The organism is Agromyces indicus, assembly GCF_031432295.1.
Taxonomy (GTDB): domain Bacteria; phylum Actinomycetota; class Actinomycetes; order Actinomycetales; family Microbacteriaceae; genus Agromyces; species Agromyces indicus.
In genome coordinates, this window is record NZ_JAVKGS010000003.1 from 493,751 (window position 1) to 549,713 (window position 55,963).

At 73.4% G+C, this 55,963-nt stretch carries 52 protein-coding genes (1 of these 52 only partly in view); 26 read left to right on the forward strand and 26 right to left on the reverse strand.

All coding sequences use genetic code 11. The annotated features are described in order from the left end of the window. Nucleotides 1-119 precede the first annotated feature (119 nt). Nucleotides 120-1,121: an LLM class F420-dependent oxidoreductase gene (locus RH861_RS12215; protein ID WP_310521199.1), complete on the reverse strand. Its 1,002-nt coding sequence runs from the start codon at nucleotides 1,119-1,121 to the stop codon at nucleotides 120-122. Nucleotides 1,122-1,236: 115 nt separating this feature from the next. Here RH861_RS12215 and RH861_RS12220 point away from each other — a divergent pair, with 115 nt between their 5' ends. Beyond that, nucleotides 1,237-1,734, forward strand: coding sequence for a hypothetical protein (locus tag RH861_RS12220; RefSeq protein WP_310521200.1), 498 nt, complete (start codon nucleotides 1,237-1,239; stop codon nucleotides 1,732-1,734). A gap of 58 nt (nucleotides 1,735-1,792) precedes the next feature. On the opposite strand, the gene RH861_RS12225 is transcribed toward RH861_RS12220, so the two are convergent. After that, entirely contained in the window at nucleotides 1,793-2,977 is a 1,185-nt protein-coding gene (locus tag RH861_RS12225) for a baeRF3 domain-containing protein (RefSeq protein ID WP_310521201.1), read from the reverse strand. A 141-nt stretch (nucleotides 2,978-3,118) separates the two neighbouring features. Next, nucleotides 3,119-4,555, reverse strand: coding sequence for an FAD-binding oxidoreductase (locus RH861_RS12230; protein ID WP_310521202.1), 1,437 nt, complete (start codon nucleotides 4,553-4,555; stop codon nucleotides 3,119-3,121). A gap of 225 nt (nucleotides 4,556-4,780) precedes the next feature. Between RH861_RS12230 and RH861_RS12235 the strand changes: the two genes are divergently transcribed. Continuing rightward, nucleotides 4,781-5,827, forward strand: a complete 1,047-nt coding sequence (locus tag RH861_RS12235) for an LLM class flavin-dependent oxidoreductase (protein ID WP_310521203.1) — start codon at nucleotides 4,781-4,783, stop codon at nucleotides 5,825-5,827. Between the two features lie 126 nt (nucleotides 5,828-5,953). On the opposite strand, the gene RH861_RS12240 is transcribed toward RH861_RS12235, so the two are convergent. From RH861_RS12240 to RH861_RS12250, 3 genes are all read right to left on the reverse strand, one after another. Beyond that, a complete protein-coding gene (locus RH861_RS12240) occupies nucleotides 5,954-7,690 on the reverse strand; it encodes an alpha-glucosidase (RefSeq protein ID WP_310521204.1) in 1,737 nt (578 codons plus the stop codon). 212 nt (nucleotides 7,691-7,902) lie between these two features. Then, a complete protein-coding gene (locus tag RH861_RS12245) occupies nucleotides 7,903-8,319 on the reverse strand; it encodes a hypothetical protein (RefSeq protein ID WP_067948075.1) in 417 nt (138 codons plus the stop codon). Between the two features lie 217 nt (nucleotides 8,320-8,536). After that, nucleotides 8,537-9,502: an FKBP-type peptidyl-prolyl cis-trans isomerase gene (locus tag RH861_RS12250; RefSeq protein ID WP_310521205.1), complete on the reverse strand. Its 966-nt coding sequence runs from the start codon at nucleotides 9,500-9,502 to the stop codon at nucleotides 8,537-8,539. Between the two features lie 110 nt (nucleotides 9,503-9,612). Here RH861_RS12250 and RH861_RS12255 point away from each other — a divergent pair, with 110 nt between their 5' ends. Continuing rightward, nucleotides 9,613-10,431 carry a class I SAM-dependent methyltransferase gene (locus tag RH861_RS12255; protein WP_310521206.1) on the forward strand — a complete coding sequence of 273 codons (819 nt, stop codon included), beginning with the start codon at nucleotides 9,613-9,615 and terminating at the stop codon, nucleotides 10,429-10,431. A gap of 6 nt (nucleotides 10,432-10,437) precedes the next feature. Here RH861_RS12255 and RH861_RS12260 read toward each other — a convergent pair whose 3' ends face one another. Beyond that, on the reverse strand, nucleotides 10,438-11,286 hold the full coding sequence (locus RH861_RS12260) for a sulfurtransferase (RefSeq protein ID WP_310521207.1): 849 nt from the start codon (nucleotides 11,284-11,286) through the stop codon (nucleotides 10,438-10,440). Nucleotides 11,287-11,383: 97 nt separating this feature from the next. On the opposite strand from RH861_RS12260, the gene RH861_RS12265 reads away from it, so the two are divergent. From RH861_RS12265 to mnhG, 6 genes are read left to right on the forward strand one after another with little or no spacing between them, the layout of a single operon-like run. Then, on the forward strand, nucleotides 11,384-14,404 hold the full coding sequence (locus RH861_RS12265; protein ID WP_310521208.1) for a Na+/H+ antiporter subunit A: 3,021 nt from the start codon (nucleotides 11,384-11,386) through the stop codon (nucleotides 14,402-14,404). Further along, a complete protein-coding gene (locus RH861_RS12270) occupies nucleotides 14,401-14,853 on the forward strand; it encodes a sodium:proton antiporter (protein ID WP_310521209.1) in 453 nt (150 codons plus the stop codon). The genes RH861_RS12265 and RH861_RS12270 overlap by 4 nt, the downstream gene beginning before the upstream one ends. Then, on the forward strand, nucleotides 14,850-16,463 hold the full coding sequence (locus RH861_RS12275; RefSeq protein ID WP_310521210.1) for a Na+/H+ antiporter subunit D: 1,614 nt from the start codon (nucleotides 14,850-14,852) through the stop codon (nucleotides 16,461-16,463). Before RH861_RS12270 ends, RH861_RS12275 begins: the two co-directional genes overlap by 4 nt. Beyond that, nucleotides 16,460-17,215, forward strand: a complete 756-nt coding sequence (locus RH861_RS12280; RefSeq protein WP_310521211.1) for a Na+/H+ antiporter subunit E — start codon at nucleotides 16,460-16,462, stop codon at nucleotides 17,213-17,215. Before RH861_RS12275 ends, RH861_RS12280 begins: the two co-directional genes overlap by 4 nt. Further along, the gene (locus RH861_RS12285; RefSeq protein WP_067948089.1) at nucleotides 17,212-17,484 is read left to right on the forward strand and encodes an MrpF/PhaF family protein; all 273 of its coding nucleotides are present in this window, start codon (nucleotides 17,212-17,214) and stop codon (nucleotides 17,482-17,484) included. Before RH861_RS12280 ends, RH861_RS12285 begins: the two co-directional genes overlap by 4 nt. Next, complete coding sequence (gene mnhG / locus RH861_RS12290; RefSeq protein WP_067948090.1) at nucleotides 17,481-17,879, forward strand: monovalent cation/H(+) antiporter subunit G; 399 nt, start codon at nucleotides 17,481-17,483, stop codon at nucleotides 17,877-17,879. Before RH861_RS12285 ends, mnhG begins: the two co-directional genes overlap by 4 nt. A 54-nt stretch (nucleotides 17,880-17,933) precedes the next feature. Here the strand turns inward: mnhG and RH861_RS12295 are convergent, their stop codons facing one another. From RH861_RS12295 to paaA, 7 genes are all read right to left on the reverse strand, one after another. Next, on the reverse strand, nucleotides 17,934-20,552 hold the full coding sequence (locus RH861_RS12295; protein WP_310521212.1) for a N,N-dimethylformamidase beta subunit family domain-containing protein: 2,619 nt from the start codon (nucleotides 20,550-20,552) through the stop codon (nucleotides 17,934-17,936). A gap of 106 nt (nucleotides 20,553-20,658) precedes the next feature. Beyond that, the gene (locus RH861_RS12300) at nucleotides 20,659-21,432 is read right to left on the reverse strand and encodes an enoyl-CoA hydratase/isomerase family protein (protein WP_310521213.1); all 774 of its coding nucleotides are present in this window, start codon (nucleotides 21,430-21,432) and stop codon (nucleotides 20,659-20,661) included. Nucleotides 21,433-21,577: 145 nt separating this feature from the next. Continuing rightward, nucleotides 21,578-22,801, reverse strand: coding sequence for a 1,2-phenylacetyl-CoA epoxidase subunit PaaE (gene paaE / locus RH861_RS12305; protein ID WP_310521214.1), 1,224 nt, complete (start codon nucleotides 22,799-22,801; stop codon nucleotides 21,578-21,580). Then, entirely contained in the window at nucleotides 22,801-23,337 is a 537-nt protein-coding gene (gene paaD / locus RH861_RS12310) for a 1,2-phenylacetyl-CoA epoxidase subunit PaaD (protein ID WP_374760978.1), read from the reverse strand. The genes paaE and paaD overlap by 1 nt, the downstream gene beginning before the upstream one ends. Continuing rightward, nucleotides 23,331-24,221, reverse strand: a complete 891-nt coding sequence (paaC, locus tag RH861_RS12315) for a 1,2-phenylacetyl-CoA epoxidase subunit PaaC (protein WP_310521215.1) — start codon at nucleotides 24,219-24,221, stop codon at nucleotides 23,331-23,333. Before paaC ends, paaD begins: the two co-directional genes overlap by 7 nt. After that, entirely contained in the window at nucleotides 24,218-24,523 is a 306-nt protein-coding gene (gene paaB, locus RH861_RS12320; protein ID WP_067948099.1) for a 1,2-phenylacetyl-CoA epoxidase subunit PaaB, read from the reverse strand. The genes paaC and paaB overlap by 4 nt, the downstream gene beginning before the upstream one ends. After that, nucleotides 24,523-25,494, reverse strand: a complete 972-nt coding sequence (gene paaA / locus RH861_RS12325; RefSeq protein ID WP_310521216.1) for a 1,2-phenylacetyl-CoA epoxidase subunit PaaA — start codon at nucleotides 25,492-25,494, stop codon at nucleotides 24,523-24,525. Before paaA ends, paaB begins: the two co-directional genes overlap by 1 nt. 106 nt (nucleotides 25,495-25,600) lie before the next feature. Between paaA and paaI the strand changes: the two genes are divergently transcribed. The 4 genes from paaI (at nucleotide 25,601) to RH861_RS12345 (ending at nucleotide 28,929) form a co-directional block, all read left to right on the forward strand. Beyond that, nucleotides 25,601-26,110 (forward strand): hydroxyphenylacetyl-CoA thioesterase PaaI, encoded by a 510-nt coding sequence (gene paaI / locus RH861_RS12330; protein WP_310521217.1) that lies wholly within the window; start codon nucleotides 25,601-25,603, stop codon nucleotides 26,108-26,110. Between the two features lie 116 nt (nucleotides 26,111-26,226). Then, nucleotides 26,227-27,489, forward strand: a complete 1,263-nt coding sequence (paaK, locus tag RH861_RS12335; protein WP_310521385.1) for a phenylacetate--CoA ligase PaaK — start codon at nucleotides 26,227-26,229, stop codon at nucleotides 27,487-27,489. A gap of 16 nt (nucleotides 27,490-27,505) precedes the next feature. Beyond that, complete coding sequence (locus tag RH861_RS12340) at nucleotides 27,506-28,132, forward strand: TetR/AcrR family transcriptional regulator (protein WP_310521218.1); 627 nt, start codon at nucleotides 27,506-27,508, stop codon at nucleotides 28,130-28,132. Nucleotides 28,133-28,161: 29 nt separating this feature from the next. Further along, nucleotides 28,162-28,929, forward strand: a complete 768-nt coding sequence (locus RH861_RS12345; protein WP_310521219.1) for an SGNH/GDSL hydrolase family protein — start codon at nucleotides 28,162-28,164, stop codon at nucleotides 28,927-28,929. Nucleotides 28,930-28,935: 6 nt separating this feature from the next. Here the strand turns inward: RH861_RS12345 and RH861_RS12350 are convergent, their stop codons facing one another. From RH861_RS12350 to RH861_RS12360, 3 genes are read right to left on the reverse strand one after another with little or no spacing between them, the layout of a single operon-like run. Then, a complete protein-coding gene (locus RH861_RS12350) occupies nucleotides 28,936-29,709 on the reverse strand; it encodes an ABC transporter permease (RefSeq protein ID WP_310521220.1) in 774 nt (257 codons plus the stop codon). Continuing rightward, nucleotides 29,706-30,449: an ABC transporter ATP-binding protein gene (locus RH861_RS12355; protein WP_310521221.1), complete on the reverse strand. Its 744-nt coding sequence runs from the start codon at nucleotides 30,447-30,449 to the stop codon at nucleotides 29,706-29,708. The genes RH861_RS12350 and RH861_RS12355 overlap by 4 nt, the downstream gene beginning before the upstream one ends. Continuing rightward, a complete protein-coding gene (locus RH861_RS12360) occupies nucleotides 30,442-31,017 on the reverse strand; it encodes a TetR/AcrR family transcriptional regulator (protein WP_310521222.1) in 576 nt (191 codons plus the stop codon). Before RH861_RS12360 ends, RH861_RS12355 begins: the two co-directional genes overlap by 8 nt. 126 nt (nucleotides 31,018-31,143) lie before the next feature. Here RH861_RS12360 and RH861_RS12365 point away from each other — a divergent pair, with 126 nt between their 5' ends. Then, entirely contained in the window at nucleotides 31,144-31,848 is a 705-nt protein-coding gene (locus tag RH861_RS12365; protein ID WP_310521223.1) for a GAF and ANTAR domain-containing protein, read from the forward strand. After that, on the forward strand, nucleotides 31,845-32,558 hold the full coding sequence (locus RH861_RS12370) for a GAF and ANTAR domain-containing protein (RefSeq protein ID WP_248599782.1): 714 nt from the start codon (nucleotides 31,845-31,847) through the stop codon (nucleotides 32,556-32,558). Before RH861_RS12365 ends, RH861_RS12370 begins: the two co-directional genes overlap by 4 nt. Nucleotides 32,559-32,579: 21 nt before the next feature. On the opposite strand, the gene RH861_RS12375 is transcribed toward RH861_RS12370, so the two are convergent. After that, complete coding sequence (locus RH861_RS12375; RefSeq protein ID WP_248599783.1) at nucleotides 32,580-32,939, reverse strand: hypothetical protein; 360 nt, start codon at nucleotides 32,937-32,939, stop codon at nucleotides 32,580-32,582. Nucleotides 32,940-33,115: 176 nt separating this feature from the next. Between RH861_RS12375 and RH861_RS12380 the strand changes: the two genes are divergently transcribed. Then, a complete protein-coding gene (locus RH861_RS12380; RefSeq protein WP_310521224.1) occupies nucleotides 33,116-35,218 on the forward strand; it encodes a RecQ family ATP-dependent DNA helicase in 2,103 nt (700 codons plus the stop codon). Between the two features lie 10 nt (nucleotides 35,219-35,228). On the opposite strand, the gene paaZ is transcribed toward RH861_RS12380, so the two are convergent. From paaZ to RH861_RS12405, 5 genes are all read right to left on the reverse strand, one after another. Continuing rightward, a complete protein-coding gene (gene paaZ / locus RH861_RS12385) occupies nucleotides 35,229-37,304 on the reverse strand; it encodes a phenylacetic acid degradation bifunctional protein PaaZ (RefSeq protein WP_310521225.1) in 2,076 nt (691 codons plus the stop codon). A gap of 61 nt (nucleotides 37,305-37,365) precedes the next feature. After that, nucleotides 37,366-38,265 (reverse strand): 3-hydroxyacyl-CoA dehydrogenase family protein, encoded by a 900-nt coding sequence (locus RH861_RS12390; protein WP_310521226.1) that lies wholly within the window; start codon nucleotides 38,263-38,265, stop codon nucleotides 37,366-37,368. Beyond that, on the reverse strand, nucleotides 38,262-39,032 hold the full coding sequence (locus tag RH861_RS12395) for an enoyl-CoA hydratase/isomerase family protein (protein ID WP_310521227.1): 771 nt from the start codon (nucleotides 39,030-39,032) through the stop codon (nucleotides 38,262-38,264). Before RH861_RS12395 ends, RH861_RS12390 begins: the two co-directional genes overlap by 4 nt. Beyond that, a complete protein-coding gene (locus tag RH861_RS12400; protein ID WP_310521228.1) occupies nucleotides 39,029-40,231 on the reverse strand; it encodes a thiolase family protein in 1,203 nt (400 codons plus the stop codon). Before RH861_RS12400 ends, RH861_RS12395 begins: the two co-directional genes overlap by 4 nt. A gap of 265 nt (nucleotides 40,232-40,496) precedes the next feature. After that, the gene (locus RH861_RS12405; protein ID WP_310521229.1) at nucleotides 40,497-42,323 is read right to left on the reverse strand and encodes a DEAD/DEAH box helicase; all 1,827 of its coding nucleotides are present in this window, start codon (nucleotides 42,321-42,323) and stop codon (nucleotides 40,497-40,499) included. Between the two features lie 286 nt (nucleotides 42,324-42,609). Between RH861_RS12405 and RH861_RS12410 the strand changes: the two genes are divergently transcribed. The 6 genes from RH861_RS12410 to RH861_RS12435 all read left to right on the forward strand — a co-directional run bounded on the left by RH861_RS12410 (nucleotide 42,610) and on the right by RH861_RS12435 (nucleotide 48,811). Next, nucleotides 42,610-43,137, forward strand: coding sequence for a GNAT family N-acetyltransferase (locus tag RH861_RS12410; RefSeq protein ID WP_310521230.1), 528 nt, complete (start codon nucleotides 42,610-42,612; stop codon nucleotides 43,135-43,137). A 10-nt stretch (nucleotides 43,138-43,147) separates the two neighbouring features. Further along, a complete protein-coding gene (locus tag RH861_RS12415) occupies nucleotides 43,148-44,305 on the forward strand; it encodes a hypothetical protein (protein WP_310521231.1) in 1,158 nt (385 codons plus the stop codon). Nucleotides 44,306-44,384: 79 nt separating this feature from the next. Further along, a complete protein-coding gene (locus tag RH861_RS12420; RefSeq protein WP_310521232.1) occupies nucleotides 44,385-45,398 on the forward strand; it encodes an alpha/beta hydrolase fold domain-containing protein in 1,014 nt (337 codons plus the stop codon). A 43-nt stretch (nucleotides 45,399-45,441) separates the two neighbouring features. Continuing rightward, complete coding sequence (locus tag RH861_RS12425) at nucleotides 45,442-46,437, forward strand: YihY/virulence factor BrkB family protein (protein ID WP_310521233.1); 996 nt, start codon at nucleotides 45,442-45,444, stop codon at nucleotides 46,435-46,437. Nucleotides 46,438-46,493: 56 nt separating this feature from the next. Beyond that, entirely contained in the window at nucleotides 46,494-47,081 is a 588-nt protein-coding gene (locus RH861_RS12430; protein ID WP_067948140.1) for an antibiotic biosynthesis monooxygenase, read from the forward strand. After that, complete coding sequence (locus tag RH861_RS12435) at nucleotides 47,078-48,811, forward strand: glycosyltransferase (protein ID WP_310521234.1); 1,734 nt, start codon at nucleotides 47,078-47,080, stop codon at nucleotides 48,809-48,811. The genes RH861_RS12430 and RH861_RS12435 overlap by 4 nt, the downstream gene beginning before the upstream one ends. Nucleotides 48,812-48,845: 34 nt before the next feature. On the opposite strand, the gene RH861_RS12440 is transcribed toward RH861_RS12435, so the two are convergent. Beyond that, complete coding sequence (locus RH861_RS12440; RefSeq protein WP_310521235.1) at nucleotides 48,846-49,790, reverse strand: quinone oxidoreductase family protein; 945 nt, start codon at nucleotides 49,788-49,790, stop codon at nucleotides 48,846-48,848. A 38-nt stretch (nucleotides 49,791-49,828) separates the two neighbouring features. Next, entirely contained in the window at nucleotides 49,829-50,605 is a 777-nt protein-coding gene (locus tag RH861_RS12445; RefSeq protein ID WP_248599795.1) for an IclR family transcriptional regulator, read from the reverse strand. Nucleotides 50,606-50,687: 82 nt separating this feature from the next. Here RH861_RS12445 and hutH point away from each other — a divergent pair, with 82 nt between their 5' ends. Next, nucleotides 50,688-52,298: a histidine ammonia-lyase gene (gene hutH / locus RH861_RS12450; RefSeq protein WP_310521236.1), complete on the forward strand. Its 1,611-nt coding sequence runs from the start codon at nucleotides 50,688-50,690 to the stop codon at nucleotides 52,296-52,298. 127 nt (nucleotides 52,299-52,425) lie between these two features. On the opposite strand, the gene RH861_RS12455 is transcribed toward hutH, so the two are convergent. Next, nucleotides 52,426-52,902, reverse strand: coding sequence for a hypothetical protein (locus RH861_RS12455; protein ID WP_310521237.1), 477 nt, complete (start codon nucleotides 52,900-52,902; stop codon nucleotides 52,426-52,428). Here RH861_RS12455 and RH861_RS12460 point away from each other — a divergent pair. The 3 genes from RH861_RS12460 to hutI form a co-directional block, all read left to right on the forward strand. Continuing rightward, entirely contained in the window at nucleotides 52,865-53,857 is a 993-nt protein-coding gene (locus tag RH861_RS12460; protein WP_310521238.1) for a M23 family metallopeptidase, read from the forward strand. The two genes, RH861_RS12455 and RH861_RS12460, sit on opposite strands and share 38 nt — an antisense overlap. 78 nt (nucleotides 53,858-53,935) lie before the next feature. Continuing rightward, a complete protein-coding gene (gene hutU / locus RH861_RS12465) occupies nucleotides 53,936-55,657 on the forward strand; it encodes a urocanate hydratase (RefSeq protein ID WP_310521239.1) in 1,722 nt (573 codons plus the stop codon). Nucleotides 55,658-55,660: 3 nt separating this feature from the next. Beyond that, a protein-coding gene (gene hutI / locus RH861_RS12470; protein WP_310521240.1) for an imidazolonepropionase crosses the window boundary here: on the forward strand, nucleotides 55,661-55,963 show its 5' end (the start). Its footprint extends 933 nt past the window's final position; 303 of the gene's 1,236 nt are visible here — the first part of the coding sequence; it begins with the start codon at nucleotides 55,661-55,663; the stop codon falls past the right edge of the window.

Here is a 55,963-nt window from a genome sequence, read left to right on the forward strand (position 1 = left end):
CGCCATCCGCTCGGCCTGCGCTTCTCAGGAGGTCTCGCCGATTCGGCACCGTTCTCAGGACGACACGCCGCTGACCGACACGACCCGCCGGATAACTCCTGAAAACGGCACCCGCTCAGTCAGCGCAGGGCGGGGAGCACCTCGCGCTCGTAGAGCTCGAGCCCGGTGCGGTCGAACGCGAGCTCGGGGAAGTAGTGGATCGCGTAGCCCAGGCCGCGCGCCTTCATGTCGAGGAGCCGCTCGACGACCTGCTCGGGCGTGCCCACGGCGATCGCCGACGGCCCGCGGTAGTCGTTCATGAACCGCTCGGTCACCTCAGGGCCGAGGTACGGGGCGACGCGCGACTCGATCGCCTCGAGGCGCCGCGCGACATCCGCCTCGTCCTCGCCGATGACGGTGTTGAAGTTGGCGCTGCGCACGATCGAGGCGTAGTCGCGGCCGAGCCTGTCGGTGTGCCCGCGGAGCACCTCGCTCTTGTGGCTGAACTCCTCGGGGCTGCCGAAGAAGTTCGTGTACGACGCGTACTTCGCCGCGATCTTCAGCGTCACCTTCTCACCGCCGCCGGCGACCCACATGGGGATGCCGCCGGGCTGCAGCGGCTGCGGCTGCACGATCGCGCCGTCGACCTGGTAGAACTCCCCGTCGAGGCTCGCGCGGCCGGTCGTCCACGCCTGGTGCATGATCTCGACGCCCTCGCGCAGCATCCGGAGTCGCGCGGGAGCGTCGGGGAACCCGTACCCGTACGCGCGCCACTCGTGCTCGTACCACCCGGCGCCGATGCCCATCTCGATGCGCCCGCCGGAGATGAGGTCGGCCGTCGCGGCGACCTTCGCGAGGTACGCGGGGTTGCGGTACGACATGCACGTGCACATCTGGCCGAGCCGCACGCGCGAGGTCGAGGCGGCGAACGCCGACATCAGCGACCACGCCTCGTGCGTCGCCTCGGTGTCGCTCGCGACGGGGACGGTGTGGAAGTGGTCGTAGACCCAGATCGACTCCCACGGCGAGTCCTCGCGGTCGGCGTGCGCGGCGAGGCCGTGCATCGTCGACCAGTGGTCGGCCGGCTCGATGCCGACGAGGTCGTGGCGCCATCCCTGGGGAACGAAGAATCCGAATCGCATCCCGCAAGCCTAGGTCGGCCGGCGAGGGGGTCGCAGGGGTTGCGGAAAACGGATGCCTCGATCTCAGCGTCACCCCTGATGCCGCCGCCGGGCCGCACCCGTAGCGTCTGCGAACATGTCGCACCTCACCGATCACGCGCACGTGCACCCGGACCAGCTCTCCGCTGTGGCGATCACGTCCGGCGGGGTTCGCCTGATCCACGTCGCCGGCGTCGCCGAGTGCCCGAGCGAGCTGTGGCGGGTCGAGTTCGTCCCCGCCGGGTCCGCGGGCGTCGGCACGTCGCCCGAACGGCTCCGGCTCGGCATCCGCTCGACGCCGCCACGCCGCCGCGGACGCGTCCGTCGCGCGCGCGTCGCGTTCGAGGCCATCATCGAGGATCCCCGCACGCGCGAGATCGAGGTTCACCTCGAGTGCCAGCCGGCGGTCGTCGTGCCGGTCCTCGAGGCGGTCCCCGGCTTCGGCGCCGGCGCCCGCGCCTCACGGCCCGACGCGCACCGCCGCCTCGCCCCGATCTCCACGCTCGTCCGGGCGATGGCGGATGCCGCGACCCGCACACTCCAGACCGCCCGGGCCGCCGTCGCCGGCGCCGGCCCGGTGGCCGCCACCGCCTGACGCAGACGGCGGGGCCGCCCCGTTCGGAGCGACCCCGCGGCATGACGCGGACCCCGGCCTACGTCAGGGCGAACCGCAGCTCGGCCACGGCCGGCCCCGTCCATTCGGTGTCCTGGAGGTCGTCGCCGCGGACGGTGACGACCTTGCCGCCCCGCGAGAGCACCATCATCGCCAGCTGCGGCAGGATGTCGCCCGCGCGCGTGCCATCGGCGAGGGCCGGTCCGCCGCCGTTCGAGGTGGCGAACTCGACCGCACCCGATTCGGCGTCGAGGGTGCCGTTGACCGAGGTGGTGAAGTCGAACCAGAGCGTCTCCACGCCGCCTTCGGCGGCCATCCGCCCGATCGCGGCGAGGTCGCGCTCGACGCGCCCGGCGCTGCCGTCGGCGAGGCCCTTGAGGGCCGACTTCGCCTCGTGCACGTTGAGCGACGCCAGCTGGCGGCGGAGCTCCTCGTCGATCTCGGCGGCGTTCAGGCGGTCGGCGCCGCCCGGGACGGCCACGACGCGGCGTCCGTTGTGCGCCCGCTCCATGAACGACGTGAGCAGCGGCTCGGCCGCGAACACGAACAGCGGCACGCGGCCGTCGGGGTCCTCGGCGTGCAGTGCCTGCCAGACGGCATCGGCGACCTGCTTGGCGTAGTTGTCCTGGATCTCGGGCCGGCGGTCCTGCTCGGGCGTGCCGCGGTCGCCGTGGCCGGCCCCCTTCTTGCGGATCGGCTCGCCCAGGTCGCGGTTGACGGCCTCCTCGAGGTTCTTCGGCAGGTTCGGGTCGAGCGGCATCTCCTCGGCGCGCGCAGTGGGCAGCGCGTGCCACAGCGCCCACTCGTTCGACGACAGGGTGACCGCGTAGGCCTCCTGGTCCTGGCTCGGCGCGCGCAGCAGCTGTCCGAGCGTGAAGTGCGATCCGACGTGCACGGCGTCGTCGAGCCGGTTCGGCAGCACGTACACCTCGGTGGCTCCCGGTGCCGCGAACACGGCGAGCGAGCGCGAGAGCGACCCCCACACGGTCTTGTCGGCGAGCACCCGGTCCCGTTCGACCTTGAGCGCGTCGATGGCGGCCGGTTCCTCCCCGTCGGCGCGGAGCCGGTCGAGCGCCTCGTCGAACGCGCTCTTCACCGCCGTCTCGGCGCGTTCCCGTTCGCTGACGATCGGCGCCGTCGAGGCGTAGATCGTGACCGCGGGATGGTGCTCACCGGCGAGCGTCTTGAAGTCGCTCGGGGTGGGCAGTTCGTAGTGGACCGTCATTCGTCCTCCTCCGATTCCGGCGACGACGACCTCGCCGTCGCGTGTCCCCAGCCTAGGAACCTCGGCTCCGATCCGACAGACCCAGCGGGACATGGAAAACGGACCCGGCCGTCCGGCCGGGTCCGTATCCGCGTGGTTCCGTCAGCGGCGCACGGGGTGGTTCGAGCGGATGACGCCCGTGGGGTCGATCGCCGCCTTGAGCGCCCGCAGCCGGGCGAGTCGCCCGTCGTCGCCGAAGAAGCGCTCACCGGCGGCGGGACGCTCGGTGAAGTTGAGGTACTCCTCGGCGGCACGCCACGGCTCGATGCGCGCGAGCAGGCGTCCGAGCGACGCGACGACCGCGTCGATCGTGTCGGGTGCGGCGATGCCGACGCCGAACACGAGGTAGCGCCCCTCGAACCCGGCGATCGCACCGGGGGCGGGCAGGTCCCGCTCGGCGGCGAGCTCGACGGCCGCGGAGGGGTCGAACGCTCCCCCGAGGTGGCGGATCTCGGCCGACAGCAGCGCCGTGTCCGACTCCGGTCCGACCGCGGCAATGAACGCGCGCACGGCTTCGACGGGCAGGTCCTTGAGCATCATGGCGTCGCCGTGGCCGGGGGTCGGTCCGGGCGGGTCCATGTGCAGCTGCAGCAGCTCGCCCGGGGCCTGCGGGTGGATCGTGTCGATCTCGGGCGCGAGCGCGCGCAGGGGCGCGAGCAGGCGGTCGGCGACCTCGGGCGTCTCCTGCACGACGGCTTCGATGAGCGCGAACGAGCGGCCGGAGAGGAACGGCGGCAGTTCGGGCATGATCGGGAAGCGCAGCACCCGCCCGACCGACGTGACGGTGTCGGGCACCGACGCGGTCCACTCGGCCCAGGTCTCGAGGACTTCGCCGGCGCGGTCGATCGGGAAGAACAGCGCCCCGGCGATCACCTGCTCGATCGCGAACAGGCCGAACTCGAGGGCGGTGACGACGCCGAAGTCGCCGCCGCCGCCGCGGACCGCCCAGAACAGCTCGGGCTCGTGCTCGGCGTCGACACGGCGGAACTCGCCGTCGGCGGTGACGAGCTCGACCGCGACGACGTGGTTCGCCGCGAGCCCGTGGGCGCGTCCGAGGAACGAGACACCCCCGCCCAGCGTGTACCCCACGACGCCGACGTCGTGCGACGATCCGGCGAGCGCGGTGAGTCCGTGCGGCGCGGTGGCGGCGACCACGTCGCCCCAGAGCGCGCCGGGCTCGACGCGGGCGATGCGCTGGTTGGGGCGCACCTCCACGCCGCGGAGCTCATGCGTGCGGAGCAGGATCGCGTCGGCGAGCCCGTGGCCGTCGACGAGGGGCGCGGCGTTGTGGCCGGTGGCCTGCGGGGCGACGGCGAGTCCGAGGTCCCGTGCGGCGCGCACGGTGGTGGCGATGTCGGCGACGGATGCCGCGACCACGACGGCCGCGGGCCGCTGGTCGACGGCGAGGTTCCAGGCCGCGCGGACGGCGTCCCAGTCGGCGTCGCCGGGCAGGTGGAGCCGACCGTCGAGCCGCTCGTCGAGCATGGCGAACGCCTCGCGCAGCGAGAGCGCGACGGTGTCGAAGGCAAGGGAGTTCACGGGTGGTTCCTTTCAGGTGCGTGGGTCGCGGGCCGGGCCGAGGTAGGGCGCTTGCTCCGACGGCCGCCCGGGTTGCCGGGGGCGCTCACGACGGGTTCCATCCAATGACGTGCGGGGCGGTCGGGACAGAGGGTCATCCCCCGGATCGGCTCAGGGTTATCCCGTGCTTCCGGTCGCGGTTCGCCGTCCGGAATACCCGCGCGACCGGCCCGGTTGGGGAGAGGGATGCTCACACCCCGTCTCTCAGTGCTCGACCTCGTGCCCGTGCGGAGCGGCCAGTCGTCGGGGGATGCCGTCGCGGCATCCGTCGCACTGGCTCAGGTCGCCGACCGCCTCGGCTTCACCCGCTACTGGTTCGCCGAGCACCACAACATGCCCGCGGTGGCCTCGACGACGCCGCCGGTGCTCATCGCCGCGACGGCCGCGCGCACGGAGCGGATCCGCGTGGGGTCGGGCGGCGTGATGCTGCCGAACCACGCGCCGCTCGTGGTGGCCGAGCAGTTCGCCGCGCTCGAGGCGCTCGCGCCGGAGCGCATCGACCTCGGCATCGGGCGCGCGCCCGGCAGCGACCCGGTGATCACGCAGCTGCTGCGCATCTCGGGGCCGACGGCCGACGTCGACCGCTTCCCCGACCATGTCGCCGACATCCTGAGCCTGCTCTCGCCCGACGGGGCGACGCTGCGGCTGACGAGCGGGCGCGAGTACCCGATCCAGGCCACGCCCGCGGCGACGTCGGTGCCCGAGCTGTGGCTGCTCGGCAGCTCGGACTACTCGGCGCGGCTCGCGGCCGAGCTGGGGTTGCCGTACGTGTTCGCGAACCACTTCTCGGGCGAGGGGCTCGAGCGGGCGCTCGAGCTGTATCGCTCCGAGTACCGGCCGAGCGAGCGGCATCCGACACCGCAGACGATCCTGACGCTGAACGCGGTGGTCTCCGATACCGCCGACGAGGCCGAGCAGCTCGCGCTCCCCCAGTTGCGATCGATGGCGCGGCTGCGCCTCAACCGGCCCATGCGCCCGCTCGAGACCGTCGACGAGGCGCTCGCGGCGCCGCGCGACTCGGACGCCGACGAGGTCATCGCGCGCATGCGACCCCGCTGGGTCATCGCCGACGCGGATGCCGCGGCATCCGCTGTGCGCACCCTCGCCGAACGCCACGGCGTCGACGAGGTCATGATCGCGCCCGTCGCGGGCGCACGGGCCGACGAGCCGGCGGATGCCGCATCCGGCCGCGCCCTCACCCTCGAACTGCTCGCCGCTCGCCTCGCCGCCTAGCCCCGGCGCGCTCCGGCGCTCCGCCACCGCCGATCCACCGGCGCCGGCGCACCGGAACCACCTTCCGCCCTCGGAACCACCTCACGGAGTGGTTCCGCAGCGACAAGCTGGTTCCGGCGCGACGCGTCAGGCGCCGGCGGCGTAAACGCGGGCCTCCCACGGCGCCAGCGGCGCGTCGAACGGGGCCGGCGAGTCCGGGATCGTGTTGGTCAGGATCGGCACGTCGCCCGGCTCCCCCGCGCCCGTCCCCCAGCGCGCCGCGACCTCGTCGGCGAACACGGGGTCGTGCTCGACCGACGTCAGGTTCACGACGACGAGCAGCCGTTCGGCCCCGTGCACGCGCTCGTAGGCGAGGATCGCCGGGTGCCCGGCATCCGCTCGCTCGAACGAGCCGTGGGCGACCACCGCCCGCTCGTGACGCAGGGCGATGAGCTGCCGGTAGTACTCGAACACCGAGCCCGGGTCGCCGAGCTGCACGGCGGCGTTGATGCGGTCGTGGTTGGGGTTGACGGCGAGCCACGGCGTGCCCGACGTGAAGCCCGCGTTGGTCGTCGCATCCCACTGCATGGGTGTTCGGGCGTGGTCGCGGCTCATGAGGCTGAGCCCGTACAGCGCGTCGGCGACGGCCGTGCCGCTCGCCACCTCCTCGGCGTACGCGTTCAGCGACTCGACGTCGCGGTAGTCGTCGATCACCGAGAACGGCGCGTTCGTCATGCCGAGCTCCTGGCCCTGGTAGACGTACGGCGTGCCGCGCATGAGGTGCAGCATCGTCGCGAGCGCGGTCGCCGAGGCGTACCAGTGCTCGTCGGCGTCGCCGAATCGGCTGACCGACCGTGCCTGGTCGTGGTTCTCGAGGTAGAGGCTGTTCCAGCCGACGTCGTGCAGGCCCTCCTGCCACTTGACGAGGGATGCCGCGAGCTCGCCGGGCTCGAGCGGCCGGGGCCGGAACTTGCTGATGCCGTGGTCGAGCCCGACGTGCTCGAACTGGAACACCATGTCGACCTCCCGGCGGGCCGGGTCGGTGAACAGGATCGCCTCATCGAGCGTCACCCCCGGCGTCTCGCCGACCGTGATGAGCCCGTCGCGCCCGTCGAACACCTCGCGGTGCATCTCCTGCAGGAACTCGTGCAGGCGCGGGCCGTTGGTGTACGACGCGCCGCCGTCGCCGTACCGCTTGCCGTCCCGAACGGGCCCGTCGGGCAGTGACGGATGCTTCGAGATGAGGTTGATGACGTCCATCCGGAAGCCGTCGACGCCGCGGTCGAGCCACCAGCGCATCATCTCGTAGACGGCCTCCCGGACCTCCGGGTTCTCCCAGTTCAGGTCGGGCTGCTTCACGTCGAACAGGTGCAGGTAGTACTCGCCGGTCGCCTCGTCCCACTCCCAGGTGGGACCGGAGAAGAACGACTCCCAGTTCGTCGGCTCCGCACCGGGGTCGCCGCCCTGCGTGCCCTCGCGGGGCGGGCGCCACCAGTACCAGTCGCGCTTGGGGTTCTCGCGGCTCGACCGCGACTCGACGAACCACGCGTGCTCGTCGGAGGTGTGGTTGACGACGAGGTCCATGACGAGCTTCATGCCCCGGGCGTGCATCGCCGCGAGGAGCTCGTCGAAGTCGGCGAGGGTGCCGAACGCCGGGTCGATGTCCCGGTAGTCGCTGATGTCGTACCCGTTGTCGGCGTGCGGCGATCGGTAGACGGGCGAGAGCCACACCACGTCGACGCCGAGGCGTTCGAGGTGGTCGAGCCGTTGCATGATGCCGCGGAGGTCGCCGACGCCGTCGCCGTCGGAGTCCTGGAAGCTGCGCGGGTACACCTGGTACACGACGGCCGACTTCCACCAGTCGGGTGCGATCTCGTTCCCCATGCCCCGATCCTTCCAGCCGGGCGCCCCGACGTCACCCCGCAGTGCAGGACGTTCGGCGGAATGCCGGACGCGAACGCCGGATCGCGTCCTGCAGATCGCGGAACGTCCTCCGAAGCACCGCGCGGACATGACGATGCCCCGAGCGCGGGGCCCGGGGCATCGGGTGGGTCGGGGGGCGGCGGTGCGGCGGTGGCGCGCCGCGCCGCGGCGGGTCAGGCCGCGAGGCCGAGCCGGCGCAGGTCGTCGCCCGACGCGCGGTGCTCGCCGCCTTCGGCGACGTGCGCCTCGCGCGGGACCCGCGCACCGTTCTGCACGCGCGCGTTCGCACCGACGGCCGCGTACGGCCCGACGACCGCGAAGCGTCCGACGACGGCGCCGCGTCCGACGTGCGCGTTCACGCCGATGGTCGCCTTCTCGGCGACGATCGCGTCCTGCTCGATCCAGGCGCCGTGCGAGATGACGGCTCCGCGCTGCACCTGCGCGCCCGGATCGACGTAGGCGGTCGGGTCGACGAACGCCGTCGGATCCACCTTCGCGGTCGTGGCGACGAGGCCACGACCGTTGACGTGCTTGCGGTAGCGACGCAGGATGCCGGCTTCGTCCTCGAACTCGACGTAGCTGATGCCCACGTGTCCTCCAATCGCCGGAACCGGGTCAGGTCGGGTCGGTCCCGGATACAGGTACAACATCACCCCTGACCGGGGCATTCCCAGCCTCGTGGCTGCACCTGAATACCCGCGGGGATATCGCTGTGGCGCACCTGCGAGCCGGGTCGCGAACGACGACGCCCGCGGCATCCGCTGCAGTGAACGGATGCCGCGGGCGCGGCGTCGGGGTGGCGTCAGGTCAGTTGTCGCGGACCTCGAGGATGTCGACGACGAACACGAGCGTCTGCCCGCCGAGTCCGTTCGCGGACTCCTCCTCGCCGTAGCCCAGCGCCGGCGGGATGGTGACGATGAGCTTGGTGCCGACCTTCTGGCCGACGAGCGCGCCGCCGAAGCCGGGGATCACGTCGCCCGTGCCGAAGCGCGCCGGATCGGCGTTGCCGAAGCTCTGGTCGAAGATCTCCTTCGTCGCCCAGTTGAGGCCCTGGTAGTGGAGCGAGACGACCTGGCCGGCCTCGACGGTGTCGCCGTCGCCCTCCTCGAGCACCTTGAGCTGGTAGTCGGCCGGCGGCTCGGTGTCGGGGATCGTCACGGTGGGCACGCCGTCGCCGTCGAACTCGACCTCGGGCACGTTCTCGGTCCACTCGCTCGGGGTGGGCAGGTCCTCGGCCTCGACGACGTCCTGCACGTCGGTGACGATGACGAGCGTCTCGCCGGGCTCGACGCCGATCGACTCGTTGCCCTGCTCGCCGTAGACGGATGCCGCGGGCGCGACGGTCACGACGCGGGATCCGATCGGCACGCAGTCGACGCCCGCGAGGAAGCCCTCGTAGAGCGAGCCGTCGCCGATGGTCAGCGACGTGGGCTGCGAGAAGACCTGGTCGCCGGTCGAGCCCTTGAAGGCGGTGACGACGACGGAGACCTCGTCGCCGGGGGCCGTGACGTCGCCGTCGCCCTCGATGTCGAGCGTGCGCTGGAGCTCCTCGGCCTCGAGGGGCGTCTCGAACGAGGCGGTCGCGGTGGCGCCGAACTCGCCCTCGACCTCGACGGCGTCGCTCTGCTCGCCCGCGTCGACCTCGAGGCACGCGGCGGCCTCCTCGGAGGCGGTGGGCTCGGGCTCGGCGGGGTCTCCGGCGCAACCGGCGAGGAGCAGGGCGGTCACGGAGGCCAGCGCGATGGGCGCACCTCGACGCAGGGCACGGTTCATGAGGGGTTCTCGTTTCGATCGGGGAGCGAAGTCGCCCTCCAGTCTGCACGCAATCCGCTTTCCGTTTGCTGAGTCTTCACGGATCGGCCGGTGGGCACCACAATGTGCACATGGGGGATGTCAGGGCCGAGCCCGATTTCATCACGTCGTTCCGGGGCGGATGGGAGGCGTTCGCCGAACTCGACGAGGTGATCTGGAACCCGATCTCGCGCGCGACGGTGCTCCGCTCCCAGCCCCGCTTCGACGAGCGCGTGCTCGACGCGTGCGCCGGCGACGGCGCGTCGGCCGTGCCGACGGCCGAACTCGTGGGGCCGGGCGGGGTGGTCGACGCGGTCGACCTGGCCGAGCCGCTGGTCGAGATCATGCGCGAGCGCGCGGGCGAGCGGATGCCGCAGCTGCGCCCCCAAGTGGGCGACGTCACGACGTGGCCGTACACGGGCTACGACCTCGTGCAGTGCGTGCTCGGCATCCTGTTCTTCGAGGATCCGGCGGCCGGCACGCGGCATCTCGTGGAGTGCGTGCGACCCGGCGGCCGCGCCGTGTTCACGGTGTGGGCGGCCGGCGCGATGGACCGCATCGGCGAACTCCTGGCCGAGGCGCTGCCGACCGACGACGAGCGCGTGCCGAGCTTCGACGACGCGCGCCGCGCCACGATCGTCGGCGCCGACACGGCCGGCAACTTCGCCCACTGGCTCACCGAGCGCGGCCTCGCCGACGTGCGCGCCGAGGTGGTGCCGCGCCACCTCGACCTCGATCCCGAGCTGGCCTGGCGCCTCGTGACCGGCACGGGCTTCCGGGCGTTCATCGGCGGACTCGACGACGAGACGCGCGAGGCGGTCCGCGAGCGCTACGTCGCGGGCCTGTCGCGCGGCTCCGCCACGGTGGACCTGACCACGCTCATCGCCGTCGGCCACCGACCTCCGGAGTGACCGGCCTCAGTCGCCGCCCGGCTCGGATCCGGTCGCGACCGGCCGCTCCGGCACGTTCGACCACTGGCTGAACGACCCCGGGTAGAGGGCGGCGTCGAGTCCCGCGACGGCGAGCGCGGCGACCTGGTGCGCCGCGTTCACCCCCGACCCGCAGTACACGGCGAGCGGATGCCGCCCGTCGGCGCCGAGCGCCGCGAACCGTTCCCGCAGCACCTCGGCGGGCAGGAACCGCCCGTCGGCGCCGAGGTTCCCGGTCGTCGGCGCGGACACCGCGCCGGGGATGTGCCCGGCGCGCGGGTCGATCGGCTCGACCTCGCCGCGGTACCGTTCGGCCGCGCGGGCGTCGAGCAGCACCCCGGCCTCGGCGGACGCGAGCGCGTCGGCCTCGTCGAGGTCGACGACGGGCATCCCGCCGAAGCGGGCGGTCGCGTCGCCCGGCTCCGGCACGACGTCGCCGGTCTCGAGCGGCAGGCCGGCCTCCCGCCACGCGTCGAGGCCGCCGTCGAGCAGGCGGACGTCGCGCCATCCGGCGTACCGCAGCAGCCACCAGGCCCGGGCCGCCGACATGCCGCCCGCATCGTCGACCGCCACGACGAGGTCGCCGTCGCGCAGGCCCCAGCGCCGCATGGCCGCCGTGAACGCGGCTTCGCCGGGCAGCGGATGCCGCCCCTCGCCGGTCGCCGAGTGGTCGGCGAGCTCCGTGTCCAGGTCGACGTAGACGGCACCCGGGATATGCCCCGCGCGGTACGCGTCGCGTCCGTCGGGCTCGGCGAGGGTCCATCGCACGTCGAGCACGACCGTACGGGGGTCGTCGAGCCGGGCGGCGAGTTCGGCGGCGTCGATGAGCACGTGCATGCGGCCATCCTCGCAGTCCGGAGGGCTCCCGGCATCCGTTCACGTGCCCTCGATAGGATGACCGGACTGGAACGGTCGATGCGAAGCTGGAGGGTGGATGATCCTCTCGCTCGTGCTGTTCGGGCTCGTGGCCGTCGTCACCCCGTTCGCAGCGCGGGCGCTGGGTCGCCGCATCTTCCCGGTCATCGCGCTGGTGCCCGCGGGCGTGTTCGCGTGGCTGCTCTGGCACGTGCCCACGACCGCCGAGGGCAGCGTCGTCACCGAGCGCATCCCGTGGATCCCGGCGCTCGACATCTCGCTGTCGTTCCGGCTCGACCCGCTCTCGCTGCTGCTCGCGCTGATCGTCACGGGCGTCGGCGCGCTCGTGCTGCTCTACTGCACCTGGTACTTCCGCGACGACGAGCCGAACCTCGGGCGGTTCGCGGCCCTCCTGCTCGGCTTCGCGGGGGTCATGCTCGGCCTCGTCACGGCCGACGACGTGTACGTGCTCTTCACCTTCTGGGAGTTCACGAGCGTGCTGTCGTACCTGCTCATCGGGCACGACTCCGGCAAGCGCGAGAGCCGCGGCGCCGCGCTGCAGGCCCTCACCGTCACCGTGTTCGGCGGCCTCACGATGTTCGTCGGCCTCGTGGTGCTCACCGTGGCGGGCGGCACGACGTCGCTCGCCGAGCTCATCGCGAACCCGGTCGTCGGGGTCGCCGGCGAGGTCGGCATCGCGCTGGTACTCGTCGGGGCCATCTCCAAGAGCGCGCTCGTCCCCTTCCACTTCTGGCTCCCGGCCGCGATGGCCGCCCCCACGCCCGTGTCCGCCTACCTGCACGCCGCGGCGATGGTGAAGGCGGGCGTGTACCTCGTGATGCGGCTCGCGCCGGGGTACGCGGAGCTCGCCGTGTGGCATCCGCTGCTCATCGGCCTGGGCGCGTTCACCATGCTCGTCGGCGGATGGCGCGCCCTGCGGCAGACCGACCTCAAGCTGCTGCTCGCCTACGGCACGGTGAGCCAGCTCGGCTTCCTCGTGCTCGTCGCGTCGATCGGCACCCGCGACGGGCAGCTCGCCGCCGGCGCCCTGCTGCTCGCGCACGCGCTCTTCAAGGCGGCCCTGTTCCTCACGGTCGGCATCATCGACCACGCGACCGGCACGCGCGACGTGCGCGAGCTGTCGGGCCTCGGCCGCAGCATGCCCTGGATCGCGGCGATCGCCACCGTCGCCGCGGCCTCGATGGCCGGCCTGCCGCCCGTGCTCGGGTTCGTCGCGAAGGAGACGGTGTTCCACGCGCAGCTCGAGTACGGCGCCGAGGGCGGCGCGTGGGCGTGGGTGGGGCTCGTCGCGGCGATCATCGGCTCGGTGCTCACCGTCGCGTACAGCGCGCGGTTCGTGATGGGCGCCTTCGGACGCAAGCCCGGCGTGCCCGAGCCGCCGCTGCACCGCGAGTCGCCGCTCATCGCGGTCGCGCCCGGCGTGCTCGCGGTGACCTCGCTCGCCGCCTCGATCGGCGTCGCCGCCATCGAGCCGCTCATCGCCGCGGCATCCGTCGGCCTGCCCGGCCCGACCGAGTACAAGCTGGCGCTCTGGCACGGGTTCGAGCCGGCGCTGTTCATCTCGCTCGGGGTCTACGCGCTCGGTGCGCTCATGGTGTGGCGCCGCGCCGCGGTCGCCCGCGCACAGGCGGCGCTGCCCGACACGTTCGAGGCCGGTCGCGGCTACCTGCGCATCGTGCGCGGCGTCGACCGGTTCGCCGCCTGGCTCACCACCTTCATCCAGTCCGGCGGCCTGCCCGGCTACCTCGCCGTGACGGTGAGCGTGCTCATCCTCGGCGTCGGCGGCGCGGCGCTGATGAACGACAGCTGGCCCTCCGACGTGCGCTTCGCCGACGAGCCCGCGCAGCCCGTGGTCGGGTTCGTGATCATCGTGGCCGCCCTCGCCGTGGTGGTCCTCCGCCAGCGCCTGGCGGCGGCCCTGCTCGCGGGCGTCACCGGCTTCGGGCTCGTGGTGCTGTTCGGCGTGGGCGGCGCGCCCGACCTCGCGCTCACGCAGGGCCTCGTCGAGGCGATCACGATCGTGGTGTTCGTGCTCGTGCTGCGCCGGCTGCCGCGGAACATCCAGAGCCGGAGATCGACGGTGAGCGCCCCGGTGCGCGCCGTCATCGGCACGCTCGCCGCACTCGTCATGGCCGTAGCGGGACTCGTGGCGCTGGGCGCACGGCAGGAGCCGACGATCTCCGAGGGGTACCCGCCGCTCGCGCTCGAGGCGCACGCCAAGAACATCGTGAACGGACTGCTCGTCGACATCCGCGCGTGGGACACCCTGGGCGAGGTGTCGGTGCTCGTCGCCGTCGCCACCGGCGTCGCGAGCCTCATCTTCGTCTCGGGTCGCACGGGCGGCGCCCCCCGACTCGACCTCGGCGCGCCCCGCGACCGGCTGCGCCCGCTGCCCGAGCCGGCCGACACGATGCGCTCGGCGCGGCGTCGACTCGCCGACGTCGATCACGAGACGGATGCCGCGGCCGAGGCCGCCGCGACCCGCCAGACGTGGCTCCTCGCGGGCCGCACGATCTCTCCGCGCAACCGCTCGATCCTCATCGAGGTGCTCGTGCGGCTGCTGTTCCATCCGGCCATCGTGGTGTCGGTCTACCTGCTCTTCGTCGGACACAACTCCCCCGGCGGCGGGTTCGCGGGCGGGCTCGTGGCCGGCCTCGCCCTCGTCGCGCGCTACCTCGCGGGCGGCCGTTACGAACTCGGCGAGGCGCTGCCCGTCGACGCCGGCCGCGTGCTCGGCGCCGGCCTCCTCCTCGCAGCGGGCACGGCCGCGATGCCGCTGCTGTACGGCGCGACCGTGTTCGAGTCGACGTGGTTCGAGACCGAGGTGCCCGTGCTCGGCGTGCTCTCGATCGGCACCTCGACGCTGTTCGACATCGGCGTCTACCTGATCGTCGTCGGACTCGTGCTCGACATCCTGCGCACCCTCGGCGCGGAGATCGACCGGCAGATCGACGAGGCCGGAGAGGACGCGGTCCCCGCCGACCCCGCCGAGCCGGCCGACCCCACGCGACCGGTCGGCGACCCCGACCTGCCCGCCGACCCCGCGGGCGCGACCGGACCCGGGAGGGCCGAGGCATGACCCCGACCCTGGTGCTCGTGATCGTCGCGGCGGTGCTGTTCGGCGCCGGTGTGGCGGTGATGCTCGAGCGGAGCCTGACCCGCGTGCTCATCGGCTTCCTGCTCGTGGGCAACGGCGTGAACCTGTTCATGTTCTCGATGGCCGGCGCTCCCGGCCTCGCGCCGCTGCTCGTCGACGGCGTCGACGAGGCCGCGCTGTCCGACCCGCTGCCGCAGGCGTTCGTCCTGACGGCCATCGTCATCAACCTCGGGCTCACCGCGTTCATGCTCGCGCTCGTCTACCGCACCTGGTGGCTGGCGCAGCTCGGCGCGCAGGGCGACATCATCGGCGACGAGGAGGACGCCGAGGAAGACGCCGTGGAGACCGCCGGCCTCATCCGCAGCACCGCCGAGGACGACCGTGCCGTGCAGGACGTGCTCGACGCGAGCGACGAGGAGGTGCGCCGATGACCGACGCGCTCGTGCCGCTCATGGTGCTGCTGCCGATGCTCGGCGCGGCGACCGCCCTCATACTCGGCCGGCACCTCCGCGCCCAGATGGCGGTGAGCACCGGTGTCCTCGCCGCCGTCGCGACGATCGCCGTGGTGCTGCTCGCCGAGGTCGACGCGTCCGGTTCGGGCATCGCCGTCGAGGTGGGCGCCTGGCCGGCGCCGTTCGGCATCGTGCTCGTCGTCGACCGGCTGAGCGCGATCATGATCATCATCTCGGCGATCATGCTGCTCGGCGTCCTCGTGTACGCCGTCGGGCAGGGCATCGCCGACCAGCACCGCGAAACGCCGGTGTCGATCTTCCACCCGACCTACCTGATCCTGTCGGCGGGCGTCTTCAACGCGTTCGTCGCCGGCGACCTGTTCAACCTCTACGTCGGGTTCGAGATCCTGCTCTCGGCGAGCTACGTGCTGCTCACCCTGGGCGGCACGGGTGAACGGATCCGCGCGGGCATCACCTACATCATCGTCAGCCTGATGTCGTCGCTGTTCTTCCTCAGCGCGATCGCGCTGATCTACGGCGCCACGGGCACGGCGACGATCGCCCAGCTGTCGGTGCGCATCGCCGAACTCCCCCAGGACGTGCAGCTCATGCTGCACCTGCTGCTGCTCATCGCGTTCGGCATCAAGGCCGCGGTGTTCCCGCTGTCGTTCTGGCTGCCCGACTCGTACCCCACGGCCCCCGCGCCGGTCACGGCGGTGTTCGCGGGCCTGCTCACCAAGGTCGGCGTGTACGCGATCATCCGCGCCGAGACCGTCATCTTCCCCGAGAGCGACCTGACGACGCTGTTCCTCGTGGTGGGCGGCCTCACCATGGCCGTCGGGATCCTCGGCGCGCTCACGCAGGCCGACATCAAGCGACTGCTGTCGTTCACGCTCGTGAGCCACATCGGCTACATGATCTTCGGCATCGGGCTGGCGAGCATCGCGGGGCTCGCGGCCACGATCTACTACGTCGTGCACCACATCACGGTGCAGACGACGCTGTTCCTCACGACGGGCCTCATCGAGCGGTTCGGCGGTGCGACCTCCATCACGCGCCTCGGCGGGCTCCGCAGCGCGTCACCCGTGCTCGCGGTGCTGTTCTTCGTCCCGGCGCTGAACCTCGGCGGCATCCCGCCGTTCTCCGGGTTCCTCGGCAAGGTCGGCCTGTTCGTCGCGGGCGCCGACGCCGCGAACGGCACGGCCGCCTCCGAGACCCTCGGCACCTCGTCGACGGGCCCGGCCTGGCTGATCTGGGTCGTCATCGCCGTGGGCACCGCGACCTCGCTCGTGACGCTGTACGCCCTGGCGCGGTTCTGGAACCTCGCGTTCTGGCGTCCCACCGGCGATGTCGAGGGGTACCGCTCGGCGATGATCGACTCGATGCAGGAGGCACCGGCGGGCGCCACCCTGGTCGCGACGCGCACCACCCCGCGCCTCATGGTCGCGGCCACGACGGCCCTCGTCCTGCTGACGGTCGCGCTGACGGTGTTCGCCGGTCCGCTGTACGACCTCGCCGGGCGCGCGGCCGAGAACCTCCGCGATGCGAGCGTCTACGTCTCACTGGTCTTCCCCGAGGGGGTGCGATGACGACGGATGCCGCCGGCGAGCGCCGGACCCCCGCGCCGGAGGAGTTCTCCCGGTGGGAGGCGGTCTGGCGACAGCTGCCGCTCCTGCTCGGCCTCGTCGCCCTGTGGATCTTCCTGTGGGACCACATCGACGTGCTGACGGTCACCACCGGCATCCTGCTCGCCATCGCCGTGACCCGGCTGCTCTACCTGCCGCCGGTACTGCTCAGCGGCCGCTTCAACGTGTGGCGCGCCCTCCTGCTCGGGCTCCGGATGATGTTCGACGTCGTCGTCGCCTCCATCCAGGTCGCGACGAAGGCCGTGTGGCCGACCTGGCAGCCCATGAACGCGATCATCGACGTCCAGCTCCTCACCCGTTCGGACCTCGTGACGACGCTCACCGCCGAGGCGATCTCGGTCGTCCCCGGCACCGTCGTGGTCGACATCGACCGCGAGCGCGGGCTGCTGTACTGCCACGAACTCGGTGCACGCGACCAGGCCGACATCGACCGGGCGCGCGAGCGGATCCTCCGCACCGAGGAGCGCATCGTGCTCGCCATCGGCACCCGCGCGCAGGCGCGCGCCGTGCACGAGGCGCGTCGACGTCGGCGGGCCGGCGAGACCGGGGCCATGCCCACGGTGCCGACCGGCGACGTCACGCCGTCCCAGACCGCGCCGCGGCATCCGGTCGCCGAGCACGACGCCGCGTCGGAGACCCGCGACGTCGACCGCGACCGCGGCGACGCCGCCGACCGGAACGGAGGCATGCCGTGACCCCGCTCGCCATCATCGGCCTCGCCGCCGCGACCATGTTCGGCGTGGGCGCGATCGCCGCCATCGTCCGCATCATCCGCGGCCCGTCGATCCTCGACCGCGCCCTGGCGACCGACGTGCTGCTCGCGATCGCCATGTGCGGCCTCGCCGCCGAGATGGCGATCAACCGGCACACCGACACGCTCGTGGTGCTCCTCGTGCTGGCCATGTTCGCCATCGTCGGTTCGATCGCGATCGCCCGGTTCGTCGCGAAGCAGGACGCCTCATGACCGCGTTCGAGCTGGGCGTGGGCGGGCTGATCCTGCTCAGCGCGTTCCTGTCGATGGCCGCCGGCATCGGCATCCTGCGCTTCCCCGACGTCCTCACCCGCCTGCACGCCGCCACGAAGCCGCAGGTGCTGGGCCTCGCGGTCGTACTGCTCGCGATCGTGCTGCGCGTGCCGACGTGGGGCGTCGTGTCGACGGCGGTGCTCATCATGACGTTCCAGCTGCTCACGCAGCCCATGACCGCCCACATGCTCGGACGCGCCGCCTACCGCAGCGACCACGTGCGGCGCGACCTGCTCATCGAGGACGACCTCGGTCGCGACATCGACGAGCACGAGCACGAACTCGAGCGCGCGCCCGAGTCGGACGAACTGCGCGAGGACGGCCCCGCACGCTGACGGCGCGATCCGCCGTCACTCGCGACGGCCGCGCTCGTCAGCGTCGGTTGCGGGTCAGCCGCCGCCGCCGGCCTGCTCCGGCCGATGCTCGGCGGCGGGCGTGTCGAGCCACGGCAGCTCGGGTCGCAGCTCCGGCGACACGATGGTCTCGTCCTGCGGACCGGTGTCGGGCACGCTCGGGTCGTTCGGCACCGACTTCAGGGCGACGTTCGGGCTGCTCATCGCCGGCGGTGAGAACAGGCCGGCGATGCCTGACGCGACCGACGCGGAGATGACGCCCTCGGAACCGGCGATGAGCACGACCCGCGGATCGCCACGGACGATCTCCTCGGCGACCGTCGGCGTGAGCGCCGACCCGACGAGCATGAGCACGCCGCCGTTCGCCGCGACGACCGGACCGGCAGCGAGGCCGTCCGGGAAGCTCAGGCCGGTCGCGACGCCGACCATGTTCGCCCCGCCCGCGGCCACGAGGTCACGCGCCACGGCGGCCGCGGTCTCGTAGCGGTCGGAACCGCCGAGGCGGATGACCTGGGACGCGTACGCCGTCATCGAGGTGCGCACGCTCTCGGAGACCGCACCGGTCGAGCCGACGACGACGATGCGCTGCGGGTTCAGCCGATCGAGCTCGGTCTTGGTCGCGGCGGGCAGCGACGTCGAGGCCGTGAGCAGCACCGGACCGCCCAGCTGCGCGGCAGCAGCGCCCGCGGAGAGCGCGTCGGGGAAGTCGGCGCCCGAGGCGACGTACGCCACCGGAACGCCCGGCGAGAACGCGCGCTGCGACACCTTCGCGGCCGTCGCGTAGCGGTCGGAACCCGAGTCGCGGACGGCGGTGACGCCGGCGGCCGCCGAGGCCTGCGCGACGACCGCGTCCGTCACGATCGTCGGCCCGCCGACGACCACGAGCTTCGCCGGCTTGAGTCTCGCCAGCTCGTCGAGCACGTTCTGCGGAATGCTCGTGCCGGGGACGAGCAGCACCGGGCCTTCGCCGCGCGTGGCCGCGCCGGCCGCGAGCGCGTCGGGGAACGTCGCGCCGGTGGCGAGGTAGACCACCGGGACCCCGGTGTTCGGGAAGCCGCGTTGCGCGAGGGCGACCGCGGTGGCGTACCGGTCGCTCCCGCCGGCCCGGTCGGTCGTCGCGTCGAGGGCCATGCCGCTGTAGCGGGTGAACAGGTTGGTGGTCATCGTGCGGACCGTCGGCTGGGGGCTGATGTTGCCGCCCATGAGACCGCCCGTGTAGTTCAGGGTCCCGGCCGAGAAGACGATCGCCGAGGACGGCGCCTGGTAGAGCGTCGACTCGTGGAGGCCGCGCTGGCCGTTGCGGGCGGTGAACGGCGACTGCGCGAGCACCGCCTGCGTGGTCCCGCTCTTCACGGTGGGCGCGGGGTACTGGGTGTGCCGCCGATCCGCCTCGATACCGACCATCCCGGGGATGGCGGAGCCGTTCGTGAGGCCGGTGCCGCGGTACAGCCAGTGCTCCGGGGTGCGGACGATCCACGACGCGTTGGGCCCGACGAGGCCGGTACCGTCGCCGGTCGGCCACATCTGCCCGATCACCGGCTGCTCGGGTCGGGGGATGGCTCGGAAGAGCACGGTGCTCGTGGCGCCCTTCACCGGATCGAGCGAGGCGCTCTTGTAGCAGACCACGACCCGGTCGGCCGCGCCGGAGGCCGAGGGCTCGACGCGCACCTGCCAGTACATGTTGTTGCCGCCGAGGTAGGCGAGGTCGACGCCGGCGTCCCGGGCATTCTCCGCGGCGGTGAACATCTCGCTCGTCCAGTACTCGTCGTGGCCGACGGAGACCATGCCCTGCTGCCCGTTGAGCAGGGACGGGTTGCGGTGCAGGTCGAGGTTGGTGGCATAGGTCATGTCGAAACCGCGCGACTCGGCGTAGCGGATCATCGGCGCCTCTTCGGCCATGATCAGGGAGGCGCCGGCGTTGGCGTACGGTCGGTCGAAGCTCACCTTGGCTGCCGCCGTCGACCCGGCGGCGGTCGTGGCCCCGTACGAGTTGTAGCTGTACAGGCTCTTGCCGGTGCTCCCGTTGTCGGGGAAGTTGTTGTACGCCTGGTACGTGAAGGACGGCTGGACGTGCACGAGCTTGCCGGTCGCCCCGTCGTCGCGGAGCACGAACGAGGCGTACGTCTGCTTGGTGCCGCGCGTGAACACGACGGCGTAGACGCCGCTCGTCCAGTCCTCCGTCGTCTGCAGGGTGAGCAGGGTGCGCCAGTCGCACGTGACCATGCCCACCGGCATGGCGGTCGTGCACGCCGGCTGCGAGATGCCGTTGAAGGTGCCGCCCGTGACGCGACGTCCGCCGAGGCCCTGGTACCAGCCCAGTCGGTACACGTCGTACCGCACCGACCCGGGCGACGCGACGTGCACCCGGAAGTCGACCTGTTCGCCGTTGTCGATGCTGACCTTCGTCGCGTACGCCTTCACGGCGAGGTCGCGGTCGGTGGACAGCGAATACCCCGACCACGGGATCTGCCAGGACGAGTGCCCCGCCAACCGGTTCTCGCGGACGATCCGATTCACGGGCGGCGGCCCGGCGACCGCGGCGAGCGGACCGGCCGCCTCGGCAGGACCGGCGTGCGCGGGTGCGGGGACCGGCGCGGCGCCGAGGGTGGCGGCGGTGATGATGATCGCGGCGAGCGATGCGACGAAGGACTTCATGGCGGTCGGGTCTCCGGTGTCGGCCCGACTCGGGCGGCCGTGCCGTCTTCGCGATGCTACGGAGGTTGTTTCGCCCGGTCTTCCCCCAGAACGGGGTGGGAAACGGTCAGCCGCGACCGGTGAAGTGCGGCGGTCGCTTCTCCTGGAACGCGGCGAATCCCTCGCGGTAGTCGTCGGTGTCGCAGAGCGCCGCCTGGGCGCGCTTCTCGTCCGACATCGACGACCAGAGCCCGTGCCGGTGGTCGCGCAGGTCGGCGATGAGCCGCTTCGACGCGATGAAGGCCTGCGTGGGGCCGGATGCCGCCTCGTGGGCGGCCCGGCGCGTGGCATCCGTCACCTCGTCGGCCGGGAAGACCTGCGAGAACAGGCCGGCCGCGACGGCCTCGGCGCCCGACATGAGGCGTCCGGTCACGATGAGGTCCATGGTGCGGTGCGCGCCGAGGCGCTCGTAGAACAGTGCGTGGCCCCCTGAGTCGAGCGTCGCGCCGAGGTTCTTGAACGGCGAGCCGATCTTCGCGGTGTCGGCGACGTAGACGATGTCGCTCGCGATGAGCAGCCCGAGGCCGACGCCGAGGCATGCGCCGTGGGCGACCGCGAAGGTCGGGGCGGGGAAGCGCGACATCCGCTTCAGCAGGGGTTCGACGATGCCGCCGAGGTAGCCCTGCACGTCGTCGTCGCGCGGGTCGACGCCCGCGATGTCGCGGCCGGCGCAGAACGCGCGCCCCTCGCCGCGCAGCACGAGCGCGCGGACGCCCGCGAACTCGGCCTGCTCGTACGCGTCGGAGAGGTCGCGCAGCGCCGCCTCGCCCAGCGCGTTCAGCTTCGCGGGCGCGTTCAGCACCACCTCGGCCACGCCGTCCTGGATCTCGAGCTCGATCATCGTGTCTCTCTCCTCCTCATCGAGTGCGCGGTTCCGCGACGGTGGCGCGGGTGCGGGCCTGCGCACTCGTCGCGGAATCGCGCGGTCGCGGGTGGTGCGGGTGGTGCGGGTGGTGCGGGTGGTGCGGGCAGCGGATGTCGCGGGGCTACCCGTCGTAGTCCACCACGACGCGGTCCGACGTGGGGTGCGACTGGCAGGTGAGCACGTAGCCGCGCTCGAGCTCGTCGGGCTCGAGCGCGTAGTTCTCGGTCATGTTGACGCTGCCGTCGACGACCCGCGCGCGGCACGTGCCGCACACGCCGCCCGCGCACGCGAACGGCACGTCGCCGCGCACCCGCAGCGCCGCGTTGAGGATGGACTCGTTGGCGCTCACCGGGCTCTCGACCGTGGACGACAGCCCGTCGAGCGTGAACTCGATCTCGACCGTCTTCTCGCCGCGCTCGACCACGACGGGACGGCCCTGCCGGGGCTCGGTGGCACGGTCGGCGTCGGTCGTGAACAGCTCGTAGCGCACCTGGCCGACGGGCACGCCGCGGGCCTCGAGGGTGTCGCGCGCGAGCTGCACGAGCTCGAACGGCCCGCACAGGAACCACTCGTCGACCGTCGCCGGCGGGATGAGCGCGTCGAGCATGCGCTCGAGCTTCTCCGCGTCGATGCGTCCGGACAGCAGCGGCGCGGTGCGCTGCTCGCGCGAGAGCACGTGGTGCAGCGCGAGCCGCGACGGGTAGCGGTCCTTCAGCTCGGCGAGCTCCTCGAGGAACATCACGTCGCGCGTCGATCGGTTCGTGTAGACGAGCGTGAACCGCGAGTCATCCGAGCGGGCGAGCACGGTGTGGGCGAGCGCCATGAGCGGCGTGATGCCGGAGCCCGCGGCGATGCCCACGACGTGCTTGCCGTCGAGCGACGCGAGGCCCGAGGTGAAGGTGCCCTGCGGGCTCATCACGTCGATGCGGTCCCCCGCGGCGAGCTCGGTGTTCGCCCAGGTCGAGAAGCGGCCGCCGAGGTCGCGCTTGATGGCGACCGAGACGCTGCCGCGCACCGGGGGCCGGCAGATCGAGTACGACCGGCGCAGCTCGTGCCCGTCGAACTCGCGCCGGAGCGCCACGTACTGGCCGGGCAGGTAGGTGTAGTCGTCGGCGAGCTCGTCGGGCACCGCGAAGGTCACCTCGACCGAGTCGTCCGTGAGCGGCCGCACCTCGGCGACCTCGAGCGAGTGGAACCGCGCGCGGCGCCGCTTCGGGGCGGTGTCGCCGCCGACCGCGCTCGCGAGGAACGCGTCGGCGATCGCGGCATCCGTCTCGAGGGCGCCGGCGACGCTGCCGGCAGGGCGGGTCGGGGCTCCGGTGGAGCCCAGGTTGATCGCGGCCATCAGAGCACCTTGAAGTAGTCGAAGGGCTCGAGGCAGTCGCGGCACTCGTAGAGCGCCTTGCACGACGTCGAGCCGAAGCGGGCGAGTTCGCGGGTGTTCAGGGAGTCGCAGCGCGGGCACTTGACCGCCATCTGCAGGCGGATCGGCCCGCCCTCGCGCATGGGCGCGTGTCCCGACGGCGCCTGGATGCCGTAGGTCCGGAGCTTCTCCTTGCCGGACTCGCTCATCCAGTCGGTGGTCCACGCGGGCGAGAGCACCAGCTTCACGTCGACGTGGTCGTAGCCCGCGTGCGTGAGCGCGAGCACGACGTCGTCGCGCATGGCGTCCATCGCGGGGCAGCCGCTGTAGGTGGGCGTGAGCTCGACGTGCACGCCGTCGTCGTCGACGGCGACCGAGCGGAGCACCCCGAGGTCCTCGATCGTGAGCACCGGCACCTCCGGGTCGGTCACCGTGGCGGCGACCTCCCACGCGGCGCGCGAGGCCGGGTCGCTCGGCACCGGGCGGGCGACGGATGCCTCGGGGGTCCCGGTCACCACGACGCCCCCGGGTGCGACCGGGCGAGCACCTGCATCTCGGCGAGCATCGGACCGAGGTGCTCGGTGTGCCCGCCCTGGCGGCCGCGGCCGCCGACGACGAACGCGAGCCGCCCCTCGGGGCGCGCCAGCTCGGCCTCGGCGAAGACCTGGTCGATGACGACGTCGAACGCGGGCCGCAGCGACGACGGCAGCGGCGCGACGCCCTCGGCGGCGAGGCGCTCGGCGAGTTCGTCGTCGCGGAACAGCTCGTCGACGTACGGCCAGGTCTGCTCGACGGCGCGGATCATGCGGCGGCGCGACTCGTCGGTGCCGCCGGCGAGGCGCAGGGTCCACTGCACGGCGTGGTCGCGGTGGTAGTCGACCTCCTTGGAGGCCTTGGCCGCGATCGCCGCGAGCGTGGCATCCGTCGACTGCTCGAGGTGCCGGTAGAGCTCGACGAGGTAGGTCGACGCGAACAGCTGGCGCGCGATGGTGTGCGCGAAGTCGCCGTTCGGCTGCTCGAAGAGCCACGCGTTGCGGAAGTCGGGCTCGTCGCGGAAGTACGCGAGGTCGTCCTCGCTGCGGCCGTCGTGCGTGCCGGAGTAGTGCAGCAGCGAGCGCGCGTGGCCGAGCAGGTCGAGGGCGATGTTGCCGAGGGCGACGTCCTCCTCGAGCTCGGGGGCGCGCGTGATCCAGTCGCCGAGGCGCTGGGCGAGCACGAGGGCGTCGTCGCCGTAGCGCAGGGCGACCTCGGCGACGTCGGCGGATGCCGCGTGGCCGGCGCTCGCCTCGGCGCCCGCGAGTTCCTCGACGAGCGCGACGCGGTCGACGGTGACCTCGCCGTGGGGGTCGAGGTCGGTCTCGGTACGGGGCTCCGCTCCGACTCGACCAGCGTTGCCGCTCACAGGTGCTTCACCCCTTCGGACTTCGTGTAGTACACCGCGTGCCGGTAGTTCTTGCCGGCCGGGCTCTCGAAGAACGCGCCCTTGGCGTCGGGGTCGCTGGTGGTGACCGCGTCGGCGGGCACGACCCAGATCGACACGCCCTCGTTGCGGCGGGTGTAGAGGTCGCGCGCGTTGCGGACGGCCATGTCGGCGTCGGGTGCGTGCAGCGATCCGACGTGCACGTGGCTCAGACCGCGGTTGGCGCGCACGAAGACCTCCCAGAGGGGCCAGGCCTCGGTGCCGGTCTCACCGGGGGTCGACATCACGCCACCGCCTTCTGCTTCGCGGCCTGCTTGCGGGCGTACTCGGCGGCCGCCTCGCGCACCCAGGCGCCCTCCTCGTGGGCCTCGCGCCGGCGGCGCAGCCGCTCGGCGTTGGCGGGGCCGCGGCCGGCGAGGACCTCGTGGAACTCGGTCCAGTCGATCTCGCTCATGTCGTAGCGCTGCTCCGCCTCGTTCCACTTCAGGTTCGGGTCGGGCAGGGTGACGCCGAGGACCTCGGCCTGCGGCACGAGCATGCCGACGAAGCGCTGGCGCAGCTCGTCGTTGGAGAAGCGCTTGATGTTCCAGGCCATGGACTGGGCCGAGTTCGGCGACTGGTCGTCGGGCGGGCCGAACATCATGAGGCTCGGCCAGTACCAGCGGTCGACCGCGTCCTGCGCCATCCGGCGCTGCTCGGGCGTGCCCTGCATGAGCTCGAGCAGGATCTCGAAGCCCTGCCGCTGGTGGAACGACTCCTCCTTGCAGATGCGCACCATGGCGCGGCCGTAGGGGCCGTAGGAGGCGCGGCACAGCGGCACCTGGTTGCAGATCGCGGCGCCGTCGACGAGCCACCCGATGGCACCCATGTCGGCCCACGTCGGCGTCGTGTAGTTGAAGATCGAGGAGTACTTGGCCTTGCCCTCGATGAGCTGCTGCATCATCTCCTCGCGGCCGATGCCGAGCGTCTGGGCCGCCGAGTAGAGGTAGAGCCCATGGCCCGCCTCGTCCTGCACCTTGGCCATGAGGATCGCCTTGCGCTTGAGGCTCGGCGCGCGGGAGATCCAGTTGGACTCGGGCTGCATGCCGATGATCTCGGAGTGCGCGTGCTGGCTGATCTGCCGGATCAGCGTCTTGCGGTACGCGTCGGGCATCCAGTCGCGCGGCTCGATGCGCGAGTCCTGGGCGATGAGCTCGTCGAAGCGGGCCTGCGCGGCCTCGTCCTCGACCACGCTCAGATCGGCGGGTGCGGTCATCGTCGACTCCAATGCTCTCGGGACCGGCGGCGGCGGGTGCCGTGGCGTCCGACATTACCAACCGATCGTTCAGTTAGTATAAGCTCGTGTCCAGCGCCTCGGCAACATGACCGACGGCGATCCCCACGCACTCGACGAGGAGCAGCGCATGACGGATGTCGCGACCGAACGCCACGACGCCGGCCGGCCGGCGGGCGAGCGAGCGGATGCCGCGGCATCCGCTCGCCTGAACCGCGCCATGATGCAGCGCGACCTCGCCTCGGCGTCGCTCGGCATGGTCGTCGAGCGCGACGACCCCGGCCACGCCGTGGTGTCCATGCGCGTGCGGGAGGACATGACGAACGGCTTCGCCATCACCCACGGCGGGCTCGTCTTCACGCTGGCCGACACGGCCTTCGCGATCGCCTGCAACGAGGACCACCAGGTCACGGTCGCCGCGGGCGCCGACATCACCTTCCTGAAGTCCACGGTCGCCGGGCAGACGCTCACCGCGACCGCCGTGCGCCGCGCACGCAGCGGCCGCACGGGCCTCTACGACGTGACGGTCGTCGACGAGCAGGGCGACGCCGTCGCCGAGTTCCGCGGCCGCTCCATCACCACCAACCGCACCCTCTGACCCACCCGGGAGCCACCGTGTCGACGACGACCCTTCCGCAGACCCCCGCCGAGTCCCGCCCCACCGTGTCGGGCCTCGTGCCCGCGTCGCCCGACGAGCTCGACCCCGAGGAGCGCATGTCGCGCGCCGAGATCGAGGCGCTCCAGCTCGAGCGGCTGCAGTGGACCGTGCGCCACGCGTACGACAACGTGCCGCTGTACCGCCGCAAGTTCGACGAGCACGGCGTGCACCCCGACGACATCCGAACGCTGGCGGATGTCGCGAAGCTGCCGTTCACGACCAAGGCCGACCTGCGCGAGACCTACCCGTTCGGCATGTTCGCCGTGCCGATGGACCGCGTGGCGCGCATCCACGCGTCCTCCGGCACGACCGGCCGGCCCACGGTCGTCGGCTACACGCACGCCGACCTCGACCGCTGGGCGACGCTCGTCGCCCGCTGCCTCCGCGCGAGCGGCGTGCGGCCCGGCATGAAGGTCCACAACGCCTACGGCTACGGCCTGTTCACGGGCGGCCTCGGCGCGCACGCGGGCATCGAGAAGCTCGGCGCGACCGTGATCCCGATGTCGGGCGGCCAGACGGCGCGGCAGGTGCAGCTCATCCGCGACTTCGAGCCCGACGCCATCATGTGCACGCCGAGCTACCTGCTCACCATCGCCGACGCGATGGAGGAGGCGGGCATCGACCCGCGCTCGACGACCCTGAAGACCGCGATCCTCGGCGCCGAGCCGTGGACCAACGAGATGCGCCGCCGGATCGAGGAGCGCCTCGGCATCGACGCCGTCGACATCTACGGGCTGAGCGAGGTCATGGGCCCCGGCGTCGGCAACGAGTGCGTCGAGGCGAAGGACGGACCCCACCTCTGGGAGGACCACTTCCTGCCCGAGATCATCGACGGCGACACGGGGGAACCGCTGCCCGACGGCGAGCGCGGCGAGCTCGTGTTCACGTCGCTGACCAAGGAGGCCTTCCCGGTCATCCGCTACCGCACGCGCGACCTGACCCGGCTGCTCCCCGGCACCGCCCGCCCGGGCATGCGCCGCATGGAGAAGATCACGGGCCGCAACGACGACATGATCATCCTGCGCGGCGTGAACCTGTTCCCGACGCAGATCGAGGAGCTCGTCCTCGGCATCGAGCACCTCACGCCGCACTTCATCCTCGAGCTCACCCGCACCGGCCACATGGACGACATGACGGTGCGGATCGAGCGCCACCCCGACCTGCCCGTCGAGGCGTGCCAGGCCGCCACGGTCGTGCTCGCGGGCCGCATCAAGGAGTTCGTCGGGTCGTCGGTGCGCGTCCAGCTCGAGGAGCCGGGCGCCCTCCCCCGCAGCGAGGGCAAGTACAAGCGCGTGTACGACCTGCGCGAGCCCCGGTGATGCGAGACTGAAGCGGATGACGGAGAACGGGGCGCGGCGCGGACGGCCGGGGTACGACCAGCAGGGCATCCTCGAGGTCGCGGTGGCCGCGTTCAACGAGTACGGCTACGACGCCACGTCGATGGGCGTGCTCGCCGACCGCCTCGGCCTGTCGAAGTCGGCGATCTACCACCACTTCGCCTCGAAGGACGAGATCCTCGAGCGCGCGCTCGACCAGGCCCTCGGGTCGCTCGAGGGCGTCCTCGACGAGCCCGGCGCGTCCGAGGGCAGCGCGGCCGACCGGCTCGACCACGTGCTGCGCGGCGCCGTGCATGTCCTCGTCGACCAGCTGCCGTACGTGACGCTGCTGCTGCGCGTGCGCGGCAACACCGAGATCGAGCGGACCGCCCTCGCCCGCCGGCGCGCGTTCGACCGCCGCGTGATGGCCCTCGTCGAGACGGCGCAGGCCGAGGGCACGCTCCGCACCGACATCGACGGCCGCATCGTCGAGCGCCTGCTGTTCGGCATGATCAACTCCATCGTCGAGTGGTACCGGCCCGGCGGCCGCGAGGACGCGGCCCGGCTCGCCGACGACGTGATCGCGGTCGCGCTCGACGGGCTCCGCGTCCCCGCCGCCGAGCGGGGGGCCGTGCTGGGCGGCTGACGCCCGGCCGAGTGCTCTACCATCGATCCGTGCCCGACCAGCCCCGCCCCGTACGATCGCGCGCGCTCGCGATCACCCGGATCGCGGCGACCCTGGTGATCGGGGCCATGCTCGGCGCCGGCGTGGGGGTGGCTGTGGTGGCCGACCCGCTCGCCTCGTCGGAGCTGCCGCCCGAGGAACGTGCGCCCGTCGATCCGCTCTCGACGCTGCCCGACCAGCCCGCCGCGCTGATCATCGGCGACTCGTTCTCGGAGGGCGTCGGCGCCTCCAAGCCCGACGCCGGCTGGGCGCGCACGGCCTCCGACGCGCTGTCGTGGCGCGCCACGATCGACGCGGTCGGCGGCACCGGCTTCACGAAGGGCGTCGCCTCCGACGGTCGCACCGGCCTGGCGTTCGGCGACCGGATCGAGGCGCATGCGGCGACCGGCGCGGAGTACGACGTCATCGTGCTCCAGGGCGGGCTCAACGACTTCCTCGCCCCGCACCGCGAGGAGGTCGTCGCGACGAAGCAGGCCGTCGAGGCCGCCCGCGAGCGCTGGCCGGATGCCGCGATCGTGGTGTTCGGACCGCTCGAGCCGCTCGCGCTCGGCGTGCAGCGCAGCGCGCGCCTCGCCGCGATCCGCGAGGGCGCCGACGAGGCGGGCGCGACCTTCGTCGACCCGAAGCTGCCGGACGCGTGGATCAACGAGCGCAACTCGGTCCGGTTCGACGCGGGCGACGGCCTACACCTGAACGACGCCGGGTACGCGTTCATCGCCGCGCGGTTCGCCGCGGTCATCGAGTCGTACGCCGGCTGAGCCCCGTCAGCGGTCGAGCTGCAATCGCGACCACGCCCGCGCGCACAGCCCCGCGAAGGCGAGGGCGGTGACGGGCACGAGCGCGAGGCCCCAGCCGGTCGCGGCATCCGGCTCGATCGCCCAGAGCGCGGGAGCGACGAACGGGATGGCGCCGCCGACGCCCACGACCGCGAGCACCTGGGCCACGGCGATCAGCGCGACCGTCGCGGCGATGCCGGGGAGCAGGCCCCGGCCCGCCGTCGCCGCCCACGCGGCGGGGGTCGCGATGAGCGCGGTGAGGACGGCGAGGGCCGGGATGCGCAGCAGCGACGCGGCGGCATCCGTCACGCCGTGCCCGAGCGCGAGCCCCGCGATCGCGACCGCGCCCGTCAGGAGGACCGCCACGGTCGCCGCCCACGCGAGGTAGACCACGAGCTTGGCGACGGCGATCGTCGACCGCCGGATCGGCAGGGCGAAGAGCCCGGCGACCGTGCCGTCGGCGAACTCGCGGCCGACGAGCCAGCTCAGGGCGACGCCGAAGCCGAGCAGCGCGGCCGCCGACTCGACCTGCGCGACGACCCCGACGAGACCGTTCCAGCCGCCCGCGCCCGCGAGCGGCCCGAGCTTCGCGGCGAGCCGTTCGTCGCCGGAGGCGGCGCCCGCCGCGGCTCCGACCGCGAGCACGACGATGCCGACGACGAGGAACGCCGTGATGCCCTGCAGCGCCCGCGACGCGACGGCCTTCCGTGCCTCGACGGCGATCGCGGTGCCGATCCCGTGCAGGGGTCGCGAGCCGGTCATGTCCCGCTCCGTTCGAGGTCGTCCGCGTGCACCCGCGCGAAGAACGCCCGTTCGAGGTCGGCTCCAGCGGGGTCGAGAGCGCCCACCACCCGGCCGGCGTTGACGACGGTGATGCGGTCGGCCACGCGCGCCACCTCGTCGAGGTGATGGCTCGAGACGAGCACGCCCGCGCCGTCGGCGGCGCGCGCGAGCAGCTCGGCGCGCAGCAGCAGGACGCCCGCGGGGTCGAGCGCGTTGGACGGCTCGTCGAGCACGACGAGCCGCGGCCGGTGCTGCAGCGCCGCGGCCAGCCCCAGGCGCTGGCGGTTGCCGAGCGAGAGCTCGCCGACGCGTCGACGCTCGAGGCCCTGCAGGCCGAGGGCCGCGATGCCGCGCTCGACGGCCTCGCGCACGTCGCCGCGGGGCACGCCCCGCAATCGGGCGACCGCAGCGAGGCTCGTCGCCACGTCGAGCTCGCGATAGGCGAACGGCTGCTCGACGAGGTGACCGACCGCCGACCACGCCTCGGGCGGCGCGAGCTCCAGGTCGTGGCCGAGCAGGCGCACGCGGCCCGCGTCGAGCCGGAGCATGCCGAGGAGGGACCGCAGCAGGGTCGTCTTGCCGGCGCCGTTGAGCCCGACGAGCGCGTGGATCTCGCCGGCCGCCACGTCGAGGTCGATCCCGCGGATGCCGGCATCGCCGCGGAACCGGCGGACGAGTCCCCGCGCCTCGAGTCGCACCGCGGTCGTCGCCTCAGTCACGGTCGGCTCCCACCACGGCGAGCGCGCGCTCGATCGCCGCGCCGAGGGCCTCGACCTCGCCCTCGGCCCACGCGTACAGTCCCGTCACGAGGGCGGCGAGCACCGCGGATGCCGCGACGCGGGCATCGAGCGGGTCGGCGCCGTCGTCGACGAGCTGCGCGACGATCGCCGCCTCGGTGTTGCCGGTGCTCCGCCACATCGCCCCCCGGAGTGCCGGCGTGCGCGCCGCGATGCGGACCCGTCGCCGGATCTCCGGCTGCTCGGGCTCGGGCAGCGAGCGCCAGACGGCAAGGATGCCCGCCGCGGCGCGCCGCAGCGGCGGCAGTTCGCGCGGCTGCTCGCCGATGCCGGAGGCGAGGAAGGGGTCGTACGGGTCCTCGAGGACGAGCTGCTCCTTGGTGGCGAAGTGCCGGAAGAAGGTCATCTCGGTCACGCCCGCGGCCGCGGCGATCTGCGCGGCGGTGGTCTGCTCATACCCCTGCCGCTCGATGAGGTCGAGCCCGTGATCGATGAGGCGCCGGCGCGTGCGCGCCCGGCGGTCGGTCGGGGCGGTCGAGGTCGTGGTCACGTCGCCATGTTAGTGACTAACATTTCACGCCCGCAAGAGCGGAACGGACTCCGACGCCCCCTGACGCGACCCGATCGGCGGAGTACCGTGGGACGGAGGCGCACCACGCGCCGAAGGGGTGATCGGGTGGACGACGCGTTCGACTCGGCCATGGACGGGCTCGCGGACCGCCGCGCCGCCGAGGCGGACCTGGCGTCGACGGTGCTCCGCGCGGTCCCGGTCACGGGGGCCTCCGTCTCGACGCTCGGGGGCATCCTCGAGAAGGAGACGATCTCGTCGACCGACCCCATCGCCGCGCGCGTCGACGAACTGCAGTTCGACCTCGGCGAAGGGCCGTGCTGGGATGTCGTGGCGGCGGGCCGTCCGATCTTCGAGCCCGAGATCCAGACCCGCCCCCGTCACCGGTGGCCGGCGTTCATCGAGGCGATCCAGGACGAGCCCGTGGGAGCGATCTTCGCCTTCCCGCTGTCGATCGGCACGCTGCGCATCGGCGCGCTCGACCTCTACCACGAGGGGCCGGCCGAGCTGAGCGACGAGGAAACGCGTCGCGCCGCAGCCATGGCCACGCTGATCAGCCGGTACGTGATGCGGCGGGCGCTGCGGCTGGCCGGCGAGCCCGACCCGTCGGAGCACCGCCACGCGCGCCGGGTGGTCCACCAGGCGACCGGGTTCGTGATCGCCCAGCTCGGGCTCCCGCCGGAGGACGCGTACCTGCTCATCCAGGGCCAGGCGCTCGCCCAGGGCCGCACGATGAACGAGATCGCCCACGACATCATCGATCGCCGCCTGTCGTTCACGACGGATGACGGCCGGATCGAGGAGGAATCATGACGAAGACCTCGCGCCAGGAACGACTCCTCGAGGTCTTCGCGACCCTCGCGGACACCCTCGTCGACGACTACGACACCGTCGAGCTCCTGCAGATGCTCGTCGAGAGCTGCCAGGAGCTGCTCGACGTCTCGGCCGTCGGACTGCTGCTCGCCGACGCCGACGGCAACCTCGAGGTGATGGCCTCGACCGGCGAGGACAGCGAGCTCGTCGAGACGATCCAGCTCGCCGCCGAGGACGGCCCCTGCATCGAGGCGTTCCGGACCACGTCCGTGGTGCACGTGCCCGACATCGCCTCGGCGCCGGAGCGCTGGCGCGGCTTCAAGGTGGCGGCGCTGCACAGCGGGTTCGCGTCGGCCTACGGCATCCCCATGCGGTTGCGCGAGGAGACGATCGGCTCGCTCAACCTGCTGCGCACCGAGCCGGGCGAGCTCAACCGCCTCGACCTCCGCACGGCGCAGGCGCTCGCCGACGTCGCGACCATCGGCATCCTGCACGAACGCGCGCTGCGCGCGAGCGACCTGACGCGTCGGCAGCTGCAGCTCGCCCTCAACTCGCGAGTGACCATCGAGCAGGCGAAGGGCGTGCTCGCGCACACCCACGACATCTCCCCGGAGGAGGCGTTCGGGCTCCTGCGCACCCACGCCCGGAGCCACAGCCTGCCGCTCGGCGTCGTCGCCGAGCGGGTCGTGCACCGGGAGCTCATCTTCTGAGCTGCGCGCCGGGGGCGTCGGTCAGAACTCGTCGTAGGCGCTCAGCAGGTCGGAGTGCCCGTTCCCCTCGCCGTCCAACCGGATCGTCGGGCTCCGGCCGAACGCCGCCGCCCGGTGCCGGATGAGCGCGGCGGCCGCCTCGTCGTCGGGGTGCGAGTCGATGGCCGTCGACTCCTCCCACTTCGCCTCGCTGGCCAGCGGCATCCCGTCGCCGATGAGGAGCCGCATGCGGCCGACCGAACCGTCGATGCGGCGGGTCCGCACGTGCACGACATCGACCCGCGCGCGACGCGCGAGCGTGAGGGCGTAGTCGAGGAGCGCGTCGGCGACGATGTCGGCGACGATGAACTCGCCGCCGGCGTAGGTGATCCGCTGCGCCATGTCGCGCCTCCTCGAACGTATCGTCCGTGTGCCCCAGGGTCCGGGGGGCGCATGCGGATGCATTCTACTCGCGGCTTCCGGACGCGCTCAGGGGGGTTGCGCATCGCGAAACCGGGCCGGGCTGATCCGGTCGGACCGCCCGCGCGGCTGTCGGCGGCATCCGCCAGAGTGGAGCCATGACCTCCGTCGACGCGCCCTCCGCCACCCGCGCCGAGGCGCTCGCCGCGCTTCGCGACCTCGTCGGTCGCCCCGATGCCGACTTCCACGAGGGCCAGTACGAGGCCATCGAGGCGCTCGTCGACGGGCGGCGCCGTGCGCTCGTGGTGCAGCGCACGGGCTGGGGCAAGTCGGCGGTGTACTTCGTCGCGACGCTGCTGCTGCGCCGTCGCGGCGGCGGGCCGACCGTGCTCGTCTCCCCGCTGCTCGCGCTCATGCGCGACCAGATCGCCGCGGCGGAACGCGCCGGCGTCCGCGCCGTCGCCATCAACTCGACCAACCCGCACGAGTGGGCCGACGTGCAGCAGCGGCTCGCCGATGACGCCGTCGACGTGCTCCTCGTCTCGCCCGAGCGCCTGAACAACCCGGCGTTCCGCGAGCAGCAGCTGCCGTCGCTCGTGCGGCGCATCGGCATGCTCGTGGTCGACGAGGCGCACTGCATCAGCGACTGGGGGCACGACTTCCGCCCCGACTACCGGCGGCTGCGCGACCTGATCGCCGAGATCCCGACTGGGGTTCCGGTGCTCGCGACCACCGCCACGGCGAACAGCCGGGTGGTGGCGGATGTCGCGGAGCAGCTCGGGTCGGGCGCCGACGTCCTGACCATCCGCGGCCCGCTCGCCCGCACCTCGCTCCGACTCGGGGTGCTGCGCCTGCCCGACGCGCCGACGCGGCTCGCCTGGCTGCTCAGCCACCTCGATGACCTTCCGGGCTCGGGCATCATCTACGCGCTCACGGTCTCGGCGGCGAACGACACCGCCCGGCTGCTGCGCGAGCGCGGCCACGACGTGCGCGCGTACACCGGCCAGACCGACCCGGGGGAACGCGAGGAGTCCGAGGGGCTGCTGAAGCGCAACGAGGTGAAGGCGCTCGTCGCGACGAGCGCGCTCGGCATGGGCTTCGACAAGCCCGACCTCGGGTTCGTGGTGCACCTCGGGGCGCCGTCGTCCCCCGTCGCCTACTACCAACAGGTCGGCCGCGCCGGCCGTGCGAGCGAGAATGCCGACGTGCTGCTGCTCCCCGGCCCCGAGGACCGCGCCATCTGGCACTACTTCGCCACCGCGTCGATGCCCGATGAAGACCGCGCGCGGCGCGTCATCGACGAGCTCTCCGACGTTCCGCTGTCCACGCCGGCGCTCGAGGCGCGGGTCGACATCCGGCGCACCCCGCTCGAGCTGCTGCTCAAGGTGCTCGACGTCGACGGCGCCGTCCGGCGCGTGCAGGGCGGCTGGGTCGCCACGGGCCTGCCGTGGTCGTACGACGCCGACCGCTACGCGCGCATCGCCGCCGAGCGCGAGGCCGAGCAGCAGCACATGATCGAGTACGAGACGACCGACGGATGCCGCATGGAGTTCCTGCAGCGCTCCCTCGACGACGACACCGCGAGGCCGTGCGGCCGCTGCGACAACTGCGCCGGTGCGTGGTACCCGGGCGAGCTCGACTCGGAAGCCGCCGAGGCGGCGGCCGCCGCGCTCGATCGCGTCGGCGTGCCGATCGAGCCGCGCCGGGCGTGGCCGACCGGTGCCGATCGCCTCGGCGTCCCCGTGAAGGGCCGCATCGCTGCGGGCGAGCAGGCCGCCGAGGGGCGCGCGCTCGCGCGGCTCACCGACCTCGGCTGGGGCGGCACGCTCCGTGAGCTGTTCGCGGCGGGAGCCGGCGACCGACCGGTCCCGCCGCAGGTCATGGCGGCGTGCGTACGCGTGCTCGCCGACTGGGGCTGGGCCGAGCGGCCCGTCGCCGTGGCATCCGTGCCGTCCCGCTCGCGCCCGCAGCTCGTCGACTCGCTCGCCCGCGGGCTCGCCGAGGTCGGTCGCCTGCCGTACCTCGGCGCGCTCGCCCCCGCGGACGGCGGGCCGTCCGGCGCGCCCGGCGGCAACAGCGCGTTCCGCCTCGCGGGCGTGTGGGACCGCTTCTCCGCCGACGCGCTCGAGGTGCCCGCCGGCCCGGTACTGCTCGTCGACGACCTCGCCGACAGCCGCTGGACCTTCACGGTTGCCGCGCGCGCCCTCCGGCAGGCGGGCGCGACCGGCGTCCTGCCGTTCGCGCTCGCCCTCCGCGGCTGACCGCGCTCGCCTACGCCGGCTGCGGCACGGGCGTCGGCTCCTTGGCGACGAGCGTGAGCACGTCGTAGGTCGCGACGATCTCGTCGTCCTGGTTCTTCAGCACCGCGTCCCAGCGCACCTCGCCGTACTCGTCGGTCTCGCGCGGCGAGATCTCCTTGGCGGTGAGCTCCACGCGGATCGAGTCGCCGGGCGACACGGGCGTGATGAAGCGCAGGTTCTCGAGGCCGTAGTTCGCGAGCACGGGGCCGGGCGCGGCATCCACGAACAGGCCCGCGGCCCACGACACGAGCAGGTAGCCGTGCGCGACCCGGCCGGGGAAGAACGGGTTCGCGGCCGCGGCCTCCTCGTCCATGTGCGCGTAGAACGTGTCGCCCGTGAAGTTCGCGAACGTCTCGATGTCCTCGAGGGTCACGGTGCGCGGCTCGGACGCGACCTGGTCTCCGATGCGCAGGTCGGCGAGCGACTTGCGGAAGGGGTGCGGCTGCCCCGCGGCCTGGTACGGGCGCGCCTCGGCGCCCGAATGCCAGACGCCGGTCAGCGCGGTGAGCATCGCGGGCGAACCCTGGATCGCGGTGCGCTGCATGAAGTGCTTGACGGCGCGGATGCCGCCGAGCTCCTCGGCGCCGCCCGCGCGGCCGGGTCCGCCGTGCACGAGGTGCGGCACGGGCGAGCCGTGGCCGGTCGACGAGCGCGCGTCGTCGCGATCGAGGAACAGCAGGCGGCCGTTCATGGGCGCGATGCCCGTCGCGAGGGCGACCGCGACCTCAGGGTCGTGGGTCGCCACGCTGGTCACGAGCGAGCCGCCGCCGCGCGCCACGAGGTCGACGGCCTGGTCGATCGAGTCGTAGGCGATGACGGATGCCACGGGGCCGAACGCCTCGACCTCGTGCACCGCCGGCGCCGTGGCATCCGCGAACTTCAAGAGCATCGGCTCGACGAACGCCCCCTCGGCCGCGGCGCCCGCCGGTGCCTCGGTGGAGCCGATGACGAGCTCGCCGCCGGCATCCTGCAGCTTGCGCACCTGGCGCAGCACCTCGTCGCGCTGGCCGGTCGAGGCGAGCGGACCCATGGTCGTGCCCTCCTGGCGCGGGTCGCCCACGACCACGCGCTCGGCGAGCCGCTCGCGCACCGCGTCGACGAGCGCGTCCACGGATGCCGCGGGCACGATCGCCCGGCGGATGGCGGTGCACTTCTGCCCGGCCTTCGAGGTCATCTCGGTGACGAGCTGCTTGACGTAGGCGTCGAACTCGGGCGTCTCGGGCGTGGCATCCGTGCCCAGCACCGACGCGTTGATCGAGTCGGTCTCGCTCGAGAACCGCACCCCGCCGGTCTGCACCGAGTCGTGTGCGCGCAGGCGCTCGGCGGTCGAGGCCGAGCCCGTGAACGCGACGAGGTCGCCGAGGCGGAGGTGATCGAACAGGTCGGGCACGCTGCCCGACACGAGCTGCAGCGAACCGGCGGGCAGCAGGCCCGACTCGACGAGGATGCGGACGTACGCCTCGGTCAGGTAGCCGGTGGGCGTCGCGGGCTTCACGACGGTCGGGACGCCCGCGAGGAACGCCGGGGCGAACTTCTCGAGCGAACCCCAGACGGGGAAGTTGAAGGCGTTGATCTGCACGGCGACGCCGGGCAGGCGCGTGTAGACGTGGCGGCCGATGAACGAGCCGTCCTTCGACAGCGGTTCGACCGGGCCGTCGACGAGCACCTTGCCGTTCGGCATCTCGCGGCGACCCTTCGACGAGTAGGTGAAGAGCACGCCGATGCCGCCGTCGATGTCGACCCACGAGTCGCGCTGCGTCGCGCCGGTGCGGGCCGACAGCTCGTACAGCTCGGCCTTGCGCTCGGTGAGCACGAGCGCCATCTGCTTGAGCAGCACGGCGCGCTGGTGGAAGGACAGCTCGCCGAGCGACTTCTGGCCGACCGTGCGGGCGTGCTCGAGCACCGCGGCCAGGTCGAGGCCTTCGGTCGAGACCCGGGCGACGACCTCGCCGGTCGACGCGTCGCGCACCTCGGCAGCGGATGCCGCGGCGTCGTCGCCGGGCGTCCACCATGCGTCGCGGACGTAGCTGGGCAGGATCTCGGTCATCTGGTTTCACTCCTCGGTGGTCGAGTAGCACCGCCGGAGGCGGCGCGTATCGAGACCCGCACTACTGCGCGTCCCACAGGTAGAAGCCCTCGCCGGTCTTGCGACCGAGCTTGCCCTCGGCGACCATGCGGCGCAGCAGGGCGGGCGGTTCGAATCGCTCGCCGAGCTCGCCCGCGAGGTACTCGGCGATGCCGAGCCGCACGTCGAGGCCGACGAGGTCGGTCAGCTTCAGGGGGCCGACCGGGTGCTTGTAGCCGAGCGCCATGGCGGCGTCGATGTCCTCGGCGGAGGCGACGCCCTCCTCGAGCATGCGGATCGCCTCGAGTCCCAGCGCGACGCCGAGCCGGCTGGAGGCGAAGCCGGGGGCGTCGTGCACGATGATCGGGGTCTTCCCGATCGCCTGCACCCAGCCGCGGGCCTCCTCGACGAGCGCGCCGTCGGTGCCGGTGCCGCGCACGACCTCGACGAGCGCCGACGCGGGCACCGGGTTGAAGAAGTGCATGCCGAGGAACCGCGCGGGCCGGTCGAGGCGCCCCGCGAGCTCGTCGATCGAGATGGACGACGTGTTGCTCGCGAGGGCGGCATCCGCTGCCAGCACGCCCTCGACGCGGGTGAGCGCGTCGACCTTGAGGTCGAGGTCCTCGGGGACGGCCTCGACGACGAGCCCGGCATCGGCGAACCCGTCGACCTCGGTCGCCACGGCGAGGCGCCCGCCGAGCGCTTCGGCGGTCTCGTCGGTGGTGCCGCGGGCGACGGATGCCGCGACCGAGTCGAGCACGCGCCCGCGCGCCCCCTCGGCCGCCGCGTCGTCGCGCTCGACGACGGTCACGTGGGAGCCGGCGAGCAGGAACGCGTGCGCGATGCCCGCGCCCATGCGGCCGCCGCCGAGCACGCCGACGCGTTCGGGTGCGCCGCCCGGTGGTCGAGTAGGCGCGTCAGCGCCGTATCGAGACCTGCTCACTTCTTCCGCCTCTCCAGGAACTCGGTCATGCGACGGTGCTTCTCCGGGCTCTCGAAGAGCTCGGCCTGCACCTCGAGGTCGACGCGCGGGTGATCCGCGCGGGGTGCGCGCAGGACGCGCTTGGTCGCGATGGTCGCGGCGCGGTCGTTCTTCGCGATGCGGTCGGCGAGCGCGTGCGCCTCGGCGAGCAGCTCGCCGACCGGGTGCACCCCGGTGACGAGTCCGATCGAGAGCGCCTCGGCGGCGTCGACGATGCGGCCCGTGAGCAGCAGCTCGGCCGCGCGGGCCTCGCCGACGATCTCCTTCAGGCGCCAGGTCGCCCCGGCGGCGGGGATGATGCCGAGTCCCGTCTCGGGGTTGCCGAAGCGCGCGTCCGGCGTCGCGATGCGGATGTCGGCGGCGTACGCGAGCTCGGCGCCGCCGCCGAGCGCCCAGCCGTCGACCGCCGCGACGACGGGCATCGGCAGCTCGTTGATGCGCACGAAGGCGTTCGCGTTGATGCCCGCGAGCGCGTCGGCGGCGCGTCGCTCGCGCAGCTGCGCGATGTCGGCGCCCGACGCGAAGACGCCGTCCGCACCGGTGAGGATGAGGATGCGCGGGTCGGCCTCGAGCTCCGCGCAGAGCGCGTGCAGGGCGTCGATCGTGGCCTGGTCGATCGCGTTGCGCTTGTCGGGACGGTTCAGCGTCGCCACGACGCGGTCGTCGCGACGCTCGACGAGGACCGGCTCCGGCGTCTCGGGGCCTACCGCGACATCCGGCGCGTTCATCGCATTCCCTCGACGATGAGCGCCGAACCCTGCCCGACGCCGACGCACATCGTGGCGAGCCCGTAGCGGGAGCCCTCGCGCTCCATGCGCCCGAGCAGCGTCACGACGAGCCGGGCACCGGACGAGCCGAGCGGGTGGCCCAGCGCGATCGCGCCGCCGTCGGCGTTGACGATCTCGGGGTCGAGCCCGAGCCGGCGCATGCTTGCGAGCGACTGCGTCGCGAACGCCTCGTTGAGTTCGATCGAGCCGAGGTCGCCGACGCCCAAGCCCGCGCGAGCCAGCGCCTTCTCGGTGGCCGGCACCGGTCCGAGGCCCATGATCTCGGGCGCGAGACCCGCGGAGGCGCCCACGACCACGCGGGCGCGCGGCTCGAGCCCGTACTTCTCGACGGCGGCCTCGCTCGCGACGACGATCGCGGACGCGCCGTCGTTGAGCGAGCTCGAGTTGCCGGCGGTCACGACCGAGCCGCCCCGCACGACCGGCCGCAGCCCGGCGAGCGCCTCGAGCGACGTGTCGCGGCGCGGGCCCTCGTCGACGAGCACCTCGCCGTGTCCGGTCGGCACGCCCACGATCTCGGCCTCGAAGCGGCCGCCGTCGATCGCGGCCGCCGCGCGCTGCTGGCTGCGGAGCGCGAACGCGTCGGCGTCCTCGCGCGTGATGCCGTCGACGCGGGCGACCTCCTCGGCCGTCTCGGGCATCGAGTAGGTGGCCTTGTCGCGCGCGAGCAGGGTCGGATTCGGGAAGCGCCAGCCGATCGACGTGTCGTACGCGTCGCCGGGCTTCGCCCACGGCTTCGCAGGCTTGGCCTGCACCCAGGGCGCGCGGGTCATCGACTCGACGCCGCCGGCGACGACGAGGTCGGCGTCGCCCGCGCGGATCGCCTGCGCCGCCATCGTGATCGCCGACATGCCCGACGCGCAGAGGCGATTGACGGTGATGCCCGGCACCGAGTCGGGCAGGCCCGCGAGCAGCACCGACATGCGGGCGACGTTGCGGTTGTCCTCGCCGGCCTGGTTGGCGGCGCCGAGGATGATCTCGTCGATCGCGCCCGCCTCGATGGCGGCCTGCTCGAGTCCGGCCCGCCGCACCGCCTCGCCCACGACGAGGCTCGCGAGGTCGTCGGGTCGCACGCTCGCGAGCGCACCCCCGTAGCGACCCACCGGGGTCCGCACTCCGCCGACGAGGTACGCGTCCGCCATGCCCACTCCTGACCACGTTGTCGGGGATGTCCGTCGCCGGCGCGGGGCGAGCGCGGCATCCGCTCTCGGCTGCGCTTTCACAACCGACCGTTCAGTCAGTAAGTATGCCGAACGGATGCCGCATCCGCCAGTCGGGCGCCCCCGACCCACTCCCCCGACCGGCATTCCCGTTCTCAGGAGCCGCCGCTCGGTGCACCGCGTTTCTCAGGACGACACGCGGGGGTTCGCACCGTGGTGCGGCGCGCCGTCCTGAGAAACGAACGGGTCAGAGGGCGCTGAGCACCTCGTCGCCGAGGCGCACGTCCTCGAAGTCGACCTCGATCTCGGCGCGGCCGAGCAGGTCGGCCAGGCGGCGCTGGCGGTTGCGCGGCACCAGGGTCACGACGCGACCCTCGCGACCGGCGCGACCGGTACGGCCCGAGCGGTGCAGGTACGTCTTGTACTCGTCGGGCGCGTCGGCCTGGATGACGAGGTCGATGTCGTCGACGTGGATGCCGCGGGCGGCGACATCCGTCGCGACGAGCACGTCGACCCGACCGCTCGTGAGCTGCTGCAGGTTCCGGGTGCGGCGCGACTGGTTCAGGTCGCCGTGCAGCGCCACCGCCAGGATGCCGGCGTCGGCGAGGTGATCCGTGAGGTCCTCCGCGAACGCACGCGTGCGCGAGAAGACCAGGGTCTTGCCCTCGCGGTCGGCGAGCTGGGCGACGATGTCGCGCTTGTCGCGGTTGTCGATCACGAACACGCGGTGCTCGATCGTGCCCGACGCCTGGTCTTCACCGGCGACCTCGTGCACGGCCGGGTCGACGAGGAACTCGTCGACGAGCGTCGCCACGCCCGAGTCGAGCGTCGCCGAGAACAGGAGCTTCTGGCCGTCCGGCGCGGTGCGGCGGAGGATCCGCTGCACCGGCTCGAGGAAGCCGAGGTCGCACATGTGGTCGGCCTCGTCGAGGATCGTGATCGCCACCTCGCTGAGGTCGAGACGGCCCTGCTCGATGAGGTCCTCGACACGACCGGGCGTGCCGATGACGATGTCGACGCCGCGCTGGAGTGCGCCGACCTGGCGGCCCTGGGGCACGCCGCCGTAGATCTGCGTCGTGAACAGGCCGACGCTCTGCGCGATGGGCTGCACGGTGCGGTCGATCTGCAGGGCGAGCTCGCGAGTCGGCGCGAGGATCAGCGCGCGGGGCTTGCGGCCGAACTGGCGCTTGCCGCCGGCGCGGCCGCCGTTCTCGGCCCAGAGCGTCATGAGGCGCTCCACGGTCGGCGCACCGAACGCGATGGTCTTGCCCGACCCGGTGCGGCCGCGGCCGAGCACGTCGCGACCCTCGAGCACGACGGGGATGGTGGCGGCCTGGATCGGGAACGGCGTCCCGGCGCCGAGCTCCTTCAGGGTGCGGACGATGTTGCCGCCGAGGCCGAGGTCGGCGAAGCCGATGCCGTCGACCTGCTCGGCCTGGATGGCCTCGGCCTGGAGGCGCTCGAGCACGACGTCGTCGGCCGGAGCGAAGCGCTCGGCCCGCTCGGGCGCCGGGTAGAAGGAGGAGGGCCGGCGCTCAGAGTCGCGGAAGCCGGGACGGTCGAATTCGCGGTCGCGACGGGGGGCGCGGTCGAACTCGCGGTCGCGACGGGGGGCGCGGTCGTCGCGGTCTCGATACGCGCCGCTCCGCGGAGCTACTCGACCACCGGCGGCGCGGTCGTCGCGGTCGAACCGGCGCGGGGCGCGGTCGTCGCGGTCGAACCGGCGCGGGGCACGCTCGTCGCGGTCGAACCGGCGCGGCGCGCGGTCGTCGCGGTCTCGCGACGCGCCGCCGCGCGGAGCTCCTCGACCGGCGATGGCACGGTCGTCGCGACGACGCTCGTCGCGACCGGGTCGCTCGGCGCGGTGCGGCGTGCGGCCGGACTCGACGCGCTCCTCACGGCTCCAGCGCGCCTTGCGCGGCGCCTCGGCCTCCTCGGGGCGGTAGCCGCGGTGGCCCGGGCTGCGCGAGCCGGGCTTGCGCTGCGCCGAGCCGCCCGAGCGGCCGCCCTTCGCGTACGAGGGGTCGAAGTTGCGGGCGGGGCGTCCGCCGGCGGGCTTCTTGTTCTTGGGCATGGCTGCTTCCTGGGTTGTACTCGTGTACATGGCAGCCGGGCACGCTGGCGCGACCTGACTGAGAACCCGGGCAGTCGTCGACCGGGGCCGTTCACATACATGTGACTATCCGCCGCGGAGTGCAGCGGAACCGGCCCTCAGGACTCACAAACCCATCCGCGCACGGCGCGGTGTCCAGAACCGACCTTCCAAGGGTACCGGAGGTGCTCCTGTGAATCCGCCCGGCAGCCCACCCGCGATGACGGAACGTAACGACCCGGTAACGCGGATCGCGTACGCTCTCGCCGTGACCACACCGCTGTCGATCTCCATCGAGTCGCCCCGCGAGCCGGGCATCGATCGCCTGCTCGCCGGCAGTACCGCCCACGCGCAGTCCCTGTACCCGCCGGAGTCGAACTTCCTCCTCGAGGTCGAGGAGCTCGAGGCACCGGGCACGACCGTGTACGTGGCGCGCGGCATCGACGGCGCGGCGCTCGGCATGGCCGCCCTGGTGGAGTCCGACGGACTCGGCCCGGCTCGCGGCGAGCTGAAGCGCATGTTCGTCCACGACGACGCGCGCGGCCTCGGGGTGGGCAGCGCGCTCATCGAGCGAATCGAGACGGATGCCGCGGAGCGCGGGATCCACGAGATCCTCCTGGAGACCGGCCCGCTGCACCACGCGGCGCTCGCGCTCTATGCGAAGCACGGCTACCGCCGGATCCCGCAGTTCGGGCAGTACGTCGGCGAGCGGTTCAGCGTCTGCATGTCGAAGTCGCTCGTCGGGTTCGCGAGCGGGCCGCGCACGGGCGAGGTCCCGGTGGCGGTCGGCGAGTAGCCTTCTTCGCGTGCTCGCGTTCATCTCGGCCGTCGCCTTCGGCGTGACGCTCGGGGGTGCGATCGGCGCGATCGCGACGGGCGACCCGCGCTACATCGTCGCGTGGAGCCTGGCCCTCCCGATCGCCATCGTGTCCGCCGTGTTCGCCTTCCTCCGGTCGGTCGGCGCCGTCGGGCGCGCCGCCGGCACCGGCGCTGCGCCACCGGCGGGCGAGCTCGCGCTGGCGCGCGTCGAGCGCATCGGCCGGACCGGCCTCACCGTCGGCGGGCAGCCGCAGGTCGAGCTGCTCCTCACGGTGGCTCCGCGGTTCCGTGCCGCGTACACGACGACGCACCGCGAGGTCGTCGACGTCGTGGCGATCCCTCGCGTGCAGCCGGGCGAGGTCGTGGTGGTGCGGCGGCCGGATGACGCGGCTCCCGGGGTCGTGCTCGAGCTCGATCCTCCGCCCGAGTGGGCGCGGCTGCGCGACGCCGAGCAGCTGCGGACGGGCGCCGAGCGCACGGTTCCGCTCGCGGAGCAGGCGCCGAAGTGGGAGCCCATCGAATCGGCCGCGACATCCGCAGTATCCGCCGGCCGCAGCGCGACCGCACCGCACCGGGTCGCATGGCGCGTGCTCCTCGGGGGCCTCGCGGTCGCGACCGCGGCCGTCGTGCTGATCCCGGCGTACGACGCGATCGGGCGCACGGCGCGGGCGATCGCCTCGGGCGACCCGTCGTCGGCCGGCGTGGTCCTCGGCGACCGGCATCGCGAGATCGTCGACGCGCTCGTCGCGGAGACCGGCGGCACGCGATTCGCGAGCATCGGGTTCTACGGCGAGTACGCGCTCGCCTCCGCGCCGAGCGAACCCGGCGCGCTCACCATCGACTCCTACGAGTACCGCTACGACCGCACCTCGCACGGCGGACCAGACCCGATCCAGCCGGACGATCCCGAGGCCGCGCTGTTCGACGTCGGCGACGTCGACTGGGATCGCATCCCCGCGCTCATCGACGCCGCCGAGGAGCACTCGGGCATCGCCGAGCCGACGGGCGTGATCGTGACCGTGTCGCGTTCGCCGGTGGCGGATGCCACGGGCGTGCTGCCGCTCCGGATGCTCGTGATGCTCGACTCCGCGTACGAGGACGCCGTGGTGCCGTTCGACGCGACGACGGGCGAGCTGCTCGGCTGACGGACCGGGGTCGCATCCGGAGGGCGGCATCCGTTCGAACGTGAGGTAGCATCACCTCACCCCTGAACCCGGAGCCCCCGTGACCCCCACCCGAATCTCCGGCGGTCGCGGAGGCCGGCGCCGCCGGTCCGTCCGGGTCGCCCTCGCCGTCGCCGCGGCGCTCTCGATCGCGGCTGCCGTCTCGGCGTTCCACCAGCCGGTGCGCGAGCTCGACCCGACCGCCGAGCAGGCCTCGAGCGAGGTCGCGGGCGCCGAGATCATCGGCATCCGCACGTTCGAGCCGCCCGCCGGCCTGCGCGTGGATGCCGACCTGCAGTACGGCATCGCCGCCGACGGCACGCTGCTCACGCTCGACGTGTGCCGTCCGCCGGCCGACGCCGTGGGCGGGTCGCAGCCGGTCGTGGTGTCGGTGCACGGCGGCAGCTGGGCCCGCGGCGACAAGGCGAACGCCGACTGGCGCAACGTGTGCCTGTGGCTGGCGAGCGAGGGCTTCGTCGCGGCATCCGTCAACTACCGCCTCGTGCCGGAGGCGCGCTACCCGGCCCAGATCGACGACGTCGCGGCGGCGGTCGCCTGGCTGCGCGAGCCCGCGCAGGTCGAGCGCTTCGACCTCGACCCGGCCCGCATCGGCGTCTTCGGCGGCTCGGCCGGCGGGCACCTCGCGGCGCTGCTCGGCATGCTCGGCGACGGGCCGCTCGACACGGGGTCGCGCGTCGCCGCCGTCGCACAGCTGTCGGGCCCCGTCGGCCTGGGTGCCGCCGAGCTCGAGGCCGACGGCGCCTCGGAGTGGCTGCGCGGCATCGTCGGCGAGTTCCTCGGCTGCGAGCCCGCGGCCGACGACGCGGCGTGCCCGCAGGCGATCGAGGCGTCCGCGACGGCGCACGTCGATCCGAGCGACCCGCCCGTGCTGATCGGCCACGCGGCCGACGAGGTCGTCCCCGTGGGTCAGGCGGAGCGGTTCGCGGCCACACTCCGCGCCTCCGCCGTGCCGGTCGAGGTCGCCCTCGTCCCCGGCTCGGCCCACTCCATCGGCATCCTCGACGCGCGCCTCCGCGAGCGCGTCGCCGCATTCCTGCACACGCACCTCGGGTAGGCAATCCCCTGCGCCGACGTCGGGCCGTGCCTAGGCTCGGGTCATGCTCACGACGACGGCGACCCGTCCCGACTGGCAGGTCATCGCGACCCGCACCGTGCACGAGTTCCGCATCCACCAGTGCTGGGACCTGGCCGCCGCCCTCACGTACTACGTGGTGCTCACGGTGTGCCCCGCGCTGCTCGCGGCGGCCGCGCTGCTCGGCGTGTTCGGCAGCGCCGACGAAGTCGCCCGCGGTGCCCTCGCCGCCGTGCGCGACCTCGGCGGCGAGGACGTCGCGTCGGCGCTCACCGAGCCGCTCGACCAGCTGCTGAACGCCTCCCGCGCCGGCCTCGCGCTCGCGACCGGCCTCGTGGTCACCCTCTGGACCGTGTCCGGGTACCTCGGCACGTTCGGGCGAGGCATGAACCGGATCCTCGGCGTGCCCGAGGGCCGCCCGTTCTGGAAGTCCCGCCCGGCGATGCTGGGCGCGGCGGCCGTGCTCGTCGTGCTCGGCTCGCTCGTCGCGGTGGCGCTCGTCGTCAGCGGCAACGTCGCGACGGCCATGTTCCGCGCGCTCGGCATCGACGACGGCTGGGTGCTCATCTGGGATCTCGCCAAGCTGCCGTTCGTCGCCGTCCTCGCGGGCCTCATGCTCGCCGTGCTGTACTGGGCCGCTCCGAACGTGCGCCGACCCCGCCGGCGGTGGATATCCGTCGGCGCGGGGGTCGCGCTCGCCGTCTGGATCATGACGACCGTGCTCTTCGGCCTGTACGTGTGGAACTTCGCCAGCTACGACCGCGTCTACGGCGTGCTCGGCGGCATCCTCGCCTTCCTCCTGTGGACCTGGCTCGGCAACATGGCCGTGCTGGTCGGCGCGGTCCTCGACTCCGAGGTCGAGCGTGCCCGGCAGCTCCGTGCGGGGATCCCCGCGCAGGAGGCGCTCCGGCTCGAGCTGCGCGACGAGCGCCTCGTGCACCTCAACCGCGAGCAGCGGGAGGCCGACATCCGCGCATCGGCCCGGATGCTCGCCGGCGCACGGCAGGAGGGCGCCGGATGAGGCCGGCCGGCGGCATCCGTTACGCACCGGCAACGCGCGTGGGGTTCGATGGTGGCATGGCCAGCGAACCGATCACCGTCTCGATCCGCCGCGAGGTGGATCCCGACCGCATCGCCGAGGCGACCGTCTGGGTGCAGACGGGCGTGAACCTCGCCAACCGGTACCCCGGCTTCCTCGGGTCGGGCTGGGTGCGGGCGGGCGACGACTCGACGGTGTGGCACATGCTCTACCGCTTCTCCGACGAGCAGACGCTCGCGGCGTGGGAGGACTCCCCCGAACGCGCATGGTGGCTCGAGATGGGGCGCGGGTTCGTGCGCGACGAGCGGGCGAAGCGGCGCACGGGCATCGAGGGCTGGTTCGACGACCCGCCCACGGGCTCGGTGCCCTCGGTGACGGATGCCGCGGAGCCGGCCGCCCTGCCGGCCGCGCCCCCGCGCTGGAAGCAGGCGGTGAGCATCTGGCTGGGCTTCTTCCCGGTGAACCTCGTGTTCGCGCTGCTCATGGCGTTCGTCCCGGGCTGGGACGACGTGCCGCTGGCGCTGCGCGTGCTCGCGACGACCCTCGTGCTGACGCCGATCATGACGTACTGGGTGCTGCCGTGGGTGACGCGGATGCTGCGGAACTGGCTGGTGCCCGCCGCATGACGCCGCGAGAGGACCACGAACTCCTGCCGCACGGTCGGCAGCTGGCCGTGACGTGGAGCATCCCCGATGCGGCCGGCGGCATGACGGGGGCGATGCTGCGGCGGTCGCGTTCGTTCGTGCGGCTCGCCGGCGCCGAGGTCGACGTGCTCACCTTCGACGCGCGCACCGACTACCCCGCCGTGCGCGAGCGGCTCGAGGCGCGCGGCGAGCTCGTGCCGGGGCTGCGCATCCGCAACCTCTACGAGGAGCTGCGGGGCGACCCGGCCGACGCCGGACCCGGCACCGTGGTCTCCCGGGAGGTCGCGCGCGGCGTCCGCGTCGAGCACCGCCGCGCCGACGGCTCGCTCGCGGTGCTCGACGAACAGCCGCGGAACGACGGGGTGCGTCGTCGCATCACGGCCTTCGACCGCGAGGAACGGCCGGTTCGCCGGTGGGAGTCGGCGTGGGCCTGCTACGCCGACTGGATCGCCGACGTCTCGGGCGACGGGCCTGCGTTCGCGATCGTCGACAGCAAGACCGCGGCTCGGTTCATGGCGCGCGTGCACCTGCCCGAGGTCGTGACGCTGCACGTCGTGCACAACGCGCACCTCTCGGGGCGGGGTCGGCCGCTGGGGCCGCTCCGCGCGTCCCGGCGCGACGCGCTCTCGCGTCCGGAGCGGTTCGATGCGGTGGTGTTCCTCACCGAACGGCAGCGAGCGGATGTCGTGACCCTCCTCGGGGACGGCGGCAACCTCGCCGTCGTGCCGAACGCCACCCCCGCCCCGATCGACCCGGCCGCTCCGGAGCCGGCCGCGGACGACGCGACGCGCGACCCCGCATCCGTCGTCGTCGTCGCGGGCCTGACCGGACGCAAGCGCGTGCACCACGCGGTCGAGGCGGTCGCACTCGCGCGCGCGAACGGCGTTCCCGCGACGCTGCGCATCTTCGGCTCCGGGCCCGAGCGGGCGCGCCTCGACGCCGCGGTGCACGATCGCGGCCTGGCCGAGGTCGTCGAGTTCGCCGGGCACCGCACGGACGCCGCCGAGGCGTTCGCCGAGGCATCCGTCACCCTGCTCACGAGCACGTCGGAGGGCGCGCCGCTCGTACTGCTCGAGGCGATGTCGCGCGGCTGCGTGCCGATCGCGTACGACATCCCCTACGGACCGGCCGACCTCATCGAGCACGGCGTCGACGGGTTCCTCGTCGCGCCGGGCGATGTGCAGGCGCTCGCCGACGCGGTCCGGCACGTGGCGGAACTCCCCGAGGCGGATCGGGCGCGGCTGCGGGCGGCGGCCCGAGCGGCCGCCGCGCGCTTCGGCGACGCCGAGGTCGTCGCACGATGGGGCGAGGTGCAGCGCCGGGCGGCGGTCCGCCATCGCGCGGTGCCGCTGCCGGCGTTCGAGGTGGGGCGGCTGCGACTGCGGCGCCCCGGCGACCGCCTGCGCCTCTCGGCGCGACTCGAGGGCGTTCCGGATGGCGCGGGCGTGCTGGTGCGCCTCGAGCGGCGGGCGTCGGGTGTCGTCCTGCGGCGGCGCGCCGAGCTCCGGCGCGGGCGCGTCGAGCTGCGGCTCACGCCGGAGGAGACGGCGTTCCTCGGCGAGGGGTCGCTGCACGTGGGGTTCGTCGTGCTCGACGGCGACCGTCGCGCCGAGGTGACCGCGGGTCGCGTGCATCCCGACACGCGTCCGCTGCCGCGCCGGGTGACGGCGGGGGCCCGATCCCGCCTCGGCCGCGCGCGACGGCGGGGCTGAGCGCGGCCGCCACCGCGGGGAATGACGGCAGGGCTTAGGGCACGAGCACGAGCTTGCCGCGCACGTGGCCGTCCTCGCTCTCGCGCTGGGCGTCGGCGGCCTCCGCGAGCGGGTACCGGCCGGAGATCTCGACCTCGAACCGCCCCTCGGCCGCGAGTCGCGCGGCCTCGGCGACGCCCTCCGCACGCAGCCGGACCTCCTCGGGTCCCATCGTCGACGGGATCGCGCCGGACCAGGTCCGGATGCCGAGGTCGGCCGCGTCGGCCATGCGGACGATCGTCGCGACGCGGTCGCGGTCGGGCACGAGCTCGAGGCTCGCCTCGATGGCCTCGTCGGTGCCGGCCCCATCGAGCGCGACGTCATAACCGTCCGGCGCGGCCTCCCGCAGGCGGTCGACGAGTCCGGGCCCGTACGCCACGGGGACGGCGCCGAGCTCGCGCAGGCGGTCGTGATTCGCGGGCGAGGCGGTCGCGACGACCCGGGCCCCGAAGGTCCGCGCGAACTGGATGGCGGCCTGTCCGACGCCGCCGGAGCCGGCATGCAGGAGCAGCGTCTCGCCCTCGCGCAGGCCGAGCGAGCGCAGCACCTGGTACGCGGTGCCCGCGGGGATGCCGAGGGCCGCTCCCTGCTCGAAGCTCAGCTCGGCGGGCTTGGGCACGAGCTGGTCGGGCGTCGCGACGACGTGGCTCGCGTACGCCCCCGACGCGCCGTGCACGATGACCTCGTCACCCGGCCGCACGCCGTCCACGCCGTCGGCGACGGCGACGACGACGCCCGCGGCATCCGCCCCCAGACCCTGCGGCCGGCTGAAGTCGCGCGTGCCGCGCCGGCCGCTGCGGATCTTCGAGTCGACGGGGTTCACGCCGGCGGCGCGCACCTCGACCACGACGCCGCCCTCGGGCGGGTCGGGCACCGGGCCCTCGACCGGGGTGAGTACCTCGGGTCCGCCGTGCTCGGTGTACCGGATGAACTGCGCCATCGTCGCCTCCTCGTCGTGGCTCTCCACGGTAGCCGCGGTCAGCGGGTGCCACGGATCCGGCGCGACAGGGTCGCCGCCGCGTCCGTCACCGCGCCGGTCGCCGCGCGGACGAGCTCGTCGGACGACCCCTCGGCGAAGGTCACGGCGATCGCGGCCGCGGGCCAGCCGAGGTGGTCGACGACGGCCGCCCCGACCGAGGCCAGGCCGCTCGTCACCTCGCCGTGCTCGCCGGCGACGCCCGCGGTCCGCACCTCGGCGAGGACCGACTTCAGGCGCGAGTAGGTCCAGGGCGCGGCATCCGCGGGGCCGGACGCGCGCTCGGCGAACGCGGCGCGATCGGGGTAGAGCGCCCGGAGCTGCGCCGGCGGGAGCACCGCGAGCATCGCCCGGCCGGACGCGGTCAGGTGCGCAGGCAGGCGGACACCGACGTCGGAGACGAGCGACGGGCGCCTGGCGGCGCGCTCCTCGACGAGGTAGAGCACGTCGCGCCCGTGGAGGACCGCGAGGTGGCCGGACTCGCCGAGCCGGTCGACGAGGCCGGCCACGAGCGGTCGCCCGAGCCGCGTGAGCGGCTGCTGGCGGCTGAAGCCGCTCGAGAGCTCGAACGCGGCGACGCCGAGCCCGTAGCGGCGCTCCTCGGGCAGGTGCACGACGAAGCCGCGTTCCTGCAGCACCGCGAGGAGCTGGTACGTCGTGGAGCGCGGCAGCCCGAGCGCCGTCGCGATCGCGGCGGCGGGTGCGGGGCCCCGCTGGGCGGCCAGGTGCGTGAGGATCGCGAGCACCTGGTCGGCCGCCGGCGCCTTCGGCTCCGCCATCGCACCTCCTCGTCCGGGATCCCGGACGCCAGCGTACTACGGGGCGTTCCCGCGCGCACCGCCCCGGTGTGGAATCGGTGACATGAGCACCATCGCGCCCGAGAACGCCCGCACCGCGGCATCCGTCGACGCCGTCACCGTCGGCACCGGACCGCTCACCATCGACGAGGTCGTCGCCGTCGCCCGTCACGACGCGCGCGTCGTGCTCGACCCGACCGCGCTCGAGGAGGTCGCCGCGAGCCGCGCGATCATCGAGGGCCTCGCCGCCGACCCGGAACCGCACTACGGCATCTCGACCGGGTTCGGTGCGCTCGCGACCACCTTCATCGCCGAGGACCGCCGCGCGCAGCTGCAGGCGAGCCTCGTCCGCTCGCACGCCGCCGGCTCGGGCGCCGAGGTCGAGCGCGAGGTCGTGCGCGCCCTCATGCTGCTGCGGCTCTCGACGCTCATGACCGGCCGCACGGGCGTGCGCCGCGAGACGGCCGAGACGTACGCCGCCATCCTCAACGCGGGCATCACCCCGGTCGTGCGCGAGTACGGCTCGCTCGGCTGCTCGGGCGACCTCGCGCCGCTCGCCCACTGCGCGCTCGTCGCCATGGGCGAGGGCGAGGTGCGCGTCGACCCCGCCGGTGATCGAGGAGCGAGGGCCGGCGAGCGTCCCGAGACCACGGATGCCGCGTCCGCCCTCGCCGCCGCCGGCATCTCGCCCGTGCGCCTCGGCGAGAAGGAGGGCCTCGCCCTCATCAACGGCACCGACGGCATGCTCGGCATGCTCGCGCTCGCCATCCACGACCTCCGCACGCTGCTGACCACGGCCGACGTCGCAGCCGCCATGAGCGTCGAGGGCCTGCTCGGCACCGACGCCGTGTTCGCCGCGGACCTGCACGAGCTGCGCCCGCAGCGCGGCCAGGCCGTGTCGGCCGCGAACCTCCGCCGGCTGCTCGCGGGCTCCCCCATCGTCGCGAGCCACCAGGGCCCCGAGTGCACGCGCGTGCAGGACGCCTACTCGCTGCGCTGCGCCCCGCAGGTGCACGGCGCGGCGCGCGACACCCTCGCCCACGCGGCATCCGTCGCCGAGGCCGAGCTCGCGAGCGCCATCGACAACCCGGTGCTCACGCCCGACGGGCGCGTCGAGTCGAACGGCAACTTCCACGGCGCCCCCGTCGGGTACGTGCTCGACTTCCTCGCGATCGCGGTGGCGGATGTCGCCTCGATGAGCGAGCGCCGCACCGACCGCTTCCTCGACCGGGCCCGCAGCCAGGGCCTGCCGCCGTTCCTCGCGCACGAGGTCGGCGTCGACTCCGGGCTCATGATCGCGCAGTACACGGCCGCGGGCATCGTGTCGGAGCTGAAGCGCCTCGCGGTGCCGGCGTCGGTCGACTCGATCCCGTCGTCGGCCATGCAGGAGGACCACGTGTCGATGGGCTGGGCCGCCGCGCGCAAGCTGCGGCGCGCGATCGACGGGCTCACGCGCGTCCTCGCGATCGAGGTGCTCACCGCGGCGCGCGGCCTCGCGCTCCGCGCGCCGCTCGCGCCCGGCGCCGCGACGGGCGCCGTGGTCGCCCTCGCGGTCGAGCGAGGCGGGGCCCCCGGCCCCGACCGCTTCCTCGCCCCCGAGATCGAGTCGGTCGTCGAGGCGGTGGCCTCGGGCGAGGTCGTCTCGCGCGCGGCATCCGTCGTCGATCTCGGTTGAGCGGATGCCGCGGGCGGCACCCGAACTGTGGGCGTCCCGTATCCGTGGCGTGGTTGTGCGGTAACCCGCCCGATGCAAGACTTGGGCATCGCCGACGAAGACCGTCGGCGATGGACTCACTTATGCATCAGCGCATCGACGACACCGACCCGTTCCGAGCGAGGCCCGCCCGGCGGTGCACGCTTGCCGTCGCCGCGATCGCCGGCACCCTGCTCCTCGGCCTCGTTCCGACGGCGCCCGCCTTCGCCTCCGAGACCGACCAGACGACGAGCTCGAGCGAGACGGCCGCGCCGACCGCCGAGCCGACGCCCACGGAGCCGGCGCCGACGACCCCCACCGAGCCGGCGCCCACCGAGCCCGCGCCGACCGACCCGGCACCCACCGAGCCGGCACCGACCCCGACGCCCACGCCCACGCCGACGCCGACCCCCACGCCGACGCCGACCCCGACCCCGACTCCCACTCCAGCGCCGACGACGCCGGCGCCGACCACGGCGCCCACGCCCACGCCGGCTCCCACGACGCCTGCGCCGTACGTGCTCGTCGGCGACGGACCCGTGGCCCGCATGGCGACGACCGACACCTCCGCCGACGCCGAGGTCACCGCCCTGCTCGGGCTCCGCACGCAGCTCGAGCGCGCGCAGGCCGACCTCCGCGAGGCCGAGGCCGCCCTCGACGCCGGCCGCACGACCCAGCAGGTGGCGCGCACGACGGCCGAGCGACTCGACGAGCGCGCAGCGGAGGCCCGCGGGGTCGCCGAGCGGGCTGCGGCCGCCTACCTCGCCGCGAGCCGTGGCGACGGCGCGGCGATCACCTCCGTCGATGCGGCGTTCAAGGCCGGCAACGACCTCCTCGCGGGCCTCGGCGGCCTCGAGCGGGTGCAGCAGCTCTCGGGCGACGTCGACCGGCTGCGCGAGATCGCGGAGCGCCGCGAGGCCGACGCCGTCAAGGCCGAGGAGCGCGCCGCCGCCGCGTGGCTCGCAGTCGAAGCGGTGCCGATCGACGACCTCCAGGCCGCGGTCGACGCCGCCCGGGCCGCCGTCACCGCCGCGCGCGCCGACCTCCGCGGGCTGCAGTCCCGCGTCGCGGCCGAGACGGTCGCGATCGTCGACACCCTCCCGCAGGACGTGGGGCAGCTCAGCGAGCAGGGGTGGGCGAACCCGGCCACGGGCACGATCTCCGACGTGTTCGGCCCGCGACCCGTGAAGCCCGTCCCCGGCGTGAACGAGTTCCACCGCGGGACCGACATCGCCGCCCAGTGCGGTGCGGGCATCTACGCGGCGACGGGCGGCACCGTGACGTCCGCGGGCCCCAACGGCACGTACGGCAACTGGGTCCTCATCGACCACGGCGCCGGCATCTCGACCGGCTACGCCCACATCCGCGAGGGCGGCATCCTGGTCGACCCGGGCCAGGAGGTCGCGGCAGGCGAGCTCATCGCGGTGGTCGGCAGCACGGGCGCCTCGACCGGATGCCACCTCCACTTCGAGGTGCGCATCGACGGCACCGCGGTCGACGCGGTCCCGTTCATGGCGGCCCGCGGCGTGAAGCTGGGCTGAGCCGGCGAGTCCGGGATCCCGGACAGCTCGGCTGCGGCATCCGTTGCCCGCCCCACCCCCAGGGTGTGTGATCGGAACATGACCACCGCTGCACCCACCTCGACCGGCACCGCCGCCGGCCCCCGCACCGTCCGCGCCGCCCGCGGCACCGAGCTGACCGCGAAGAGCTGGCAGACCGAGGCGCCGCTGCGCATGCTCATGAACAACCTCGACCCCGAGGTCGCCGAGCGCCCCGAAGACCTCATCGTCTACGGCGGCACCGGCAGGGCGGCACGCAACTGGGAGGCCTACGACGCGATCGTGCGCACGCTCGAGGGCCTCGACGCCGACGAGACGCTGCTCGTCCAGTCGGGCAAGCCCGTCGGCGTCTTCCGCACGCACGAGTGGGCGCCGCGAGTGCTCATCGCGAACTCGAACCTCGTCGGCGACTGGGCGACGTGGCCCGAGTTCCGCCGCCTCGAGCAGCTCGGCCTCACGATGTACGGGCAGATGACGGCCGGCTCCTGGATCTACATCGGGACCCAGGGCATCCTGCAGGGCACCTACGAGACCTTCGGCGCCGTCGCCCGCTCGCTCGCCGCCAAGCGCGGGGCGACCGCGGGCGAGGTCGCGTCGGCGACGCTGGCCGGCACGCTCACCCTCACCGCCGGCTGCGGCGGCATGGGCGGCGCGCAGCCGCTCGCCGTGACGATGAACGGCGGCGCGGTGCTCATCGTCGACGTCGACGAGACGCGCCTCCGCCGACGCGTCGACCACGGGTACCTCGACGAGGTCGCACCGTCGCTGGACGCCGCGGTCGAGCGGGTGCTCGCCGCGAAGGCGACGGGGACCGCGCTCAGCGTGGGGGTCGTCGGCAACGCGGCCACCGTGTTCCCGGAGCTCCTCGAGCGGCGCGTCCCCATCGACATCGTCACCGACCAGACGAGCGCGCACGACCCGCTCTCGTACCTGCCCGAGGGCGTGTCCGTCGACGAGTGGCACGCGCTCGCGGCCTCCGACCCGCACGAGTTCACCGAGCTCGCCCGCCGGTCGATGGCCCGGCACGTCGAGGCCATGGTCGGCTTCCAGGCCGAGGGGGCCGAGGTGTTCGACTACGGCAACTCCATCCGGCGCGAGGCCGAGCTCGGCGGGTACGAGCACGCATTCGACTTCCCGGGCTTCGTGCCCGCCTACATCCGCCCGCTGTTCGCCGAGGGCAAGGGACCGTTCCGCTGGGCGGCGCTGTCGGGCGACCCGGCCGACATCGCGGCGACCGACCGCGCCATCCTCGAGCTGTTTCCGGAGGACGCGCACCTGCGCCGCTGGATCGAGCAGGCCGGCGAGAAGGTGCACTTCGAGGGCCTGCCGGCGCGGATCTGCTGGCTCGGCTACCAGGAGCGCCACCTCGCGGGGCTGAAGTTCAACGAGATGGTCGCCTCGGGCGAACTGTCGGCGCCCGTCGTGATCGGTCGGGACCACCTCGACTCCGGCTCCGTCGCCTCGCCGTACCGCGAGACCGAGTCGATGGCCGACGGCTCCGACGCGATCGCCGACTGGCCGCTGCTCAATGCGCTGCTGAACACCGCGTCGGGCGCGACCTGGGTGTCGATCCACCATGGCGGCGGCGTCGGCATCGGCCGCTCCATCCACGCCGGCCAGGTCGTCGTCGCCGACGGCACCGACCTCGCCGCCGAGAAGATCGCGCGCGTGCTCGTGAACGACCCCGGCACGGGCGTCATGCGGCACGTCGACGCCGGCTATGACCGCGCGGTCGAGGTGGCCCGCGAGCGCGGCCTCCGCGTGCCGATGCTCGAGGGCTGACGGATGCCGCACGCCGCAGCATCCGGACGGCTGCTCGTCACCGGCATCGGCGAGCTCGTCACGAACGACCCGGCGCCGGATCGCGAGGGCGGCCCGCTCGGCATCCTCCGCGACGCGGCCCTCGTCGCCGACGACGGCGTCATCACCTGGATCGGGCGATCCGGCGACGCTCCGTCGCTCGAGGCGACGGCGGGCTCCCCGCACCCGCACCGCATCGAGGTGCTCGACGCCCGCGGGCGCGCGGTGATCCCCGGGTTCGTCGACTCCCACACGCACCTCGTCTTCGGCGGCGACCGGGCGGAGGAG

What these genes read in the sequence shown, in the direction of transcription:
- RH861_RS12430 (WP_067948140.1), top strand. Translation starts at nt 46,494, where the DNA reads ATGGCCAGCGAACCGATCACCGTCTCGATCCGCCGCGAGGTGGATCCC.
- RH861_RS12275 (WP_310521210.1), top strand. Translation starts at nt 14,850, where the DNA reads ATGACCGACGCGCTCGTGCCGCTCATGGTGCTGCTGCCGATGCTCGGC.
- RH861_RS12300 (WP_310521213.1), bottom strand. Translation starts at nt 21,432, where the DNA reads ATGATCGAGCTCGAGATCCAGGACGGCGTGGCCGAGGTGGTGCTGAAC.
- RH861_RS12440 (WP_310521235.1), bottom strand. Translation starts at nt 49,790, where the DNA reads ATGGCGCAGTTCATCCGGTACACCGAGCACGGCGGACCCGAGGTACTC.
- hutU (WP_310521239.1), top strand. Translation starts at nt 53,936, where the DNA reads ATGACCACCGCTGCACCCACCTCGACCGGCACCGCCGCCGGCCCCCGC.
- paaZ (WP_310521225.1), bottom strand. Translation starts at nt 37,304, where the DNA reads ATGACCGAGATCCTGCCCAGCTACGTCCGCGACGCATGGTGGACGCCC.
- RH861_RS12395 (WP_310521227.1), bottom strand. Translation starts at nt 39,032, where the DNA reads ATGAACGCGCCGGATGTCGCGGTAGGCCCCGAGACGCCGGAGCCGGTC.
- RH861_RS12460 (WP_310521238.1), top strand. Translation starts at nt 52,865, where the DNA reads ATGGCGACGACCGACACCTCCGCCGACGCCGAGGTCACCGCCCTGCTC.
- RH861_RS12445 (WP_248599795.1), bottom strand. Translation starts at nt 50,605, where the DNA reads ATGGCGGAGCCGAAGGCGCCGGCGGCCGACCAGGTGCTCGCGATCCTC.
- RH861_RS12370 (WP_248599782.1), top strand. Translation starts at nt 31,845, where the DNA reads ATGACGAAGACCTCGCGCCAGGAACGACTCCTCGAGGTCTTCGCGACC.
- RH861_RS12380 (WP_310521224.1), top strand. Translation starts at nt 33,116, where the DNA reads ATGACCTCCGTCGACGCGCCCTCCGCCACCCGCGCCGAGGCGCTCGCC.
- RH861_RS12215 (WP_310521199.1), bottom strand. Translation starts at nt 1,121, where the DNA reads ATGCGATTCGGATTCTTCGTTCCCCAGGGATGGCGCCACGACCTCGTC.
- RH861_RS12265 (WP_310521208.1), top strand. Translation starts at nt 11,384, where the DNA reads ATGATCCTCTCGCTCGTGCTGTTCGGGCTCGTGGCCGTCGTCACCCCG.
- RH861_RS12260 (WP_310521207.1), bottom strand. Translation starts at nt 11,286, where the DNA reads ATGCACGTGCTCATCGACGCCGCCGAACTCGCCGCCCGGCTCGACGAC.
- paaB (WP_067948099.1), bottom strand. Translation starts at nt 24,523, where the DNA reads ATGTCGACCCCCGGTGAGACCGGCACCGAGGCCTGGCCCCTCTGGGAG.
- RH861_RS12240 (WP_310521204.1), bottom strand. Translation starts at nt 7,690, where the DNA reads ATGGGGAACGAGATCGCACCCGACTGGTGGAAGTCGGCCGTCGTGTAC.
- paaE (WP_310521214.1), bottom strand. Translation starts at nt 22,801, where the DNA reads ATGGCCGCGATCAACCTGGGCTCCACCGGAGCCCCGACCCGCCCTGCC.
- RH861_RS12225 (WP_310521201.1), bottom strand. Translation starts at nt 2,977, where the DNA reads ATGACGGTCCACTACGAACTGCCCACCCCGAGCGACTTCAAGACGCTC.
- paaA (WP_310521216.1), bottom strand. Translation starts at nt 25,494, where the DNA reads ATGACCGCACCCGCCGATCTGAGCGTGGTCGAGGACGAGGCCGCGCAG.
- RH861_RS12295 (WP_310521212.1), bottom strand. Translation starts at nt 20,552, where the DNA reads ATGAAGTCCTTCGTCGCATCGCTCGCCGCGATCATCATCACCGCCGCC.
- paaK (WP_310521385.1), top strand. Translation starts at nt 26,227, where the DNA reads ATGTCGCGCGCCGAGATCGAGGCGCTCCAGCTCGAGCGGCTGCAGTGG.
- RH861_RS12250 (WP_310521205.1), bottom strand. Translation starts at nt 9,502, where the DNA reads ATGAACCGTGCCCTGCGTCGAGGTGCGCCCATCGCGCTGGCCTCCGTG.
- RH861_RS12235 (WP_310521203.1), top strand. Translation starts at nt 4,781, where the DNA reads ATGCTCACACCCCGTCTCTCAGTGCTCGACCTCGTGCCCGTGCGGAGC.
- RH861_RS12270 (WP_310521209.1), top strand. Translation starts at nt 14,401, where the DNA reads ATGACCCCGACCCTGGTGCTCGTGATCGTCGCGGCGGTGCTGTTCGGC.
- RH861_RS12340 (WP_310521218.1), top strand. Translation starts at nt 27,506, where the DNA reads ATGACGGAGAACGGGGCGCGGCGCGGACGGCCGGGGTACGACCAGCAG.
- RH861_RS12400 (WP_310521228.1), bottom strand. Translation starts at nt 40,231, where the DNA reads ATGGCGGACGCGTACCTCGTCGGCGGAGTGCGGACCCCGGTGGGTCGC.
- RH861_RS12405 (WP_310521229.1), bottom strand. Translation starts at nt 42,323, where the DNA reads ATGCCCAAGAACAAGAAGCCCGCCGGCGGACGCCCCGCCCGCAACTTC.
- paaI (WP_310521217.1), top strand. Translation starts at nt 25,601, where the DNA reads ATGACCGACGGCGATCCCCACGCACTCGACGAGGAGCAGCGCATGACG.
- mnhG (WP_067948090.1), top strand. Translation starts at nt 17,481, where the DNA reads ATGACCGCGTTCGAGCTGGGCGTGGGCGGGCTGATCCTGCTCAGCGCG.
- RH861_RS12435 (WP_310521234.1), top strand. Translation starts at nt 47,078, where the DNA reads ATGACGCCGCGAGAGGACCACGAACTCCTGCCGCACGGTCGGCAGCTG.
- RH861_RS12350 (WP_310521220.1), bottom strand. Translation starts at nt 29,709, where the DNA reads ATGACCGGCTCGCGACCCCTGCACGGGATCGGCACCGCGATCGCCGTC.
- RH861_RS12280 (WP_310521211.1), top strand. Translation starts at nt 16,460, where the DNA reads ATGACGACGGATGCCGCCGGCGAGCGCCGGACCCCCGCGCCGGAGGAG.
- hutH (WP_310521236.1), top strand. Translation starts at nt 50,688, where the DNA reads ATGAGCACCATCGCGCCCGAGAACGCCCGCACCGCGGCATCCGTCGAC.
- RH861_RS12255 (WP_310521206.1), top strand. Translation starts at nt 9,613, where the DNA reads ATGGGGGATGTCAGGGCCGAGCCCGATTTCATCACGTCGTTCCGGGGC.
- RH861_RS12375 (WP_248599783.1), bottom strand. Translation starts at nt 32,939, where the DNA reads ATGGCGCAGCGGATCACCTACGCCGGCGGCGAGTTCATCGTCGCCGAC.
- RH861_RS12220 (WP_310521200.1), top strand. Translation starts at nt 1,237, where the DNA reads ATGTCGCACCTCACCGATCACGCGCACGTGCACCCGGACCAGCTCTCC.
- RH861_RS12425 (WP_310521233.1), top strand. Translation starts at nt 45,442, where the DNA reads ATGCTCACGACGACGGCGACCCGTCCCGACTGGCAGGTCATCGCGACC.